Below are 57671 nucleotides of genomic sequence, written 5' to 3' on the forward strand. Positions count from 1 at the left end.
TAACAATGGACCCCGTCGTCATCAAACACAGATTCATGAACGCAGTCACAAAATAAAAAATAAAAAAAACCAGGGGGTCAGTATCCGCGTGCCGGATCGACCACATTGAACAGTTCTTGACCGGTCCGCCATCGCGCGAGATTGGTCAAGAACAAGTCAAAAGACGCATCTGCCCAGCCGTCAAAAACCGACGAGCAATGCGGCGAGATAATTGCATTTTCCAATGTCCAGAACGGGCTCTCTGACGGGAGCGGTTCAGTCTCAAAAACATCCAGGACTGCCCCCGCAACCGTACCATCCTGCATCGCAGCCAAGAGGGCCGCCGGGTCAATCACACCGCCTCGTGATACATCCGCCAACACCACGCCCCGCTTCATAGCGGCAAATGCGTCTAGGCCGAGCATGCCCCGCGTCTGCGCAATCAGGGGGGTTGAGACGGCAATGAAATCCGCTTCGGGCAAGACCGTTGGCAGCGCCTCCGCCGTATGAACCTCGTCGACATTCTCCATCTGCTCGGGCCGCGCGCGCGTGCCCACAACACGCATCCCAAAGGCTTTGGCACGTGCGGCAATGGCTTGCCCGGTGTGGCCCAAGCCTATGATCAATAGGGTTTGCCCCTTCAGCGGGCGCACGGTACGGGCCGCCCATTGCCGCGCGCGCTTGTCCGCATTGAGGCCCGGTACATCAAGGGTGAAGTGCAGAAATCCGCCCATCACATATTCCGCCATCATGTCCGCGGCGACCCCCGCGGCATTGGTCACAGTGACCCGGGCCGGATCCCATTGGCCGAAATGATCGGTCCCTGCCCCGCCATTGGCGATCCAGTGAGGGCCGTTCTCGCCAAATAGGGCGGCGCGGGGATATCCCGTTGTGCCCGCAAACCGCACACTATAGACGATGTCGGGGCGGAAACTGGCAAGGCGATCCGGCATGTCGGCATAGGTTTCGCAGCCTTCGACGCGCGCGTCGGGACAGGCCGCTTTCAGCCGTCGCATCAATGTCGCCGTGTCATCGTTGTGGATCAGAATACGCGGGGCTTCAATCATCGGTTGCCTCAATCCCGGGCAACACCAATCCGAGAAGTTCGCAAAACTGCGCATCAGGTTCCAGCAGCCGCGTGCGCATAGACCAAAGCGCGGCGCGGCGCGCATCGTCCAATGGGGCCGCCATCAGGTGAAATTTTGCCTCTACCTCTGTCAAGTCCATGGGCGCTTCGGGGCCTCCGCGGGCGTGCACATCGCCTGAATGCAGCCTGCGCCCATCGGTGGTGTGCACAGTCACATCAGACCAGCGTCCGTCGGGAAACCTCTCCGAATGGCGCGCCACATCGGCCAGGGTGATCCGGTCGAGGGCTGCGTTAACACGCGCGTCCTTCAAACCTGCGCCCGTGATATGATCCGGGCCGACCGCGCCGTGCACCAGCCGCACAGCCAGCGCAAAGGCCAGGGAGTACTGCGCCTGTGATGTTGTGTCGGGCACGCCGCGATACAGTGCTGCAGCCTGGGCAAAGGTCTGCACTTCGACGCGGGCAATATCGGTATCCGCCAGGTCATGACGCTGCATCACCAGCCCCAAGGCGTCCAACGCCGCATGGGCCCAGCGACAAATCGGATAGGGTTTGATGTAGTTCTCGGTAATTGTCCAAACCTGGTCCAGATCCTGCCAATAGGCCGCCACTTCAGGCGCTTCGACGGTAATCGCCGGTGCACCTTCGAACCCGTCCTCAGCCAGCAACACCGCCATCGCGCCCACCAAAGCCCCCATACCAGAGCCGTCATGCAGCATCGTGGGATTGGCGATCTCGCGCATCATTTGACTGCGAGGTCCGTGATACTCTGAAATACCCAACGCTTCGCGCAGCGTGCCTGCATCGTGCCCACGCATTCGCGCCCCGATAGCAGCAACACCCAGCGCGTTCCAGGCCCCGGAAGTGTGGTAATCCTCAACCGTATTGTGCAGGGCGATGGCAGCACGTGCCGATACCTCATAAGACATGGCGAGGGCCGCCAGGGCGCCCCGCCCACTCAGCTCCGGTAAATGCTCCCCAAAGGCGCAAAGCGCGGGCACAACGGCACAGCCAATGTGCCCTTTGGTCGGGTTATAGCCATCATGGGCGTCCAGATTGTCGATCTGGGTCGCAGCGGCAAAGGCCGCCCCGGGGATCGACGCGGCCCGCCCGTCAAAAAGCATATGCGCGCGGTCCGAAGCGTCACCAGCAAGCATGAACCGCGCCGCATGGTTGCGGGCGATCCGTGCTGGCGCCATCGTTGTCGCACCCGCCGCAACGCCCAACGTGTCGATCAGCAAGGTCGACGCCATCTCTAGCGCGGGTTCCGGCACCGCACCCGGGCCCAGCGCGAACGCTGCAATCTCGTCAAATATCATCGCCCGCCCTTTTCCAACAATTGGCCAAAGCCCTGCATTCCGCCGCCTATTCCCAGCGCTCCCAGCGTCTCGAACATGATCGCCTGGTTCGAGGTGACCACCGGTTTGCCGAGGCGCTGTTCGAGCCTGTCGATCACCTCAACACTGCGCATCTCGGTGCAAGACAGAACTATCGCCTCTGCTGCAACGCTATTGGCCCTCAGGCCCAGTGCATAGACCGCATCAGGGTCCAGCGCGCCTTGTTCGTGATTTCCCAAAGTGGCGTCGACCTCGGCCCGCGATACGGTCTCAAAGCCCAGGTCGCCCAAAAAGCCGACCGCCATGTCGTTGATCGCGGGCACATATGGCGAGGCGAAACCGATCTTTTTGACATTGAGGGCGGTGAGCGCATGAACCAAAGCACCTGCCGCCGTGACCGTCTTGGCCCCGCTGGCCGCCGCGATCCGGTCGGCCAGCGCACGATCGAACGCTGGCCCGTGGGTCAACGTCGCCGACGTACATCCATAGATCACCACATCCGGTTTGACGCCCAAAAGCAGCGACAGGGGACCATCAAGGTCGGCCGCCCCCAACCCCTGCATTTGTGCGGCATCGGGCACTTCATCCTCGTCATATCCGCCCATGCGCGCGCTGTGGAGCGACACACCGTCGGGGCGCATCAATACCAGATCAGGCTCAAGATTTCCGTTGGTGAAGGGCACCAGGACCCCAAGGCGCGCGCGCCCGCGTGAAGTTGTCATACCACCCCTCCGGTTTTCCATTGGATCAGCCGGGCGATGGCCGCTCGGGTAGCTGTTTCAGGCCCCATCGTCATGCGCAGCGCATGGGGCAGGCCCGCGCCTTGTTGGCGGCGCAGGAAGATGCCCTCGGCTATCAGCGCGGCTTCGACCTCTTGGGCCAGTTCCGCGCTGTCAAAGCGGATCAGCAGGAAATTCGTGTGACTTGGGACCACATCGAAACCCGCCCTTTGCAGCGTACCGTGTGCCGCGTCCCGCAGGGTGCCGGTAATCTGGCAGGTTTCGCGCATATAAGCCTGATCGCCTAGCGCTGCGGCCGCTGCAACCTGCGACGCGTGCGGTACATTATTCGGGTTCATCACCTTGCGCAGCTGGGCGGCAACAGCAGCGGGAAACAGCCCCCATCCCACACGAAAACCCGCCATACCATAGGCTTTTGAAAAGGTCCGCAGGACGACGCAGCCGCCATCTTCGACCATATCCCAGCAGCGTGTCTTGTCGTCATCACAGTATTCGCCATAGGCCTCGTCAATGATCAGCAACACGTCGTCACGCAGTCCCGCCCGCAGGCGCAACAACTCGGATTTCGGAATGCGGGTCCCTGTGGGATTGCCCGGATTGGCGACGCACACAAGGCTCGTCTCTGGCGCGACCGCCGCCAAGAGCGTATCAACGCAAACCGTCTCTTCTTGCTCTGGCGCGGTAACGACGGCGGCCCCCGCCATCTCGGACGCCGTGCGAAAGAATGGGTAGCTGTGCGCTGGCATCAACACAGATCGCTGAGGCCCCGCATAAACCCGCATCAAACACCCGATCAGATCGAGGGAGCCGTTTCCGCACAGGATTTGATCGGCAGCGATGCCATGCAGATCCGCCAGCGCGTGGCGCAGCGCCGTCCAATCCGGATCAGGATAGGCGGCCCCGTCTGCCAAGGCTTCTGCCGCCGCCTTAATCACAAGCGGGCTGGGCGGGCGCAGGCTCTCATTCTGAGCCAATGACACCAGAGCTTTGCCCGGCGGCGGTGCCATCTGAGCCAGGGCATAGGGGGCCATGGTCGCGATATGGGAATGCGGTTGGGTCATGGCTGGCTCCGGTAAAGTGTTGCAGCCGCTTCTGCGCTGACCCGTCCCGCATCAACATCATCTTGCAAGGCCGCGGTATCGCGCGTCTCGGGCGGGCCAAAACCGCCGCCACCCGGCGTTTCAAAGATCAACGTCTTGCCCGCCTCGATCCTGAACGTGCCCTTGCTGGGCAGATCCGCGCCATCGGCGCCCAAGCGAATGCGCCCCTTTGCCCCGTCCATTCCGCCATGGCGTCCCTTGGCCGGGTTGCCGACCCGCTCGACAGAGAGGAACAACATGATGTCGTGATCATGGGCAGCGCGCACCTCGATATGTTGGCCGAGGCCGCCGCGAAATTGCCCGGCCCCACCGGAATCGGGGCGCAGGCTGCGGCTGTGAAAAATCACCGGTGCGGCCGCCTCCGTCGTCTCGATCTGCGAGCCCCAGACGCCGCTGGGAAAGGCGGTCGCCGACAGGCCGTCCAGCGTGGGCCGGGCCCCGGTGCCGCCGTTGAAGACCAGCTCAATAGCGAAATGCGGCGCGCCGTTGGCATCCGCGTCCGCTGCGTGGCGCAAAGGTAGGTCATACATGCACGATGCCCCTTCGGCCGGAACCTGATCCGGCAACGCTTGAGACAAGCAACCATAGACCAAATCGGGCGTCATCTGCCCCAAGGTGTGACGCATCGCCACCGGCGCGGGCGCCTGTGCATTCAGGATGCAGCCCGCTGGGCCTGTCACGCGAAACGGCTCCAACGACCCAGCATTATTGGGAATTTCAGGCCCAATGATGCATCGCAGCGCAAACACGGTATAGGCCGTTGCGTAGTTCAGCGGCACGTTGATCCCCTTGCTGCAACACGGATCGGTGCCAGCAAAATCGACACTCAGATGATCTTCGGCAATGGTCAGGGCCGCCTGCAAAGTGATCTCGGCGTCATAGCCGTCCACAACCAGCCTGTTGCGCCAGGTGCCCTTGGGAAGAGCCGAAATCGCGGCAAGCGTGCCTGAACGCGACGTTTCGATGATATAGTCGGCCAGCGCGTCCAGATCGGAAATCCCGAACTCGCCCATCATCTGCGCGAGCCGCGTGGCCCCTGCCTCACAACAGGCGATCAGGGCGTAAATATCGCCTTCGTTGGCGACAGGTTCGCGGGAATTGGCTTTCACAATCTCCATCAACAAAGTGTTTATCCGGCCCTCACTCATGAGTTTGCAGGGGGGGATGAGCAACCCTTCGTCATAGATATCCGCGCCGTCCGGCCCCATGCCCAAGCCCCCCAGATCGACAAGATGCGATGTGCAAGAGGTGTATCCAATGACCCGGCCATTCAGAAAAACCGGCATCATCAGCAGGAAATCGTTGAGATGCCCGGACGCAATCCAAGGGTCGTTGGTCAGGTAGATGTCGCCGGGTTTCATATCCTCAGCCGCAAAGGTCGCGACCATCGTCCTGACCGCTTCGGCCATGGTGTTGATATGGCCCGGCGTGCCTGTGACGGCCTGGGCGAGCATGCGGCCCTCGGCGTCAAATATCCCTGCCGAGATGTCGCCGCATTCGCGCACAATAGGGCTGAAAGCAGCGCGGATCAGAGCCTGGCCCTGCTCTTCCACCACGGCCAAGAGCCTGTTCCACATTACCTGTAGTTTGGTTTTGGATGGGGTCATCTCATGTCCTCCGCCGCGATCTGGTGCAGCCATATGTTGCCTTGCATGTCTATCTCGGCCCCAAAATCGGCAGTCACGAGTGTGGTGGTTTGCGGCTCGATGATAAGCGCGGGGCCGGTCAGCTGATCTCCCGGTTTCAGCGCCTCGCGCATGAACAGGCCCGCATCGCACCAGCGGTCGGTGACATTGCACCAGATGCTGCGGGTTTGCGGGGCCGTCACGACACGGCGGGCGGGCTTGCTTGCAGGCGCTGACACCGCAGGCGCGTCCGACGACACCGACAGCCCCCAATTGAGTACTTCGATGGTCATGCCGGGCACGCGCCGCCCGAACTGGCGGCTGTATTCCGCCTCAAACGCGGCTTTCAGCGCCGCGATATCGCTGGGTTCAACAGGGGCATTAGCCAAGGCTATCTCGATCTCGTGCCCCTGCCCTTTGTAACGCATGAACGCAACGCGCCGCTCGTGCAATTGACCATCGGGCGCCCCAGCTCGGACCACCGCAGTCGCTTCGTCCAGCATCGTCGCCAAGAGCGTGTTCAATGCCGCCACATCCAACCCGTCAAGCGTGGTGTAGTGGGATCTAATGATCTCAAAAGACACAGGCGCAAACAAAAATCCAACGGCAGATCCCACGCCCGGATCGCGCGGGACCAGGATGCGCCCGACCCCCGCGCGGCGCGCCAAGCGGGTGGCATGCAAGGGGCCGTTACCACCAAAGGCAATCATCACCCGATCTAAAAGGTTCTTGCCCGATTCCACTGCGTGCATGCGCGCTGCGCTGGCCATCGACTCGTCCACGATCTCGGTCACCGCCGTCGCGGCCCCACCCGCATCCAGATCAAGCGTCGACCCAATGCGCGTGGCCAAAGCCGCCTCTGATGCTGACCGGTCAATCCGCAGCCGTCCTTCGGCAAAGCGGTCGGGGTCGATATAGCCCAACGCGATGTCGGCATCCGTGACGGTGGCCTCTGTTCCCCCCTTGCCAAACCCCACAGGGCCTGGAACAGAGCCCGCACTATGCGGACCCACGGCCACCCGGCCCAAGCTGTCGACAGAGGCGATCGAACCGCCCCCTGCCCCGATCTCGATCATTTCGATGACGGGAATGCGCACCGGCATCCCTGACCCTTTGACAAAGCGGGCAGCGCGCGAAATCTCGAACTTGCGGGACATCTGAGGACGAAAATCGTCGATCAGCGCCAGTTTTGCGGTCGTCCCCCCCATGTCGAAGGACAACACCTCGGCCACATCGCTTTCAGCCGCGAGGCGCGCGGCCAGAATGGCGCCACCGGCAGGGCCGGATTCCACCAGCCGGATCGGCAACCGCGACGCCGTTTCAAGCGTCGTCATACCGCCCCCGGCAGTCATCATCAGGACGGGACACTGCAACCCTTGGGCTGCGAATCGCGTCTGGATGTCGGCCAGATAGACCGACATAAGCGGCTGAATGTAGGCGTTTGCGATGGTTGTGCAGAGGCGATCAAACTCGCGCGCCTCGGGGCTCACATCATGGCTAAGCGAGAGAACAAGCTCGGGCATGGCCGCCCGCAGCAGGTCAGCCAATCGCAGCTCATGCGCCGGGTTGGCATAGGAATGCAGCAGACAAATCGCCACCGCCTCAATCCCTTCATGTCGCAGCGTATCGACAAGGCTTGCCACAGCGCTCTCGTCCAGCGGCGCAATCTCGCGGCCCTGTGCGTCCATACGCCCCCCGATGGTCAGCGCATGTTTGCGGGGCACGATCAGGTCCGGCTTTTCGATATTGGTGGCATATTGGCTGTAGCGACGCTCATAAGCGATTTCCAGAATATCCCGAAAGCCCGCCGTCGTGATGGTCGCAACCCGGGCCCCGCGCCGCTCGATCAGCGCATTGGTGGCCAGGGTAGTACCATGGATGAAAGCGCTCACCTGGCCCCATCCGCATCCTGCCCGCCCCAGCACCTGCTGCGCGCCTTCAAGCGCCGCCCGCGCGGGCGCATCCGGGGTGGTCGGTGTTTTGGTCGTAGCCAGAACGCGGGACGCGCTGTCCATCAAAACGGTGTCGGTAAAAGTGCCGCCAATATCAATGGCCAGGCGCACGCCGCTCGCTGTGTTCATGAAGGTGCCAGATGTTAAGAAGGGTCAGGGATGAGGTTCGCGCGGCGGTGAGGTCCGCCCGTCAAAAGTCCCTGTCAGACAACCAGATCACATCCGGTCGCGCGGCGCAGCGTTGGATTGGGAAGGATCTGGGTCATCGTCGCTGCCGTGCACGGGTCTGTTGCGGCGAACTTGGGCATATGTGCCCGCGATCTGTCAATGGGGCTGTGCCCCGGTTCGCCCTGGTCACCTCATACTGCGCGCAAAATTTAAGCGGCGCGTGCGGACACCCGCTGCGCCGCTCAACTCAAGTCTCTCAGTCGGACCTGGGGCCTGTCCGACAAACGCAAACCTACCCCTGCGCGGCACCATAGCCCGCGCGCCGACCAAAGACAGCACCAGAGGTCAGTCCAGAGCCGCCGGGATAGCCCCCAAAAAAGACCCCGCCCACCAACTCACCGCAGGCAAAGAGGCCCGGAATGGGGCTGCCCGCCTCGGTCATGACGCTGCCTGCATCGTTCACCTTCAGCCCACCATAGGTAAATGTAATCCCGCCCGTCACGGGAAAGGCGCGGAAGGGGCCGGTCTCAATTTTTTGCGCCCAGTGGGACTTTGGCGGCGTTAGCCCTTTGGCACTTTTGCCGTCGAGGGCAGTGGGATCAAAGAGCGTGCTGTCGTCAACAGCGGCATTGAAGGCGTGCAGCGTGGCCAGCGCCGCAGAGCCATCCACACCCTCCATCAGCGCTACCAACTCCTCGAGCGTATCTGCCTCGACAAAATGCGCGTCGTGGAACCGGTATTCGCCATAAAGCAGATCAAACACCTTGCTGTCGAAGACCTGCCATGCAAATTGGCCCGGCTGTTCGAGGATCGCCGCCCCATATTGCGCATAGGTATAGTTACGGAAGTTCGCGCCTTCATCGACAAAACGCGCGCCCTCTGCGTTCAGCATCACACCCAAGAAATACGAAATCTTGCGGTAATTCTTGCGCTCCCCGGGGGGGAGGTGCAGCCCACCGAATTCCGCCATGTGCAAGTCCATCGGCGTCGCATGGCACCCGGCAAAAAGACCGTAATCCATCGCTCCGGCGGCGCGGGCCATGACCAAGCCGTCGCCAGTATTGTGCGGCGTGCCGCGCACTTTGGCCGCCTCCCAGTTGGGGCCCATATGTGTGACCCGCATGTCGGCATTGGCCTCAAACCCACCTGAGGCGAGAATAACCGCATCGGCCCTGATTTCCTCGTCCCCCACGCGCACACCGACCACGGCATCGCCGTCCATGATCAGGCCTGTCACCGCACTGTCATAGCGCACTGTACCGCCCATACGTTCCACTGCGGCCAGTTCCATGTCGAACAGGCCCACGCCCTCATTCTCCGCCGCCAGGGTCAACCCGCCCCAAAACACATGACGGCCCTCTTTCTCAAAGCTTTGGCGGCTGTAGATCGGCTCGAACTTGACGTCATGAGAGGCCAACCAACGCATCGTCGCGCCAGAGGTTTTCACCAGCACCTGCTGTTCGTCAGAAAGCGCGCGACCGTCGTTGAACCCTAATAGGTCCTGACTGAATTTCTCGGTCGTGTAGCTGCCAAAATCCGTGTTGGGCAGGCGGGCATCCTCCGGGTCGCGCAAGAGCGGGATCAGATCCGAGGCCCCGTCATAGGCAAAGCGCATCGCACCGGCGGTGTATTTCGTATTACCCCCCGCAAGCGCCGCATCCGCTTTCTCCAGCAACAAGACATCAGCACCCGTTTCGAGCGCGGCAATAGCGGCACAAAGGGCGGCGTTCCCGGTTCCAACGACGATCACGAATTTGGGCATAGGTCTTCCTCTTGGTTTTATGTATCCGCTTGGATACAATTTGAGTCTTCCCTAAGGGCGGCTTTTTCAAAAGGCAAGACACTTGGCGCAATACTCCACGACGATTAGGGACAGCATCGGAGGTCACCAATGACAAACACCCTCAAGACCCTGGCTCGGGACGGCATCTTGCGCGTCGCTATCAACACCGGCAACCGCGCTCTGGTGCAGACCAACAAAGGCACATTGACAGGCGTAAGCCCTGCCCTCGCCCGTCGCCTCGCCGCAGAGGTCGGGGCCGAGATGCGGCCGGTGATTTATGACGGCGCGGGCAAAGTCTTTGCCGATGCCGATAAAGACAGTTGGGATGTCGGTTTTCTCGCGATAGATGCGATGCGCGCCCGAAAAATTGCCTTCACCGATCCCTACATTACGATCGAGGCGACATATGCAGTGCGCGCCGCCTCACGTCTGGTGGATGTGGCGGATGTGGACACTGAAGGTGTCCGCGTGCTGACCGCAAAGGGTTCGGCCTATGACATGCACCTCTCAAAGACCTTGCAGCGCGCCACGCTGGAACGTCTTGGCACTCCGCCTGACAGCTTTGCAGCATTTCGCGCAGGGCGCTGCGATGCGGTTGCGGGTGTGCGCGCCTCGTTGGAAGGAGCTTTTGGTAGCGACCCAGACATTCGCATTCTGCCCGGTGTGTTGACGGCGGTACATCAGGCGATGGTGTTGCCCCATCGGAATGATCCCCGCATCACCGCTCTCGACGATTTTGTGGCCCGCGCTATAGCCGACGGGTTTGTCAGGCAGGCTGTTCAAACACCTGAGGGTTGATCATGTGGATCGGCACACCTTCTGCATATGCGTTGATCTGGTCAAAGATGTCAGAGAATTGCAGGTCGAACTCATCCTCGGTCACATAGCCGATATGGGGCGTGGCCAGCACGTTGGGTTGGGTCAGCAGGATGTTGTTCGTGTCCGTCAATGGCTCTTGGTCGAACACGTCGACCGCCGCGTGGATGCGCCCGCGCGCGACCTCGGCCTCTAACGCGCCGGGTGCGACAAGGCCCGAGCGGGAAGTGTTCACAAAAAGCGCACGCGGCGCCATCGCGGCCAAATCGTCAGCCGTGATCAATCCCCGCGTTTCGGGCTTGAGGCGCACATGCACACTCACGACGTCAGAGCCGTTAAAGAACGCTTCGCGCGAGGCAGCCACAGTTTCGCCATCCGCAATGGCCCGCGCGCGGCCCGCCTCGGACGCCCACCACTGCACATTGATCCCCATCGCCTTGGCATAGCCAGCAACCGCGCCGGCGATCCGACCATAGCCATAAAGGCCCAGCGTCCGCCCCCGCAGCGTGCGCCCGACACCGGACTGCCAGTTTCCCGCTTTGAGCGACGCCGCCTGTTCGGTGATCTGGCGATAGCTGGCCAGGATCAAGGCCAGCGTATGTTCTGCCGCCGCATAAGATGGCGCGCCGCCATGCATGTTTGAACACAGCAGAACGTTTTGCGCGGTGCAGGCATCAACATCTATATGGGGGTATACGCTGCGCTGCGAGATCAGTTTGAGGTTGGGCAAGCGGGTCAACAGCGCCTCACCGATCTTGGTCCGTTCGCGAAACAGCACCAGCGCCTCGGCATCCTGAACGCGTTCAGCGAGGGCCACTGGATCAGGCTCGTGATCGGTCCAGACAGTCACATCATGCCCCGCCAGTTTGGCAAAGCAGGGCAAGCCGCGAAGCGTGTCAAACCAATCGTCCAGAATGTGAACCTTCATCGGCTTTCAACCCCTGCGGTTGGTGTTGGGCTGCGCGGAGTGGGCACAAAAACAAAGGCATTCAACCCTTCCAGCGCCGCCTGCACCTTTTGCCGTTCGGCCAGCAGGTGATTGAACTGCACATCGCAGCCCGCGATGGGCGTCGGATAGCTGCTGATTTCAGCATTCAGTATCTGTTTTGCCATGTGCAATTCGGTTCTGGCAGCAAGAATGCAATCTTCAAAATCGTCAATCATGATGGCACCTCCGGGGTTAGTATACCACGGTATACCAAAATGAACCACGGTCAATGCCCACCCCATGTCCCCGCGGGGACAAAGACTGATCCTTGCGCCAGTTTCCGCGCGGTCCGTACCAACCCGGCCGATTTGATCGTGAACCCGTTCTCTGCCTGTGCATAGTCCACCAACACGTCGATTGTGCCCGATGCATGTTCCAACGTGATCGGTGCGGGGGTCACGTTCGGTTTGGCCGCCAGCCCGTCAGCCACGGTGCCCGGCGTCAAAACGCAGGCCGCAAGACACTGCGCGCCCGTCACCGCCATGGTCGGATGCGTTTTCCATGGCATGAAATAGCGTGTGGCAATGGTGCCCCCTTTGGTCGCAGGGGCCAGCACGCCAAACTTTGGCGTGACCGAAGACGACACATCCCCCATCCCCATGAGCGCACCTGCCTTGATCCTCAGCGCCTCCATCCGCGCAAAGAAGTCCGCGTTTTCGTCAAGCTCAGCTGCGCTCTCATAGCCGGTCAGACCCAGGCTCTCGGCCCGGGCGATGATCATGGGCATGGCCACATCCATGCACGTCACCTCAACCCCATCGATCACATCAACCAGCTTGCCGGTGGGCAAAAATGCGCCCGTCACCCCGCCCACGGTTTCCATGAATTGCAGCGCCACAGGGGCCGATGTGCCTGGCACGCCGTCAATTCTGGTGTCGCCCTCATAGCTCACCTGCCCGCCGGGCGTCTGGACCATCGCGGCGACCCGCGCCTCGGTGTTCACCGCGCGGATGTTGACAGGCGTCTCGCCGTCCTGGACCGGCACCAGCCCCATTTCGATGGCCGCGGGGCCCACGCCGGACAGGATATTGCCGCATGTAGGTTTGAAATCGACGAGGCGATCCTCGACGCTCACCTGCGCAAAGAAATAGTCGACATCGGCCCAGCCGTCGGCCGAGCGTGACAGCATCGCGACCTTGGTCGTGACCGCCGCCCCTCCGCCAATCCCGTCGATGTTCAGCGGATGGCCAGAGCCTACCATGGCGATCAGCACTTCGGCCAATTTCTGCAAATCCTCGGGCAGATCGGCGCGGTTCAGGTACGGCCCCCGCGAGGTTCCGCCACGCATGAATAGAAAGGGAATGGCGGTCTGGCTCATGTCAGCGGCCAGGGCAGATCGACGTATTCCTGCAAAAGGCCCGGCGGAAAGTCACGGTTCAAGAGCCACGCCATGCCACACATGAATGCCAGCCCGGCCACGGTGTAGATCGTGGCAAACACCAGGCTCACGCCCGCTCGAAAGCGCATGAAGGTAAAGAGGAAGATAACCAACGCCAGGATGAAGCCCAAGAGTGACGTCAGGATCAGCAGCCCGGCAAACCACGCCAGTGTCGGCCAAAGCCCGTGTTTGGCATTTGCATCCTCACCATTGCGTTCCCGGTCGGCGAAGATCGTGTCCGTCTCGGGCTTCAGCATCATTCGTATGATCAGGAAGGCACAGCCGACGAGGCAGACGCTGGCCACGAACATCGGGAAGACCCGGTCGCGGCTGTAGCTGGGGATCGAGGCAGCGTCGTAGAACGCGTAAGCGATGTAGCCTGTGATGACGAGCAGGAATACCAGTGGCGCACGTTTTGAGCCGGACTGCACGTCGCCCTCAGCCATGATGTTTTTCGCCTGACGCAGGCCCAGAACCACCGACAATACGGTGATGATCAAGAGAACGATCACGATGGGCGAAAAGATGTAGTCGATCCCTTCCTCGAACCCGCGACGGAACCGCGAACTGGCGATTTGCACCGCCTGGTTGGCATAGTTTTCTGCCGGGGTAGCCAGCACGAAGCCAATCAGGAAAGCAGGCCGCGACCAGTCGAAGCGGCGCATCAAGAGACCCAGGAAACCAATGGCAAAAAGCGCCACAAGATCCATCAGGTTCTGACCCGATTGGAAGGCCGCAAAGCTGATGATCATGAAGAGGAACGGGGCGAGCAGCGCAAAACGGATTGTGGTCAGCTTGGCAATGCCGCCGCTGGCCGCGATGCAGATGATCGTCCCCACCACGTTGGCCAAGGCCAACAACCATACGATAGAGTATGTTATGTCGAGGTTGTTTTTGAGCATCGCCGGGCCGACTTCGATCTGGCCAGAGCCTAGGAGCGCAATTGCCCCGATGAAAATCGCCATGGAGCCGGAGCCAGGGATGCCAAAGAGCAGCGTAGGCACCAGCCCGCCGCCTTCCTTGGCGTTGTTCGAGCTTTCCGGCCCGATCACGCCGCGCACTTCGCCCTTGCCGAAATTTGACTTGTCCTTGGTGGTTTGCACCGCGTGTCCATAGGCGATCCAGTCCACAACCGATCCGCCCAGACCGGGGATCACTCCGACGACAACTCCGATGATTGAACAGCGCACCGACAGCCAGATATTGGCGAACCAGTCGCGCACGCCGTCCAGCCAGCCGCCGCCCAGTTGCGCCTCGCGGCTGATGGCGCGGTCCTGACGCAAGAGCGATATGATCTCGGGGATGGCAAAGATGCCCAGGCCCACGATAACCAGTTTCAGACCGTCGGTCAGATAGGGAAAATCATAGGACGACATGCGCAGATCACCCGAGGACGCACCCTCGCCTATGGTGCCGATCAACATGCCAAGGCCCGCCGCGACGATCCCTTTGATTGCGACGCGCCCCGCAAGGATCCCCACCATCGACAGGCCGAAGATGGTGATCATCAACAGCTCTGGCGTGCGGAACTCCAGCACGATGGGACGCGCAATCAGGATAAAGACAGTGAGGAAGGTGGCCCCTACAAGACCACCAAAGAGTGACGAAGCAAAGGCCGCTGACAGTGCGCGCGCAGCCAAGCCTTTTTTCGACATGGGAAAGCCATCCAGCACGGTGGCTTGTGAGGCCGACGACCCAGGGATCCCCATCAAGACAGAAGCGAAGGTGTCAGAGGTTGGGACAACGGCCACCATGCCCACCATGAGCGCGAGCCCTAGGATCGGATCCATCCCGAACATGAAGGGCAGCAAGAGAGACAGCCCCGCAATGCCGCCCAGACCGGGAAAGACGCCGATGCACAGGCCCATTACCACGCCCAACACCAGATAGCCCAGAACAACTGGTTGCAAGATCAACGCCCACGCGTCGCCCAATGCCGGCAGTGCCTCCATGATGACTTCCATGAAATCACTCCTCCCCTTCACTTGTGAAAACGCCCCGACCTGTCAGGCGGGGCGTTCAAAAAGCGAAGGCTTAGTTCAGCGACACGCCGTATTTTTCCTGCAGCCAGTTGACGATGAATGCCTTGGCTTCGGGGGATACGTTTGTGGCGCTGGCCTTGGCGGTTTCAGCCGCCTCGCCGGTCATCTGGGGATATTTGCCCAGACGCTTGCCCGAGATTTCGGCGAAGTCCGCACGCGCTTTGACAGCCTCAAACGCGGCTGTGTAAGTCACGATCGCGTCGTTGCTGGCACCGTTGGGCAAGAACACCATCTTTTGCGCAGGGAAACCCGCGATAAAGAAGGCTTTCCAAGCGTCCCATTTTTCGCCTGATGTTTCGCAAGCGGGTGTCGCCTCGCACACTTCCTTGAAGGTCGGGATGTCAGGGAATGTTGGGTCACGGACGATGTTGCCTGCATCATCCAGCGCGCCCCAGGTCATCATTGGCACGGCTGCGCCTGCTTCGACCAGCGGTGTCACGCCCGACAGGTAGGAGGACGAGGTTTGGTAGTCGATGTTTGCTTCGCCGCGCTCAAACATCAGACGGCCATCGCCGCGACCCTTGATGCCCATGACGCTTTCGACGTTCAAGCCCAGCATTTCCCAGGCCAGTGTCGGCACGAGGTCAAGGCGCGTGGCGCCCTGGTTGCCATAGATGAAATCCTCGCCTTGCAGTGGCGTGGCATCCATGCCGTCCATCTTTGCTGCCAACTCTGGCGGCAGATAGGCGACGCCGCCTGTGCCGGAGGCCAGAACGACGTTCCAGTCCGCGTAGTCGTATTTCACTCGTGGATCGCCCAGCAAGAACGGGAATTGAGTGGACCCTGACGAGCCGAAGATCAGCGTGCCATCGTCATAGGATTGTTCCTGGAAAAAGTTCGCGCCTTTGGTCGAACCGGCACCGGGCATGAATTTCACAACGACTGTAGGCTCGCCTGGCAGTGCCTCAGACAAAAGCGGCGCGTAGAAGTTGGCCCATTTGGCCGACCCGCCGGTTTCGGAAAATGGGATGATCCATTCGACAGTTTTGCCGGCCAGATCGATACCGTGGCCGCCTGCATTGGCTTGCATGGCAAATGTTGCGGTTGCCGCGGCCACAAGGCCAGTGGCCACGCGACGCGTGGTTTTGAAAGTGGACATATGTTCCTCCCGGTTTTTTGGTCCCTTCTCCCAAAGGGGCCGTGATCGAATCGCCGGGGGTGTCCGCCCCCGGTTGATGTCTCATCTTTGACCTGCGAACCTTGCATCAGACTTGCATGGATAGAATTTAGGCGATGCGCATCACTTTGGTTGAAGATAATACAAGCCTTTCCAAGGGGATAACGTATCGCCTTGAGGATGCGGGCCATGCTGTGGATGCGCTTGGCGATGGGACAGAGGCGGCGGATTACCTGAAAACGGACGGGGCCGACCTGGTCATTCTGGACATCAACTTGCCCGGGGTCGACGGTCTGACCTTGCTGTCGGACATGCGCAAACGGGGGGATTTGCGCCCCGTTATCCTGCTCACGGCGCGGGCGGAAACGCAGGATCGGGTGATCGGTCTGGATGCGGGCGCTGATGATTACCTCATCAAACCCTTCGAGATGGCAGAGCTTGAGGCCCGTGTCCGTGCCCTATTGCGTCGCCGTCAAGTCCCACAACCGCAGCTGCGCCCGGTGGGTCAGTTGCAGTATGACGCCAGTGCCCGCCAGCTTTTTGCCGAAGAGGCCGAGATCGACCTGCCCCGCCGCGAAATGTCAGTTTTTGAATGTCTGCTGGATGCAGGCGGCCGTCTGGTGTCGAAAACCGCAGTGCTGGATCATGTTTACGGCGTGGGTGCTGATATCGAGGAAACGGTGGTCGAGGTCTATATTTCGCGCCTGCGCAGCCGCCTGAAACCTTACGGCCTCACGATCCGAACACGCCGTGGTCTGGGTTACCAACTGTTGGTCGAGGACACGGAATGAGGCCAAATTCGCTGCGCTCGCGACTGATCCTGATCATTCTGCCGCCTTTGTTGCTGATCGCTCTGGTGGCCGCAGTCTGGCAGTTCCGGGGCACCACAATCCGGGCAGAAAGCATCTTTGATCGCGGGCTACTATCCGCCGCCCTTGCCATCTCGCGCGATGTGGCGGTGTCGGATGGCGATGCGCTTAGCCCCGCCACGCGGCGGTTGGTCAATGACACCTCTGGGGGTGAATTATTTTATCATGTCTATGCCCCCGATGGCGTGTTTGTCACCGGCTATTCGACGCCCCCTGTCCTACCGCAAAACGCGCCCGCCCCCCTGACCGAACCATTCTATTACGATGGTCGCTATCAGGGTCAGGACGTGCGTGTGCTTCGCTTTCAGGATGTCACCGTCGTCAGCGGCGTGGCAGGCATTTTCAACATCACCGTCTGGCAGAGCGCCGATGTGCGTCGCAGCTTCGTCCGCGAGGTACTGTCGCGGTCCTTTGGGGTGATCATCCTTTTGGTGCTGTGTGTAGCCGTAGTCGTTTGGTTCGGGGTACGGTTGGGCTTGCGCCCTTTGCTGGACCTTGAACAGGCCATCGCCAAGCGTACCCCAAGCGAGCTTGAGCCGATCCGCCGCCGTGTGCCCGCAGAGGCCCAAGGGCTGGTGACCACCCTCAACGATCTGCTGAACCGGGTGTCGCGGCGGATCAGTTCCAAGGACGAGTTCATCTCGAACGCCGCGCACCAGCTGCGCAACCCTGTCGCCGGCGTGTTAGCCCTGGCCGAGGCGGTGCAAAACGCGCCCAACGCGTCTGCCGCCAAGGCGCGCAGTGCCGAGTTGGTCGACGCCGCGCGCGAGGCGAGCAATCTGACGAACAAGCTGTTGTCCTTTGAAAGGGCCAGTGGCACCGATTTGCTGAACTCGGGGACACGGCTCGATCTCAAGGCGCTCATCGCTCAGGTGCGCGAGACGTTCAGCCAGCAAAACACTGATCGCGGCGTCATCGTCACAATGCGCTTGCCCGACACGCCCGTGATGATCCGCGGCGACGCCGTCATGCTGCAAGAGGCGGTGTTGAACCTGATGAGCAATGCTGTGATCCATGGTGGCCCGGAACTGTCAGAAATCGCTGTGACCCTGACCAAGACACGCGGCACCGCAATCCTGACGGTGCAGGACGACGGGATGGGTATTGCGCCCGACAAACATGTCGAGGCCATCAGCCGTTTCAGTCAGGCCGGTGGCGGGCCCGGCAGCGGCTTGGGTCTGCCCATCGCGCTCAGGGTCATGGAGAACCACGGCGGCGGGCTTGAGATCCTGGACAATTCACAAGGTGCTTGCATCCGCATCACCCTGCCACTGAACGAGCAGCCCACCCACTGACGCTATTGCGCGATCCGGTTCAGCACGCTGGTGCGCGACACGATGCCGACCGGTGCGCCGTCCTCGACCACCTGCAAAACATCCACATCCTGCATCTGTTCAAGGATCGTCTTGACCGGCAGTTCAACGTCAATCCGTGGGCCATCCGTTGTCCCCGCCACCATCACATCGCGCGCAGTCAGGACGCCCAGCGGGTTCATATGGGCCACGAAATCAGTGACATAGTCGTTGACCGGATTGGTGAAAATGTCGCGTGGTGTGCCGCATTGCACGATACGCCCCCCTTCCATAATCGCAATGCGATTGCCGATCTTGAAGGCCTCGTCGAGGTCGTGGCTGACAAAGATGATCGTCCGGTTACGCTCGGCCTGAAGCTCCAGCAACTCATCCTGAAGCCGGGCGCGGATCAGCGGGTCGAGCGCCGAAAACGGCTCGTCCATCAACAAGATCGGCGCATCGGTGGCAAAGGCGCGGGCCAAACCCACACGCTGTTGCATGCCGCCGGACAACTCGCCCACCAAGGCATCGGCCCGGTCGGCCAGTCCGACCAGGGACAGTTCTTCTTCTACGCGCGCATGCCGTTCCTTGACGCCCATGCCGCCCAATTCCAAACCCAGCCCCACATTGTCGCGTACGGTGCGCCAGGGCAGCAGGCCGAACTGTTGAAACACCATCGCGACCTGGCTAAGGCGGATGGCCCGCAGGGTCTTTGCATTCGCCGCCGTCACCGACGTCATGCCATTTGGCCCCGCGACGCGCACATCGCCTCGCACAACCGCATTCAGGCCGTTGACCGATCGCAACAGCGTGGACTTGCCCGATCCCGACAGGCCCATCAGCACCAGGATCTCGCCTTCTTCAACCTCAAGCGAGCAATTGTGCACGCCAAGAACCTGACCCGTGGCTGCGTTGATCTCTGCACGTTCCTGGCCCGCATCCATCAGCGGCAGCGCATCCTGCGGTTTGTCGCCAAACACGATGGAGACGTTGTCGAAAATCACCGCGCTCATGACCGGTTCACCCGCAACATGCGATCAAGGATGATGGCCACAACGACAATCACCAGCCCGCTTTCAAAGCCCAATCCCTTGTCCACGCGGTTCAGTGCGTTCACAACCGGTTTGCCCAAACCGTTGGCCCCCACAAGGGCCGAAATCACCACCATCGACAACGACAGCATGATCGTCTGGTTCAAACCTGCCATGATCTGTGGAAAGGCAGATGGCAGTTCGACTTTCCACAAAAGCTGCCGTTTCGTGGCCCCGAATGCCTCAGCCGCCTCGATCAGCGGCGTGGGCGTTTTGGACACACCAAGATGCGTCAGTCGGATGGGCGCAGGCAAGACAAAGATCACAGTGGCCACGAGACCGGGCACCTCGCCCAAACCAAAGAACACGATGGCCGGGATCAGGTACACAAATGTCGGCAAGGTCTGCATGATGTCCAGCACCGGCAACACAAAGGAATAAAGCCGCGCGCGGTGCGCCATGGCGATGCCGATCGGCACCCCGATGGCCATGCACAACAGGCAGGCCGACAACACCAGTGTCAGCGTTTCGATCGTCTCTTCCCAATAACCCTGATTCAGGATGAAGAGGAAACCCACCGCGATGAAGGCACAGATTTTCCAATTGCGTTGCAGCACCCAGGTGACGGCAACGAACAGGGCAATCAGGATCAGGGCCGGGATCGTCTCGAACGTCCACAGGATGCTGTCGGTCATTGCCTCCAGCAACATGGCCAGCCCGTCAAAGAACCAGATCATGTTGGTTTCCAGCCAGTCAAATGCGGCCTCGGCGGCGTCATCGACAGGGATTTTATAGGCGGAAATCCATTCGAGGCTGAGGAAGGATTCCATCAGTCTATACCTTTGTCAAAATGCGAAAAGGCAGGCCCGTACACAGGCCTGCCCCGATTTCAGGCGCCTTACAGGCCCAATGCAGACTTGGCAGCGGCCATCGCGTCGCCACCGTCGACAGTTGTCACACCGTCAAGCCAGCCATCCAGAGCGCCGGGGTTGGCGGACAGCCAAGCGGTTGCCGCATCCGCAGGCTCCGCCCCGTCATTGAGGATCGCGCCCATGATCTCGTTTTCCATGCCCAGCGAGAACTCCAGGTTTTGCAAGAGCTTGCCCACATTCGGACACTCGGCCACGTAACCGGCGCGCACGTTTGTCGCCACTTCGGCCCCGCCCAGGTTTGGGCCGAACCAGTCATCGCCGCCCTCAAGGTACGTCATGTCGAAATTGGCGTTCATCGGGTGCGGTTCCCAGCCGAGGAAGATGATCGGCTTGTCACGTTTGCTCAACCGCTCGACCTGCGCCAGCATCCCCTGTTCGGAGCTTTCAACCAGCTCAAACCCTTTGAGGCCAAAGGCGTCCGCCTCGATCATGTCGAGGATCAAACGGTTGCCGTCATTACCTGCTTCAATGCCGAAAATCTGAGTGTCCAACGCATCCGCATTGGCGGCGATGGCATCAAAGCTGTCGATGCCCAACGCTGCACCAGCGGCATTCGTGGCCAGCGTGTATTTCGCGCCTTCCAAGTTTACGCGCACTGTTTCGACCGTGCCTGCCTCACGGTAGGGGGCGATGTCGGCCTCCATCGTGGGCATCCAGTTGCCAAGGAACACGTCCACATCACCTTTGGCCAGCGAGATATATGTGACAGGCACCGACAGCACTTCGATTTCAGTGTCATAGCCCAGCGCCTCAAGCACCACGGTCGTGGCGGCGGTGGTGGCGGTGATGTCTGTCCAACCCACATCCGAGAATGTAACGGTACCGCAATCGGCGAGGGCTGGGCCCGCGGCGGCGATGGCCAGAACGGAAAGGCTGTTGCGAAGGTTCATTTATGTGTCTCCCACTTGGATTTTGAGCGCGCCCCGGACCGGATCACGCAACAAGGTGACGCGCCGATTTGAGTAAGTCCAAGTGCGCGCCCCGCTTTTCTGCGGTCAAGCGTATAGGGGGTGTCACGCGAATTAAAGCGCAATTCTGTGGCCTGAGGATGCTTTGACGCTCAGCGCGTCGCCATCCATGCCTGCCATTGCGTGGGCGGCGCCCCGAAACCGGCTGGGAGCGGTTGGCGCAGCACGGCGCAGACCAGCGCCGCCGCGCGGTTGTTCATCTGCTGCGGCACGTCATTGAGCAATGTGCCCACCATGGTCACAAAGCCCCGATCAGCCCCTTTTTTCAGAGGCTCCGATAAACCCGCGCTGCGGGCCGTGGCCAGATCGCGCAGACACAACAATACCCTCCGGTCCTCTTGACCAAGCCCCGCGTAGTCCAGTGTCGGCAGGGCCGCCCCTTGCGCCTTGGGTCCGAGATCTTTCATCCGGTGATGTCCGACGGCCCAAAGGGCCGCGATCCGTATCCGCCAATCGCTGTCTGCCAAACTGGCAGAGACAAGCGCTCGGGCGGCCATGTCGTCCGAAATGCCATCGCTGGTGATGGCAGCACACAGCGCCTCCCAACGAAGTTGCGCAGCACTTGCGTTGGCTGGCGCAGCCCGGGGCGGCACAGTCAGCAACTCGGTCAAGGCAGCTTCGGGGTCCTGGACGATACGGCCACCGCAGGCCTTTTGCAGGGCATGGGCAAGGCGTGGCGCGCTATGCCCGCGAATCTCGACGTGCGGAACGCCTGCAGCATCTGCATGCCAATCCACCTCAAGACCCAGATCGGGGTGGCGGGTCCAGGATGCAAATGCGGGCGGATCGATTTGCGCCACGGCATCGCGATCTTGGGTTAGGCCAAAGTCGCCAGCAATTCGTTTGACACACGCCAGCGTAACATCCCTGACGAGGCACCGCGTGCCGGGCATGTAGGCAATCCGGTGCAGGTCAAAACCGGGCGGTGCTGTAACCGTGGTCGGGATGTGCGTGACCAGAGCAAAGCGGACGTTGCTCAGCACTTCGGAACACGTCGGAAGGGCCTCAAGACTGTTGTCCAGATAATCCATCGCAATCGCTTCGAGCGTCTCATGGCACCGCTCCACCAGAGCATAGGGGGCATCGTGCGCCTGCCAGATGACCGCATCCGAACTCGCATCATGAGCGGCCAATTCGCCCCCGACGTTTTGCGGATCGGTCACGAATTGTGCGGGGTTGCGCCGCAGCGCGCTATCGAGAGACGCCAAAATAGTGGCGAGGGACAAAGTTGTTTCCCCGAAATCCCCGGACAGCAGATCAGCGATGCGATCCGCCGGTCCATCCCCAATCAAGTCACCCGATTTTTCGCGCCACCAGCCCATCTGTCACCTGCAAGGATTGTGCAAATCGGCGTGCCGTTTGATTTGGTCATCGCTGATCGCATGGATGTCATTGATCAGGGTGCTGCGCGGATGTTCTTTCTGCAAGCCCCCATTCTGCCGAATGAAATGCTCTTCCCAGATTGCGGTTTCGTAATCTGACCATGTGCCGCTCGCAAGTTCGCGGACCTCATGTGTTTCGGCCGTCCAGGGCACATCTTGAAGCTGCTTAGACTCTGACCGCAAGTGTTCGGCAAACCGGCCCTGGACGGTCGGTTTGTTCGTTTTGCCGACATAAAGGATCACAGTCGGGTCGTCTATTCTGACCACGGCATAGATCCGTTGAACCTGCCGGGACGTGCTCTTCCAGTTTGAGGTGGTCGCATCGCCCGAACCGTTGTGCACGAGGATGCCCGCCTGCCCCACACGGTACACATGATCGGGCGTGACGATCAGGTTCGCTGTTGTGATGCGCCTGGCACATAGGCGGACGGCGCTGACCTCTACCGGCGCTTTGGCGCCGCACAGTTTCAATCCGGGATAGAGCAAGGCGGCCGGGCGCCAGTGATCTTTGCCAGGTCCGACCGCAAAGGGGTGACTGCGGGTGGCGACCAAAACTTCCCCGGTCTCAAGCGTGACCTCGACACAGACCGGAGCCTCGCCCCGAATGACTTCTCGGACGGTGTTCAAGACGCCCTCATAGCCGTCAACTTCGGCGCCGGGCACGGCGTCCTCAATGGCAATGACTGCCCCACGGGAAACCGAAACCGGCGTACCCAGTTCAAAGCACGGAATGCGCACCGGATCGCCCAGATTATGGGGCTTTGCGTGGTCAAAGGTGCTGCTTTTTCGCCAGCGGTCCATGAGGTTGGCGATGGATTCGTCAATGATCTGGCGTCGTTCATCCAGCCCTGCGATCCAACGTTGATATTCCGGCTCCATCCTGAGCGTCGCGTCAAGTGCGCGCATCAAGGATGGGACAGGCGCATCGCCGGTCAGATTGCGATAGGCTGGCCGGTCGAACCGCGTTTGCAACAGGCGAAACGCTTGCTGACGGCGGCCATCCATAAGGAGATCGAGCGCACGCTCGGCGGTGCCACGCATCTCTGCGCGTAGCCCTTCGTTATCCGCCATCGCATCCAGCACTTCCTTGAGGTTTTCGGTCGGGCCATCAATATGGTCAATCTCGGCTTGAAGCAGATCACGCAGTTCCACCGCCTCGTCGAGGTCCGCGCGTACTTGCGCCGCCTCCTGCATGGCCTGCATCCGTTTGGCCTTTGCGACGGGATCCTCTGCCGTGCCGCGGACGGTCGCTTTTCTTTTCGGTGTTGCCGCCACATAGCCGCGCGCCTCTGCCGCACTGCCCAAATCGGCCCGAGCCACTTCGCGCATGAACTGCGCCTCAAGGCTCGCAATCTGTTCCAGCACAAGCGCCCGGCGGCGCGGGTCTAATCCATGTTCGGACAGGCGCGTCATGCGTTCTTCGATGATGCGCGGCAGTTTGGCGACCTCCAGGTTGGCCTCCCACGCGCCCATGTCGCTGGGATCGACAACGGTTCGGTTCATATGGCGCGCGATGCGGTTCATGAACATGCGAACACGACCCGACAGGCCCGCATAGCGGCGCATGGCGTCGACCGTGCCCACGTGCAACTGGATGTCGATGGCCCGCGCATTCGGGCCCACCTGCAAGGCCACCCCCGTTATGTTGCCTTCGCGGTCCCTCTGAGGCACGGCGCGCACCTCGTCCACCCCAAAGGTGGGATCGTTGACCACCGATACCTCGACGCGGTTGCGCAGCCGCTGTGGCAACGCCTCGGCCGGGTTGACGGTCCGCCCGCGCGTGCCAGGGGCCACGATGTCGCGCAAGGACGGCCCAATGCCCGCGATGGCAGAGGCCGGCGCCCCTTCGCGGATGATGATCACCGCCTGTCCTTCGTGCACGTGGACAAAGGCATCGCCAAAGTTGCCACCGTTGTAGCGTCTGAACTCCGCCCCGTTCACATGGATGATCGGCACATCAGCCACCGCGCCCCGTTCGCGTGGCGGGATCTCGGACAGCAGAGCGCGACGCGCATGCCGCTGCGCGCTGCGGATCACATCGGCGTGGTCGCTGTTGGCGGCAGCATAGCTTTCCACATAGCGGGCAAAGTCGCCGGGCGAGGCGCCCGGATTGGCGTGGCGCCAGTGGCGCAGGTTCCGTTCATGCACCTGCGTTGGCGTGAATGGGTCGGTGTGGACCATCCGGCGCACCCCACGATTAGCAAGATTGCCAGCGGCCCCCATGATCACGCCGTCGCGCAGATTTGTCAGCGATGCCTCCAACGTGCCGCGCATGATGTTGACCCCGACATTGCCATGCCGCCAATTCTGTTCGTTCAGCAGGTTGGCCGTCATCGTGGTGGGGATGGCCGAAGCCGCATCTATGGCTTGCGACCGAGCATATTGCCGCCCGGCCCCATGCAGCCGCTGCGAGACGCTTTCGCTTAGCCCCTCCCGAGCACTGGCCCTTGCGGTTTGCTGCGCCGCTGCCCGCAAACCAACACGTATGGATTGGCGGCTGATGGCGCTGACCTCTTGCATCACCCCCGACAACATCACGCGCGCATTCTGTAAAAGCGCACCACCCTTGAGCAAGCCGGCCGTTGCCATCGTCACCGCCAGATCGACAAGGCCCACGGCGATATCGGTGCCCAGTTCTTCCATGCCGTAAGCGCCGCCCTTGATCGCTGCCTTGGCCGCGATACCGCTAACCGTGCCGACGATTGAGCCGCTCAGCGCGATGGCTGCCCCCAACGCAGGCGACAAGGTCCCCCCCGAGAGCACTGTCGCCACGGCGGCCACCACGATGACCACGGCGCTGACCACATAGCCCAGCACGGTAGTGAAGGTGTCGGCATAGGAATCCACCCGGTCCCTCTGGGCCTGTATGGACGTGCTGACCCGCCCCTTTTGGTCGTTGAAGCTGGCCGTGATGTTTTCGCGTTGCTGCGGCGTCAGGCTGGGGTCGCGCATGCGGCGGGCCATCGCCTCCAGCGCGGCCAATTCCTCGCGGGACCGCGACGATTCAGATTCTGACGCCCAGGCGCCCAGCAACCCGACGCTGGCCTCGTCGCGCTGTAACCGGCGGCGCAATTCGTCCACTTGCTCGGCGACAGTTGTGGGCGCGCCGTGATCGTAAAGATCGACAAGGTCATCTTCGTCTCGTCCACTGGTATCTGACTGGATTGCAGAGCGCAGCGTTTCGCCCCCGTGTTCGCGCGACCATCGGGCATTGAGGCGCTGGATTTCAGCGCGGGTGAGGCCGGACATTCCGCCGCGCAGCTCGGCCATGTCGGTGCCCGCGCCCTCAATGCTGTGGCGCACGCGGGTATAGGCCCAGTCCAGCCTCCGATCCTCGGGGCGGCCCGGACTGTTTGCATCGCGGCGCATGATCTCGATCCGGGCACGGGCATTGGAGAGATCGCCGCCCGGCCCAAAGACATTGTCCGACATCGTGTTGTTGATCATGGTGTCGAGCGAGATGCCGTAGCGGTCCTTGAGCCGGGTATCGAGAGCATTCACATTGCCACGCGCCCGGTCAAAGGCCGCGTCCGCCATGGTTGCCGTCATCTGGCGATCAAGGCCCATGCGGTAATTCTCGATCTGTTCGGCGGTCATGGGGGTGCCCGCGTCATCACGGCGGCGGACCTCCTGGGATACGCGGCGCTGTACGCCCCGGCGCAGTTCGGGGCCGCGTTCCAGCGCCACCATATCGGCGGCGGCGGTGTATTGTGCGGTCACGACGCTGCCCATCGCCTCGTCATCGGCGTAAAAACTGCGTCGTTCGCCCTGCATCCGGCCCGCCGACACCCCGACCATATCGCCTGCCTGAAAGGCCCGAATCCGGTGGCGATTGCCCTCATCAAAGGCAAACTGATAGCCCACCGCGTTTTCAAGCGCCGTGCCAGACCCCCAATTGTAATTGGACCGTCCTGCATATTGCGTTTGAAAGGCGTCACTCATTTGCTGGTTGCGGCGATAGACAGCGGCCTCGAACTGCGCAGGGGTCCATCCCTCGCGCCGCGCCCGGGTCATTTCCTCACTACGGATGCGGGCATAGACGGCGGCTGCCGCATTTGCATCACTGGACCCAAGCGCCATCTGCATTTCATGCGCTTCGGCCTCGCGCATGTTGCCCGCAACCATGGCCAACGCACGTGCTCCTTCGGAGCCGCTCATGTCCTCGCGGATGCGGCTTGCCAGGCTTTGACCATAGCGTTCGCGGTACACTTGATCGGCTCGTTTCAAGGCCCGGGTGCGATCAGGTTCGGGTAACCTGTTCACAGTCTCAAGGGCCTCGAAAATCTGCCCCTCGCTGGTGCCTGCCCCGTAAACGGCGTCGTGAATGGCCTCTGCTGCCGCCTCGCCTTCATCCCCGCGCATCAACGCTTTGGCCCGGCGCCACTCATCCCCCGACAACTCGCCATCCAGATCACGGTAGAGCGCATTTTCCCCGCGCCCGTCTGCATAGGCGAATTGATTATAGGCCGCCGTGAGGGCCAGGCGTTCAATCTTGCGCAGACCCGAAAGCTGGCGAAAGATGACATCCTCTTCGGTGCCCAGATTGTCGTCATAGCCCGCGGCCAGAATTTTGTTGGCGCGTGTGACTGCGCTGAACGTCCCGTTCTTGGCCTTGGCCGCACTGTCGAGCGCGCGCCACGCGGTGCGGGGCAATGCAAAAAGCTCGGCCTCGACGCGGCGTTCGATCCCGGCTTTTTGGGCGTCCATTTGGCTGCGCCGGATCGGCGCGCCGATCTGGCGCATCAGTTGCGTCGAATTCTGGATGTTGCGGGCGACGAAGTTGCGCCGCTGTCCTTCGGTCAATGCCTGATAGGCGGTCAATTCGTCGGCGTTCTGAGCGATCTGCCCTTCGATGCGTTGGCGCACCCGTTGGGCGGCGCGCTGCATCTGCAACCGGGCGAGCCGCGCCTCGGTTTGCGCCCATGTGTTGGCGGTATCGGTCGCATTTTCGGCCCAGGTATCGAGGTCCCGGACCTTGCTTTGCCACCAGCCTTCGACCGCCCCGTCTTGCGTGTTGCCCCAATCTCGCAGGGCCCGAAAGGCGTCCGCGCCGGCATTCTGAACATCACGGATATTGAGGGCGATTGTGGCGTCCACGCGCCCTTTCATCTGACGAATCTGCGTTTCGATTAACGTTTTTTGGGCGGTTTTCCACGTCTCGGCCGCGCTGACGATCCGGTTGATCGCGCGGCGGGCCGACCAGCTGAGATCGGGGGGATGGGTGGCTCCGGGAGTGAGGCCGCGTGCGCGTTCCGCGTCGAACTGATCGGCCATGGCCGCCAATTCAACCGCAGTGAGCCACCGGGCCTTGGCCGCATCAAGCTTGTCGTGCCGCTCCTGTTTTTCGAACTCAAATCCTGCGATGGCCTGGCTGACCTTGGCCTGAATGGTGCGAATGACCCCCTCGGCTGTTTCCCGAAACCCCATGGCAGGGGCCCTGCCACGTCGGACGTCGCGGGCCTGTTGTCGGGCGGCAGCCGCCTGCGCCTGCGAGGCGGCAGCATCATCCAGCCGGGCCTGCGCGGTGTCCTCAACGGTCAGCAGGTCACCTGTCGCCGACGCATGCAGCGACGTCGTGCGCGCCTGCGCCTCGCGGTCCAGGGCACGACGACGCTCTGCCACAGCCGCGTCCAGCGTGGCTCCAGCGGACCCGAGCAGACCCGCCACGCCCTCGACCCGGCCATCCATATCGGCCACCAGATCCGGCACGAGACCCTTGCCCAATTGCCCCAATTCAGAAGGGTTTTCCCGGGTCAACACATTGCCGGGGTATTCTTTCATGCCCCCCTTGATCTGATCCAGCACGGATTGCGCGGCATCCCGCCCACCTGCTTTGAGGTTGGCAATTACAGCGGTGAACATCTCTTGTTCCGCTACCGTAATGGTTGCGGGAGGCAAAGGGTCTGAGGCGACCGTGAAGGCGTCAGGTGCCACAGCTTGAGCATCGGCCTGTTCCGCCCCTTCGGCGGGTGTCGGTTGTGGCGCTGCGGCTGTTTCGGTCGGATCAGGCGTGGCTGGCGCTGTGGGGGTTTCGGTTTCTGCCTGAGCCGCTTGGGGGTTCAGAAGGCTTTCGCGCACTGCCATGAGTCTCGCACGCGTTGCACCTGCCGCCTCACCGCGCTGCGCTTCTTCGGCCGTCGGGGTGCCACCGGGGCGCGACAGTTCCAGATCGTCCATTGCACTTGCACCCCGGCGAACGGCGCGCTGTTCTTCGGGTGACAAAGCCTGGCGGGGCACTTGAACGGTATTGTTGCCCGGACTTGCGGGCACGTCGGGCATGGTTTGGGCGGGCAAGGCGCGCGCGGCGATGACCTCGATCGCGGCGGTGGCGGGTTGGACCGGATCAGGCACATTGGCAAATTCAGGATCGGCCAGGGGCACGGGCGGCGGACCCGCGATTTGTCGGCGCGTGGGCCTGCGCCGTGGCCGCCGCGTCGGGCGGGCCGTGGCGCCCCCGCCACCCAGCGGCGGCCCGGGTATCGACGAAGCCGTTTCGCGCGCCGCTTGTGCCACAGCGGCCGCGCCGCCCCCAGAGGGTACAACCACGCCGCCACCGCGTGGTGCGGCACCCGCCGGTGCAGGGGTGGGCGGCGCAACCACTTCACCAGTCGCCGCGTCATTGGGTGGTGGAGCGTCGCTGGCATTTGGGGCTTCATCCTCCACCGCAAGCGGTTCGGCAGGGTCAGCGGGTGCTGGGCGACCCGCCTCTGTCTGCGCCGCTTCTTCCTCTTCCTCGTTGTCTTCGGTGGTCTGATCCGCGTCCACTTCCACAGGTTCTGGCGGGTCGGCTGTTTCCTCCGGCTCGGACAGCAGCGCGGCAGTCGCCTGGTTGCCGATGCTTTGCTGCGCCGCCAAGGCCATGTCATGCGAAGGCGCAACGCCCTGCGTGCCCAAGAGCTGCGCCAAATAACGCTGTGTCGCCTCGTCCGCTCCGCGGACATAGTCGCTCCGCCGGTCTGTGGAAGTCGTGGCGGCGGCCTGTTCTCTGACCGGATCAGGGCGGATCACCATCGCCGCTACCGCGCGGCGTCAAGCCGCCCGAAATCGGCGGCAATGGGTGTGCGGCCCGCCTTGGACAACTCCCGTTCGATGGCGCGCAAAAGGTGGGGCATGCCGATGGGGGTACCCATGGCTGCGGCCAGATAGGCCGCCGCGAGCGCAGCGTTTCGGATGTCGCCACCGGACAACTCGAACGTCTCGGCAATGGCGCTCAGATCAACGGTGTCGGCCAGCGGGGCCTGCGCGGGAAATGCCCGTTGCCACAGCGTGCGTCGCCCAGTTGCATCCGGCAGCGTAAAGGCCAGCGCGTGGCCGATCCGGCGGGCAAAGGCATCGTCCATATTGCGTGGTAGGTTGCTGGTCAGGATCACCAGCCCTTCATGCTCTTCAATACGCTGCAACAGATGCGAGACGGTGAGGTTGGCATAACGGGCATGAGCGTCATTTTGCTCGGTCCGCGCACCGAAGAGGGCGTCCGCCTCGTCACACAGGATCGCAACGCCCGCTTCGGCGGCAGCCTCGAACAGCCGGTCAATCTGTTTCTCGGTTTCGCCCAGATATTTATCAAAGATACTGGCCAGTGATGCACGATAAAGCGGCACCTGCGCTGCGCGCGCCACCACGCTGGCCGCCATTGTTTTACCCGTGCCGGAGGGGCCGGAGAACAGAGCAAGGCAGTGGCGCGCCTGTGGGTTGGAATGCACAAAATCCCAGTCGCCCAGAACCGTCGGCCAATTGGTGACAAAGGCGGTCAATTCGTCCAACTGGCGTGCAAGGGTTTCAGACAGAACGAGGTCATCGCGGGTCCAGCGGGCTTGAACGGGGCGCAAAAGCGATGGCAACGGCGCGCGGTCATGTGCCTCGGCCCCCCAGTTCAGCCGCGCAATGCCCGCAGGGCCCAAACGCGTGCCCCAGGCAATCCGGGTCAGCGCCGCCTCGTTTAGCCCACCGTCTGTGCGCCGCAACCAAACCAACCTATCGGTCGCCTCCAAGGGTTTGAGCGCGATCCGTTCGACTCGGGTCGGGGCCGCCGTGGTGATCCGGTGGGCAAGGTCGGTGCCTGCCGACAGCGCAAAGGGGACGCCATGTGACAAGAGCTGCGTCACACCTGAAATGGCAGAGGCGTCCCGCGCCAGGTCGTCCGCAACGATGTATAGAAATGCACCCCGCAGCATGGCCTCGCGCGCGGCCAAGATGATCAGGTTTTCAGCCTCTGCATTGGCGGGCAGACGGCTCAGATCAAGGCGCAAGAGGCTCTGCCCGTGCTGCATTGCGCGTCTGGCGGCAAGTGCTTGTTGTCCGCTGTCACGCCGGGTTTCAAATACAGTGACGGGTTTCGCGCCGATGAGCATCGTCAAAAGATCGGGGGCCCAATCCTCGGCTTCGGGATCAAGCGGCGTAAGCGCATGCGAAAGAGCGGCTGGCACACCTGCCACCTGTCCCAAAAGCGCCATGGCAACCCGCGCATCCACCCCGAGCGCACGATCCGCCAGGCCCGTTTGCACACCGGGCGCCAGTGGCACCAACAGTCGGTGGCGCAGCAATGGGGCATCGTCGGCAAATGCACCCAGCGCATCGAAACGCGCATCTGGCGCAAGCATGTCTATGATAAGGTTGGGACTGGCGCAATGGCGCGTCACATCGTTTTGCGCCATGGCCAAGGCTGACCGGTAACGGCTGTCGAGAGCGGGGGCAGCGGCCACCATCAGAGCGGTTCGTTCGAACGGATCCAAGCCAAACGTCGCTGCAATTTGGTAAAGCGGCGGTGTTGGCGCGAAGGAAGCGCGCGCGTCGATGATCTCGCGCAGCGGGTCCTCGGACCGCGTTGGAATATCTGTAGGCGTGAGGCCCGCGATGACGTAGTCTGTGTCCAGCTTCAGCCCGCGCAAAGTGCTGTCGTCGAAGCGTTTTTCATCCTCCAGACGTCGCAGATAGTCGGCAATGCGGGCATTGAGCCATTGAAATTCGGCCTCGATATGTTCCGCGGCAGAGGCAAAGGGTTGGGTGCGCACTGTGTCCAACCGCATCATACCGCCCTCGGCAATTGCAGCATGACCGGGCCGCTCGCTGTTTCGACCAATGTGCCACCCATCCCACCCATGCGCAGGACCAGATCCAACGGCACTGACGGCAGGCGAATACTGGCCGGCCCCCCGGGTTCAAGCCTGCCCCAGCCCGCCAAAAGCCTGTCCCAACTCCAAGCTGCACTCGCCCCCTGAAGACCATGCAAACGGCGCGCAAAATCGCCATAAGCTGCCCGCGCCAACAGAACCCAAGGCCGTCGCGCGGCGCGGTGCCGTATGTCGAACCAGGCCAAATCGACGGCCGGATCACGCGCATCGGGGGCGGGTAGTTGGGGGCCTGCGCCCATGCGTCGGATCAAGCGGTCCGCGCGGCGTCCGTCCCCGAGCCACAGCCAGTCTTGCGTGTGGCGGTCTTGAACGATGCTCAGGCGTCCGACCCGCGTCACGGTGGGGACAACCGGAAATGGGTGGCGGCGCGCGGCAAAATGGACGGCAAAGCGGGCCGCCAGGTCGGGCGGCGGATCGGGCATAGCATAGTCCTTGGGAACGTGATCACACAACCAGTGCAACGCGGGATCGTTCCACGCCTCGTGATAGGCACGGCCCGCCAAGGCGGCGGCCAGGGCCAGCCGCGCCGGACCTGCCGCATCGCCCGCTGGTAAAAGGTCTACCAGCTTGAGTTCCATGACGGACCGCCAAAGGACAAAGACACCGGCAAAGCCAGTTTCGATGCCAGCGGATAGTTCGGGTGCGCCTTGCGGGCTGGCGCTCGATATCCTTTGGGGCCGTGTTTCTGGTTTGACGGAGTGTGCCTGCGCAGGTTCTGTGTCTGTTTTTGGCATTGGTGCACTGTCGCTGGGCACCGGTTCAACGTACGTCACGGCGCCCGCATTCTCCGCCTCGCTTGCAAGACGGATGGCACGTTCGACCACGGCAAAGCTTGGCATAGGCGCATGGGGTTCTGTGGATGCAACATCGACCAAGGCCGTCAAAGCCGCGCCAAAAGAGCGTTTCGGCGTCGCGGTGCGTTCGTGCACCAAACGTGCCATCAGCGTGGGTGACAGCGTTGGCCGCTGCCCGCGCACGGCAGGCAGAAGCACGCGCAAAATTGCGCGACACCCCACGTCGCCAATGCGCGTGCAGAAAAGGCGCATGCGGTCTTCGCGGGCGATCAGGGCGAGCGCGGGCAGCGCGACGTCGGGCTCGGCTGCAAGGGTCAGGCGTACGGCGTCTGCGGGCGGCAGAGCCGCATGATGGCGATAGCGTGCAAATTGCCACTGATGTGCTGCGGTTCCGTCCGCTTGCGCCCACAGGCACGCAGCAAGCCAAGCCGCGCGGGTGTCATACCTACGCACGCCCTCAATGACTTCACCGGCCAGCAGGCCCGCAATCTGATCGCGCAGTTGCGCTGCAAAGCCTGCCACCAGATGAGGCACGCCCTGCCCCGCCTCTGCCTGAAAGCGCACCGTCATCCGTCGTACCACCCAATAGCTGGGGTCGTTGGGGTCAAGGCAGTTGTCCAGGACCTTTTGCAGAGCCGTGGCAATATCCGCTTTTTCTGGCAAGGCTGGCGGCAAGCCCGACCCATGATGAAAAAGCTTCAGCTCGAGTGCACCCACTCTCAAACTGGCCCGCGCGTCTTCAGACGCAGTCAGGCGCGCCGCACCCGTCATGGCATCAGAACCGCGACATAAGAGAACCTGTTCAGGCGGCCGTCGGAATCTTCGATCCGCCAATGGACCGGAAAGGTCACGCGGTTACCATTCGACACCGAATGGGTGCCGTTCGTGTAGTGCACGCGCCAGCGCGCATTGATGGCGGGGCCCGCGTTGCTGATGTCTGACAAACCCACCATAAGCTGGGCCGAACCCACATTGGTGATCCGCGAAGTGACGACCTCCAGCGAATGGATGCCAGAGCCTGCGCCACTTTCGTTCAGATTGACCTCGCCCGTGATCACGTCGACCAGGACGTCTTGCCCGCGCGAGGTCAGCCCCCCGGTGACTTCGACATCACGCCCGAAAAAACCATCGCCCTGATTGTCGACCCAGAATTGTTCGGTAAATCCCGCAGCCTCCGGTCCGACAACAAATCGGTCGAGGCCACCAGAATCATTGCCAATGCGCACCCGCAGATGGTGCGCCTCATTTCCTGAGCGGTGGCGGTAAATCTCGAGAGGATCGCCGTCCTCGTTTCCATTGGTGTCCAGAAAGGCGACCCTTTGACCATGGGTCTCGATCCGGCCGCGAGACCGCACCCCGCCTTCGACCGTAAGCCTGCTGGCATTGTCCAGGGTCATCGCTGTGGCGCCCCCGCCGTTGGACAGGGCGCCATCATCATGGCCGCCGCCGCGATACCAGGCAAAATTCCGACGCGACCGAGCGTAAAGCGTGTTGTTCTGCACGCCGATCCCGCTTTCCTGTCCCGACATCTCGAAATTGAGGACCTGCCGGTAATCCTGACCGAACTCCAGGGCACCCTGGCTGGTCAGCCGCATCAGCTGTTCCCCATCCGTGCCCGGATCACCCACGCCTGGCTCATGTGCGCCTCGGTGATACCAGTAGAAACTGTTGCCGGTCCGGGAGTAGAAACTGGGCCCTTGCCAACCGATCCCTTTTTGACTGGGTTCAGGATCGCTGGGCACACCCAGATCAATCGCTTGGCGCGCGCTGTCGGTGAACCGCAACCGCCCATTTGGAATGTCGACCATCCCGTCGGCGCGCATGGACACGACAATAGCCGCCGGATCGGTGTCATAGGGCTCAAGCCCCGTGCCAACGGTCAGTCGCGCATTCAGCGCTGCGTCGTCCTCGCCGATCTGGGCACGCAAATCCGCCCCACTGCCCACGGCATCGGGCACCCGGCGCAGTGTCAGAGGCACGGTTTCGTCGCTCCCACCCACCGACTGAAAGCTGAGCATGCCGCCATGCAGATAGGCGTCCGCCTTGCCGATCACGCGGCCCTCGATCGTTACCCGCCCTTCTACCGTGGCGAAGTCTTCAGCGTCCGGGCCGCTCAAATGGGGTGTGCGCGGCGCAACGCGCAAAGTGCCGTGATCAGACAACAGCGACCCACCGATAAAGCCCGCGTTCACGCGCCCCGTGGTCAGGTCAACCGGGAAAACGACAGGGCGAAACTTGCCCACGGTCCCATCCCAACGCACGCTGCCCAACCGGATGGGCCAAAAGCCTGATGATCGCGGATCGGGAAAGTCCTGTGCAGGTAGGGATTTGTCCCAGGGCAGCACCGGTGCCCCCCCGTCCGGTGAGCCGTCGGCCAGAGCCGGTTTCGCCTCCAGCCCGCCCACGATCAGCGGGTCATGTTCGGTCGTCAAAGTGCCTACGATAAAGCGATAGGTTTCAACCACCCGACTATAGGCCGTATCGCCGATGCAGATGGTCGTGCGTACATCATCCACGTCGCGGCGGGCGTTTTCGTCATAGTGGATCCACAACTCCAACAATCGTTCGGAATTGAAAACGGCAAACAGTTCGGGCGGAACCGCCACGGGATCAAGCAGCGTGATCCGCCGACCGAAACCATCCACGATCAGCCCCGGCTGCACCTTGATATCGACAAAACCATCATCGCCTTCGCGCGGGGTCTCGACAATCTCGCAGCCCTGCACGATGCCCCATGTGTGCGGCCCCAGATCGTGCCGGGCGCGGGCATCGCGGTGGTATTGCTGCTCCAGCCGGAAATCCTCGGCACCCACCTGCTGGAACTGGAAATAGTTCATCCGTTCGATGCTGTCCTTGCTCATCGGGTGCTCCTGTGTCGGTTGGGGTCAGCCCTTGCGGGGTTTGGTCGCCTTGGTGGCGCCCTTGGTTGGGGTGCGGCGCTTGGTAGTGGTTGCGGTCGTTGTTCGGGGCTGTTGCTTGGTGATCGGTGCCATTTCCGCGCGCATCGCTGTGACTTCCTTGCGCAGCGCCTCGATCTCTTTGCGCACGTCCTCGACCTTAGGGGTCATGACCTCTGTGTCCGGCTTCTTGGGGGCCACGACGGTTGCCGCGGCCTTTTCAAACTGCGCCGAGATCGTGGGCAGGATTGGCGTGTCCGAGAATTTGGCCGCCATCGCCACATAACGGCGCGGAAGGGCAAAATCGTCTTTGGTGATCTCGCGGCGCAGCTTGCCCGAGGGGTCCACCTGGTCCAGCAAAGGCATCAAATCGTTCACCAAGGGCGAGTTCCGGCGCAGCAGGTCAGGCCGACAACACAGTGATGCCAGCGCCCGGGCAAACAGCGGGATGAGCGGGATCAACGACATCCAGTAGAAGGTTGACGGGAAGGCACCCGCATATTTGCGACAGCTATGATTGCAGATCGAAAGGATCTTGCCGTTCTTGACGCTGATACAGGCCAGTTCCACCCGCGCGTCACAGGGATCGTCGGGGCATTTGGGCAAGAAGGCCCGGCAGATACAGTCAAGGATTGCCTGCACCCACGCCGCCACGAGGTCGGCAGACATCTGTTGTGCTCGCGCGATGTAATCCGCGCGGTTTTCGCCTTCGGCCGTATTGGTCTGGGTGGCGGGCGGCGCCAACTTGACCTCGGCCGTGGCCCGCAAAAGCTGACAACGGGTAGAGCCATGGTCGTCCTGTAGCACCTCCAGCACCGCGGCCCGTACATGGCACAACGCCAGATGCACGTCGTCCAGGTTCAGATCGCTCGCTGCCAGTTGGCTGGGCGTCCCGCCCGACAGCTGCGATAGTACGACGGTGTCCTGTTTGGTCAGCCGGTTGGTTACCGTCTGCACATCATTGATCACGCAGTTAAGGATATTTCGCAAAAGCGACTTTTCGGGAATGAGTGTTCCGATGAGGCCCAGAGGCTGCCTGTCGGCAACTCCGATTGTATCACGACCCTGACCGGTAAAACTGGGCGCGCAGGGTTCCTTGCGCGGGATCAGCGTCACGTCAAAACATTCACGGACCCGGCGCGGGGCGCAAGCATTGCTGGCTGCAAGCGTGCTTGGTTTGTAATTGGTCACAGGTTTGGTGCGGGTTGTACTGCCGCACCCACAAGACCCGCCGCCACCGCAATCGCCATCGCAACCACAAGACACACCGCCACCTTTGCCAATGGTGTCGCATGCGTATCCACCTGTCGTCAGGCGTTGGCCCACTGCCGTCTGGACCTCGCGATATTCCAGCGCGATGCACCAATGGCTGAGTGCGTCTCCGCAGCCGTCGTCCCGAGGCGGCACCCACGGGTCGCAATCTCTGGGCCGTTTGCGGGCCACCCGGGTGCAATCCCGGATCGCTTCGATCACGTCATAGCGGACGGCATCAGCCACCACGATGTCGTCCCCGCACGGGTCAATGGCATAGCCTGGGCGGATCGTCACCGACCCCTCGCAGTCATGGCATAGCACCTCAAGCCCACAGACGACGCCCCAGCCATGCTGGTAACGGTTGTGGAGCCGGTTCTTGGTCTGCACATAGTCCTGCAAGGCCGTCAAGTCCGCCGCCGTCAGGGTCTGCCCGGTGCCAAAAAGCGGGCGCTCCGCCGTCTCAAGTCCGACACAGGCCGCACAGCAGCACGGGTCGTGGGTGTCGCAATTACAGTTTGTCATCGACATCTTTCCTGCTCCTTTTGGTCTAGCCGCGGTCGGAACCGTCACCGACGGTAAACCAGCTGAGGAAACGGCCCCCCTCGACGCCGTCACCGGTGGGGCAACGGTTCGGAAGGCCGGGGGCGAAATGGTTGGCGTCCAGGGCCGGGTTCACAACGACTGTGGCCCCCGGATTGCCCAGATCAGGCACCTCGATCTCCTTGGCACCCAGGATGTGATCCCCTTCCAGCACCACGCGGTAATCCCCGGGAGGGAGCCGGACAGGTTCGTTGTTGGGGCCAAGTGGGCGCATACGGACGCCGGTCACGGCCGTGTCGCTTGACGCCTCGCGGGGCACATCAAAGCCCGCTCCGCACTCGGCCTCCACGATCACAGGCTCGATCACGACATCGACATTGCAATAGCAATAGGTGCGCAGCCGTGTTTCCTCGCGGTGCGGCCCACTGCGCAGAAGCAGTTGCACTGACTGTTCATGCAGGGTTTCAGCCAGAACGGGGCGGTCCATGTTGAAGGCAATGACCAGCCCGTCCCGTTCGATCCGGCTGACCTCATCCCGGCTAAGGGGGGCGCGCCTGTTATGGGTCCAGTTGATGCCAACGATATGCGGCAGGTCCTCGCGTAGACCGACGCCGTCTGCACCATCGGCTCCATTCGTGCCGTCTTGACCATCCTGGCCATCGGCGCCATCCGCACCGTCGGTGCCATCTGCACCGGGCAGGCCGGGCGGCCCCTGCTCGCCTGCCGCGCCGCCCCCGTTTTCGGCAATACAGGCCAGCACTTCAGCGATCAGGCTCGTGGAGGGTAACAAGCGCCGCTCCGCCCGATTGTCGATGACGCCATCGGTAAAGGGATCTTCCCAGCGGTACGCCTCTATCGTGGCCAGAACGAGGGCATCATCCGCCTCGCAAGTGGGACACGGGTCCAGCACATCATCAAGCCGATCAATGCAGCGTTCGGCGCTGATCATGTACTCGGCCAAACCGCCCGGTACCCGTGGATCGGCATCCACGGCATCGCCAGCAAAGGCCACCAACAAGCGCTTGTCATGGGTCAGGGCCACAGACCGGGCGTCCTGCGGTGCCTTGATCGGCCCGCTCAGCACCGGGCTTGTACCCAGCACCAGTCGCGCGACAGAGAGCAAGCGCAATTGCGCCTCATCCGCCGCATTGCGGTAGAGCAGGTAAAGCCAATTGCCCCCGGCGGAGAAAACACCGTCCACAGGCACACCCGACAAACCGGTGACCGGCGCGCCAAGCGCTGTCAATCGGTCACTCGCCGCTGCGGCATCCGGCGTGACAGAGACCAGCAGCATCCGATCATTGGCCGTGTCGGCCAGGGCCAGCATGTCAGTGCCGTCGCGACTTGATCCTGCGGCCATGGCGATCCGACTGCCCGCATCCGCCAAGGGCATATCAATCAGGGACAGATCAGACAGGCGCAGCGCGCTCATCAACCCCGCATCCCCATAGTGAAGATAGGCGAAGGCGCCCCCTGCTCCAGAGACCAGACCTGCCACAGCATGCGGCAGGGCAATCTCGGCCGGGGCCGACGGATCGGCGGCAGCGCCCACATCGTCCTCCCAAACCCGCAGCGTCGCGTCGTCAGCCGAGGCCAAGGCAAGGCGGTCACCTGCGAGGACCGACATGAATGCCGTTTCGCCGATTCCTGCCGCCGCGAGAGTGCGGATCGGGACCGCCGCGATGTCAGCAGTGTCCAGCACCGCGATCCCAGCATCCCCACCGCCTTCGGGCACCAGCATCACCATCAGACGCGTACCATCCGCAGACAAGGCCACGTCACGCCCCTGCCAGCCGGAAAACCCAGCGCTGCCAACGATGGCGTCGGTTGTGCTGTCCAGCACCAAAAGCTCCGAAGGGGCCTCGCCCGTCAAAACGTAAACGCGGGACCGTGCATCATCGACGGCAACTGCCGTGGCCCGGTCAATGTTGTTTGTCGAAGACCAGTCGATGGTCTCAAGGCCGTAAGATAGATCCTGAACCGGACGGTCCAAGGCAATCTCGAATTGATAGCCATCCACCAGTTTGCCTGGCAAACAGGCCTGATCATCACCACAACCGTTGAACACCGCAGGCACAGGTTCGGTAGGGCACTCGGCATAGCGCAGGATCAGGCTGACCCGATGGGGCGCGTCATCCTGCATCTCCGAAGACCCATTCCGTGCACGCCACATGTCCAGAAACAGCGCCCTCAGGTCGATCATCGCCGGCTCGCGCACCAGAATCTCGCGGCCACAACAATCAATGGCGTACCCCGGCTCGACCACCACAAACTGTTCGCGGCAGGCGGGATTGGGATGCTCGTGTACCTTTAGACCACAGGCCGTTCCCCACCCATGCAGGTACTGGTTGTGGCGCCTGTCCTTGCCCAGAAAATAGGTCTGTTCGTCAAGGAAGTCCTTGGCGCTCATCGGTTTTCCGTCAAACAGCGTGTTTCGGGCCAGCTGTGGAGGATCACAGCTTGGGCACTCGACCGGTTTGCATCCGTGCGTCATGGCAGGCTCCTGGTCACTTGAGGGTTGTGTCGATCCCCAGACGGGTGCCTGGGGTTAGTGAAAATGCATGGGGCGGTCCGGCAAGGCGGATGTCGTCACCCAAAATGGAGTGGTCGGCAGTTGCGGTTTCGGGCGGTGTGCTCAAAATCGTGTTCACGCCCAACAGAGTGTCGCAGCCCATGACAAATTGCGGCCGCATGACCCGAATATCCACGGCTACGTGGGCGGGCCGCGCGGCCTCCACCACAGCCTCTAGCTGTGCCAGATCGGTGTCTGTAAATGCGTCTGTGACGGGCACATAGACGCTGGCACGATGCGCAAAGGCCGCGATAGGATCGGTCAGCGGATCGCCCCCATCGACCAGCGTGAACCGCCCAATCTCGGAATAGCCATCCAACTCCAGCCGCCGCACCAGATCAGGGCCCCATAGGGTGCCAGCCCCGTCCAACACGCTTTCGTCCAGGGTCATCCAGCGGCGCAGTTTGTAGTGTTCCACGATCTTGGTCGCGATGCCGGTATAGATTTCAACATGGCGACGCAGTCCGTCGAGGGTGCCCTTGATCCGAAAGAGTTTCGGGGCCTCGGCGACCAATTTGCGCCGCCGCGCGACAGACCATTTGCGATCGAGCGCGAGGCCGATCCAGCCGCCCAACCAGCCAAGGAAATCGTCGCCGTGGGTGTCGGCCTCGGCCGCAGGCGTCGCCATCGGATCAAGGTATGCAGCCAGTTTATCAAGCGGCTCCAGCGTATCTGCGCGCACCTCGTCAAAGAGCATCATGAACCGTTGGAGGAAATCTGCGCTTTGCGGCTCGGACGACCAGATGGCAGGCAGGTGCCGCGCGGACGATCGGCGCGGATAGGTCACCGTCATCGCACTGACCTCGGGGGTCTGCACGCCGTCGCCCGCCAGTTCAAGTTGTAGCCACAAATACCGTCCGGGCGGCGTGCGGATCGCGGCCACAGCCTCGCCATTAAGTGCGTTCAGCGGGGTTTGAACCCACGCGCTGTCGGGCAGCGCAGAAAGTGTCACGTCGTCCAGAGCCGCATCGCTGGAATAAGCCAGCAAGTGCAACGCCGTGCCTTCAGGGATCGTTGCCGCCAATCGCGCGCGGTCCCAAACGGTGCCTGCTCGTCCACCGTCCAATCGCTCGAACCGGGCAACGCCGCCCTCAAGCCGCGCCACCTGCTCCGAACGTTGCAAACAGGGGGTCAGACGCGAGCCGACAAGGGCGCGACCGTCGCTGTCAAAGGCAAGAACATCGCAGTCCACCGGGATCAGGCGATCTTGTGACACCGTGTCGATCCGACCCGAGGGGGCACAGCAGTGTGGCCGGGCCGCCCCCTGCAAGCGCGACGAGACCCAGATCGTTCCATCACGGTCCACGGCAAGCGCGCCCGCCTCAATCGGGTCGGGCAGCATTTCGGGGTCCGCGCTCCGTGCGATAATCTGACCCTCTTCATCCAAACGTGCCACCGATGGACAGCCAGTTTCGAGCACAAAGAGCGCCCCATCTGACCCAACAGCTAAGGCATCGGGGCCTTGCAGCGGTGCAAAGTGGCCGCTTGCCCCATCACTTGTCCGCATCAGGCAACCGCGCCAATCAAAATAGGCGATCGTACCAGTCGTAGTCTCGCTGACTGCGATCCGCCCGCCCGGCAATGCGGCGATATCGACCGGATTCCAGACATTGTCGGGCAAGTCCAGCGTGCCGTCCGGTTGCCCGCTTGTTGGGTCAATGCCCTGGTTTGGCTTAAGCGGTTGGAGTGCACCATCGGCCACTGCAAAAGGCCCCCACTGCCGCTTGATCCGCCAATCCAGAAGACATATGGCTGAGACCATACGCGTACGTTTGTCGAGAACCAGAAGTTCGCCTGACCGGGTGACAGTCAGGGCACGGGGTTCCAAAAGACCTAGCCGTTTGCCCTGCCTGCAAGGGATCGGCGCGAAACGTTCGACGCACGGGTCGTACCAAACCAGCTTGCCGCGTGCGGTGATCAGATAGATCTGCCCACCCGGTCCGGTCGCCGCTTTGCGCGGCATGGCGCGACCGCCCAAATCGCCACTGGGATCGTTCAGAGCTCGCAAGGTCCCGGGCCGCTGCGCGAGCCGTAAGCCATCCGCATTCCACACCAACCCGGTGCTGGTTGCCGCGCGCCATCCGGTCAGCGGGTCAAGACGGAAACTGGGTTGAACGGCCATCATCCACGTCCTTCCGGAAAGAGCGTCAGGGTGTGATCACGGGCAAACACCAGCTCGCCCGGGCAGATGGGGATATCTCGACAGAATGGAGCAAGCTCGCCATTCACGCGGATTGCCAGTTGCCCATCGGCCAGCCGCAGAATGTCGCGTGTCTCGATCACGAGGCGGTAAATGTCGGAATAGTAGATGTCACCGCCAAACGGCCAACCGAGCCCGTTTTGGCCTCCGGTGAGCGGGTGCAAAAAAGCATTCAACCGCGCTTCGAGATCCTCGCGCACCATTTCGGGATTGGCTGTGCGCCCCACAACGATATCGGCTTCGATACTGACCTCGTTATAAGTCGGCGCAACGACATGCAGTTCGGTCGATACAAGGCGCACCTTGTCGAGATGCGTCGCCACTTTGGCCAGCGTATGCGCGCTGGGGATCGGGTTGGGCGCATCGCCATCAGGCACCACGATCACAGTCACCGAACCTGGAATTTCGATGCCGGGATAGCGCGGATGGGCCAGAGCCATCGCATGGGCGCGGCGCACGCCAGCCTGCAAGGCCAGCGTTTCAAAATCAATGGCCGTGACAGCGCGCCCGTTGGCCGCAATTTCCGAAGCGGCGCGGGCCTTGGCCGCGTTCACGCTTTCCTCATTTGCCCCGCCGGTGGCCGGGAACGGATTGGTGACTGCTTGCACCCCGGGCAAGTGGCTCTGGATCGTGGTGATCGTACCGCCCGGCAGATTTCCGCGACGCCCACCGCCGGACTTGTAATCTGCTGCCTGGATATTGCCCACGCCCGTAGCAGGCGCGTAAACCGCTGGGATCAAACCTTTTTCCCCTGAACCAAAGGTAATCCGACCCGTGGCATGGTTGAGGGTGAAATGGCGATCTTCGGGGCCGGAGGCATGGAAATCCTCGACCTCCTGCCACGGCTGAAACCCTTCGCCCTCGTCTACCTCAAGCCGCACGGATGGGATCGTCACCACATCACCCGTTGCCGTCACGTGCAACTCGGGTTCATCGCGCGGCAGCACGGGCGTTCGGGCCAGCGTAAAGGTCTGGTTCGGCACGCCCAGGCTCCGCCCTACGTTCTCTGCCCGCAAAGAGATATGCTGGCGGGCCTGCACGCAATTGGACAGGATGGCGTCCAGTCGCGGGGCCTTTTCCCAACTGGCATCGACGACACGGCAGCGTATCCAATAGAGCGGATCGCCCACATCGCCGCGCCGCGCTTTTTTGGCGCTGACCCCTGGGCCGCGCAGGACGATGTAACCGTCTTGGGTAAAAGCGGTGGTTTCGTCCCGCAGCACAGTCATGGGTTGCCAATGGGCTGCGTCGAAATACTCCCACACCAGCTCTGCCGGGGGCGGCAAGTCGTAGATTTTGGCTGGATCCGTACGACTTTCGCGCAGCGGCGCCTCCTCCAGCCGCGAAGTGCGGAGATAAAGGTGGATGGGGCCGTTCGTCATTCCCGCAGACCCGGCAAAACCCAGCATCAAGGCAGCACCGGCCCGCGTGCGCGGACCGAAGGGGGTAAAAGACTGCCCATCCGCCTCGGCCGCGACTGTCGCTTGCGAAAAAGAGAAGCCATCCCACAATTGCACTGCACTGAGCCGCGTGCCTAAAACCGGCAAGGCCTCTGTCGTCTCGAATACGACAGGGCCGTCCGCGTCGCCACCCGCCGCAATCTGGGTGCCGGCCGCAATCACAATCTCAGACACATCAACGCGGGCCGCGGTGAATTGCACGACAGTGCCCGCGGGGCTGGCCTGAATCCGTTCGATCCCCAACATTTGCAGCATTTTGACATAGACCCGGTCCGGCACACGATTGAGCCGATAGAGGGTCATGTCCGTCATCCAGGCAAAAAGCTTGGCGAGCGCCATACCGGGATCGCTGTCATTCGTATCTGTCCATTCCGGCAGAAATCGAGGCTTGAGGCGCACGATCTCGGCCACGATATCTTCATAGCGGCGATCGTCCAGGTTCGGGGCTTCAAGTGGCACGGCCGGCACCTCCCTCGTCGAGTAGATAGAAAGGGAACACCAGGTTCCCGGCGGCATGGGTTGCGCGCAGGCGGTAGTCGATCCCGATCATGAGCTGGTTGGGCGCATCGCCTTCGGTCACCGAGATGTCGACAATGTCGATCCGACGCTCCCAACGCAGTAAGGCGTCGCGGACCTGATGGGCAATCTGGGCCATGTTTGCGGGCGTAATGTCGGAAAAGACGTAGTCGTGGATGCCACAACCAAAGGTCGGGTTGCGCTTTAGCTCGCCCTTGGAGGTGGCCAGGATCAGCCAAATGGATTGCTGGACCAACTGTTCTTCATTGGCCGTCGCAATGGCCCCGTTGGGCGTGACCCGAAGTGGAAAGGCAAACCCTTGGCCCAGAAATGCGCGCGACGTCCTCATGGCACCGCCTCGATCAACTGTTCGAGAACTGTCACGGTGTCCTCAAGCTTCTTGACGGTCTTTTCCAGCGCTTCGGCGTCTTCGGGGTCGCCCAGTTCGGGCAGTTCGAACGAAATCCCAGCCATTTCGAGGAATGTGGTGACCATCGGCATGATGTTCACCACCGGGCCAAGTGACGCCTGCGCATGAGCGGCCGAATTGGCTGCGTTTTCCTGAGCGCATTCCAGCACGGCCATCAATTGGGTGTTGCCAGCGGCTTCTGCCGCTTCAAGGCGCAGGCTGATGCCCTTCATGACGCCCAGAACCGTTTTCAGGCTACCGATCACGCATTTCAGAACCGCGATGATCAAGCGCAGCAAATCGCGCACAAAGTTGAAGATGCCGGCCCCCGGCACAAGCATTCCGAAACAGGGCAAGAGGTCCGCCGCCGCATTGGCGAATTTGGGCGCGGCCTTGGCCATCTTTTCGACCGCCGACGGGTCCGTCGGGGAAGTCAGACCGCCGATGATATCAATCAGCGGCTGCAACAGGCCGAGGATTTTCAGAACACACTCGATACTGACCAAAAAGGGCTGAAGTTGCACAAGAACATTGGTCGCCAGCGAACAGTCGCTGGGAATGCCATTGGTCAAATCGGCAATCGCCTCGATCCGGCCGCCATTGGGCAGGCTCAGCCCCATGTCGCCCACCTGAGGAAAGGACAGATCGGCACAGGCAGGCAGCGCCATCAACCGCTTCAGATCCTCGGGGACAGGTATGGTATCGGTGTGCAACATCGCCCTAGATCACCGCCGTGCCATAATTGAACTGTCGGTCGCGCCCGGGGCCGGTGATCTTGACGATGGGCGCATCCAATTCGATGATCGCCTGCGCCTGCATTAGGATCTTGCCGTTGGACATGACGATCTTGTTGCCATTGGCATCCTCGATCACGATCGATCCCGCCCCCTCTGCCCCCGGCGTCGCATCAATCATGCGGATCGTATGACCGTTCTTGGAGCGGATGATCCGCTCGCGCGGGTGGCTGGTGGGCGGCGCATCCTGTCCGTTCCAGGTGTAGCCCAGGATCACCGGCTGTTCGGGGTCACCGCTGAGAAACCCCACGACCACCTCGTCCTCGAGTTCCGGCGCAAAGAAGAAGCCCCGGTCATTGCCCGCCATCGGGGCGGCCACAGGCGCCCATGCGGTGTTGGAGCGCCCGGGCGCGCCCGGTAGTTCGACTTTGATCCGGCCAAGATTGTCGGTGTCATCGACATCTATCACCAAGGCGGTGACAAGGCCCTCGCGCGGGTTCATGTGCCCTGCCCTCCTGTTGTGTCTTGCGTGCCAGCAGCGTCCTCGACGGGATTGATCCGCTGCGCGGTGAAGCTGGTGCGATAGCCCTGATCGTTGATCACGTGGCTGGTGGTCAGAATGTGGTAAGCGCCATTGAAATGCCGCCCGACGCCCAGAATGTGCACCGTTTGCCCCGCCCGCATGTCCTGTAGGCCGATGCAAGTGCCGGTGGCCGTCACCAGGTTCAGGCAATTTGCGGTAAGGGTCTGGATCGCCAGCGCTTCGGCCTCTTGTTGAGTGCGCACGGGCGGCTCGGTGATCACCTCCTGGCGGTTAGCGGCACGCGCCACACCGATCAGATCAGCATTGGGGCGGTCGGCAATGGGAATATCTTCGATGGTCTTGGTGACCTCGATCCGTTCCTTGGCATTGCGATCCCAACCGCAGACCTTGGCCGACCACAGCATCCGTGAATTCGAATAGGTGGGGTGGAAAGACACCAGCGACTTGCCCCATTCCAGCACATAGCTGACGGCGCGGCCCTCGCTGGGCGGGCCAAAGCGGATCGTGTTGATGGGATCACCGTTGTCGTCGTAGTCTTCCTCCAGCGCGACGCGGTATCCAAGCGGGCGCGCGCGCTGCATCAGAAAGACGATCGGGTATTGCCCGTTCATAAAGATATGCTCGTGCGGCGTTTCGCGGTTGCGCGCCTCAGGGTCGATGATGACCGGAATGCCAAAGCCCGGCTTGTTGTTTCCCGGCTCGGCGGGCCGCGAAAGGCTTTCGGCCATGTCGCTGTCGCGGATGCTGGGCGCGCCGTCCTCGGGCCAGGACCAGGTGTATTGGCGGTCGCGCAACTGATCGAGGACGTTCAGCCCGCTTACGACCAGCTTTGAATGGCCGTCTTCGGAAAATTGCACATCCACCGAGGTAACCATGCCCAGCACCATGTGGTTGAGATTGCCGACATAACCCATGGACACCAACAGCTCCTGGCCCGGCTCAAACACATCAGGATGCTCGTTGCTGGCAACCTCCGTATCATGGCCAAAATAGATGGGTTGATTGCGCTCAGCGTCCCAGTTGTTGACGATCAGGGTAAAGCCATCGACCTGCTCCAACCCATCCTCATATTTGACCTCAATGATGTCGCGCACAGCGCCCGACGGGTACTGCGTGCTGTTGGGATCGGCCGTATCGGGCGGGATGGTGCCCAGCATGAATACCTGAAAGTCCGGCACAAAGAAGTCGCGCTGATCGGTGGCAAGACGGATAACGTCAGCGGTCATGGCGCGCTCCCCGTGATGTGCATCGGTTCCATCTCAATGACCTGACCGGGTTCCAGGTCTTCGGGATTGTCGAGGCCGTTGCTTGCAGCCGTGTCGCGCCATTGCGACCCGTCGCCACCATCAGCTTCGGCCACATCCGTTATGGTTTCGCCCTCCTCAACGACACGGGTGTGCGGGCGGCCGGGGCCATCGCCACCCTGTTCGGCCACCATTTCGGAAAGCGTCTTGTATTCCTTCAGAGACAGCGAGATCGTCGCCCGCAACGGCTTGCCCAGCGACGAGAACATGGTGAAGCGTTGGCGAACCGTCTCGACCACCCCCTTGAACCCATGGCGGTTCGCGGCCAGCGTCGAATAGCTGCGCCCACCCGGAAAACTGTCGAGGCCCCACGTAAACAGCACCACGGGCAAGGCGCGGGTGGCTGGGTCAATCTGGATCAGTTGGTAAAACGGATCGGTCTTGGTCGTCACAGGATCCGCCTTGGCGCCGGTGCCACCCTTGTCGGTGCTGTCAAAAAAGAGATCCATCGTCAGGGTCTCGACCTGACCCCGAATGAACTGGAGCATCGGGCTGCTCAGACCCGGAACCGGCACTTCGGCCAGTTGCGCACCCTTGGTCAGCGTGTATTCGCTAGGGTTGTAAAGCACTTCAAGTGGCGCGCCCACGGGCGATCCATCGGCCTTTAGCCGCTGCATCTGGGCTTTGGCCAACCACTGCATCACACGAGGTCCCGCGAGCGGTTCCGTGCTGTACTACGCAGCGCGCGTTCTTCGTCGAGGCGGGCGCCAAGGCGGCGCGCTTCCGTCAGTTTCTGCACGACCTCAGCCACAATTTCGGCCTTGAAGCCCTGCACGTCGAGGCTCAGCGCCTCGCCAGTCATCTCTTCAATATCAATGTCCATCTTGTGCGTCTCCTTTAGCTGAACAGATTGGCCACAGTGTCGACGACCGACCCGCTGCCCGCACCCGTCTGGCGCAACCCCTCGTGGGCAATTTCGATTTCTTCGACCGCGACTTGCGATTGTGAGGCGTGCATCGTCGGGCCGGTCCAGCGCACAGGCAGACCGCGCACAAAGCGCCATACCCGCACCGTTTCACCCTGATCATCCAGCAGGCTGATGACGCCATCACGGCGCTTGCCCTTGCCCTCGATAAAGTCCTGATGCCAGCGCCACAGATCGGCGGAGGTGACGACCCCCCGGCGCAGTTTGATATTCGTCCAATTGGGTCGCCCGACAAACTTGAGGGTGGTACCGTTGTTGCCACCCTCGGCATAGCTTTCGGCAGGAATGCCGACCTCCAGCCCCGAGCATTCGGCAAATCCACCCTCGGGCGGGGTCCCGACCGACAGCGTGATCAGCGCGCCGACGCTACCGCTCTTGGAAAAGGTGATGGTAAAGTTGTGGCCCAGCGCGGGGTTGCCTTTGCTCATGCGGGCCACCCCCCTGCGCCGGTCAGTTCCGCCAAATCCATTGCATCAAGCGTGAAGGTCAGGCGCAGCAGGACAAATTCGGCGGGCATCGCAGGTGCAATCCCGATCAGCACCACGAATTCCCCATTGTCCACGGCGGCCGCATCGCGGTTGATGACCACCTGAAAGGCCTCGTCAGCGCTCTCGCCGCGCAGTCGAACTGCTTGCCATTCCAGTTCCAACAATCCTTCGAGGGTGGCGATGATCCGCTGTTCAAAGGCCCGGTTGGCAGGCTCGAAAACGGCCCAGGCCAGCTCGCTCCGGAAGGTGCGTTTGAGGCGGATGAACAGGCGGCGGACTGTCAATTGCACCCAGTCGGGATGGCGCGACAGGGTGCGGGCCCCCATGATGCGAATGCCCCGCCCGGGGCGGAGCGTGATGGCGTTAATGCCCTGTTCGTTCAGCATCGCGTGGCGCGTGTCGTCCACCGTGCAGGCGGTGGCCGCCGTCCAGTCCAGCGGTTGGTTTGCCGGGGCGGCGCGGCCAGGGTCGTCGTCAACCCGCGCAAATTGGCCAAGCACGTGGCCCGACGGCGGCACGCGCCTCAATAGGCGTCCGCCCTGATCCAAGGGGTCGGCCACGTCGATCCACGGAAAGTATGTGACGGCATAGCTGCTGTCAAAGCGTTGCCGCCAGCGGATCATGTCGGGCCAGTCGAGGCACTCGCCCGCCTCTGACAGGGGCATGTCCAGTACGGCAACCCGATCGCCTCGCACCGCACAGTGTTCAACCAAGCGCTGCTGAATGGCCTCGATATCCGGCTGGGCAAAGCCCGGCGTGGCCTCGACAAGGACATCCGGCGTGGCAGGTGGTGGCATGTCCAACGGATCGGGGCACAGGGCGCAAGGATCCGGCTCTTGCTCCTCAGGGGTTAGAGTTGCGCGCGCAGGCTGGGCCAAAAGCGTGATGTCGGGCATGGCAAGCGCGGCAGGTTCATCATGGTTTTCAAATAGGCGCAAACCGCTGCGGGCCATATCCTCGGACCCGGTGAAATCAACAGGCCGCAGCATCGCCGTTCCGTCGCGCCCGCCCGCCAAAACGGCCACGCCGCGTGCAAGGCTGGGCCCTTGGGCATCAATCCAGCGGTCGGTCAGTCCAGGCATCAACGCAACTTCGATCAGGCGCGAAGCGGTGTTGACCGAGCTTTGGGTCGGAGCATCTGGCGGCGGCAGATCAAGGTTTTCGTGTGTTTCGACCAACCGGCCATTTTCACTGACAGACAGGGCAAATACGTGCCGACGCAACAGGATTGGCCGTGTGCCGTCCGCCGCCAGCGCCATATCAAAACCCGCCATGGAATCGTTGAATTGAACCGACAGCGTGGCCGCATCAACACCGCGCACAATTGTCCGCATATCGGCGGCACCGTCCTGCGAGAGCAAGACAAAGCTGCCAGCCGCCAGGCCATCGACGCGGTCAAGACTGAGCACATCCGTGGGATCAGGCACCGGACGTACACGGCTCAGATAGTCGCCTGCAAAACCGGTGGTCACCCGCACGCTCAGCCCATTGCCCCAACGCCCCGGATTGCGCGCCGATATGCTCAGCAGCGGTTCACCGTTCTGATCCGGCACAAGGGTCGCAGCCGCGCCCGCGCCCAACCCGACACGAATGGTCTTGGTCAGGTCAAATCGGGCATCCAAGGGGCGCGCCCACGTGACAACGGCCCCGGCGACGGAGGCCACAAGCCGTTCATCCATCGCCGTCGAGGCAATGGCGATGGGACGGGTCAGGTCGAAATCAGCCGCCACCGGCTGGTCCCAACTCAGAGTACGGGTCGCAAGATCGACAGCCGCGATCAGACGTTCGACAGGCCGGGCGCCGCTCTGCTTGAGGATGGCGTGGTTGCCCGGCATGAAGCCTGACACGGTGCTCACAATCGAGGCCAAGCGCTCGGCCGGTTGCGCGCCGTCGGTCAGGGCCTCACTGCTTTGCACAAGGGTTGCGACAGCACCGGGGCGGATACGTGCCGTGTCGGCCAACAGGCTGCTGGCACCATCCAAGGGCTGCGCACCTGACGTCTGCGAATTGAGCGCAGGGGCCGCCACCCGCAACACGTGGCACCGCGTCCCGCCATTGTCGAAAAAGCCACGGACGGCATAGGCAAGATAGGCGTTGTCCTGAAAATCGCCAAAGGCCGCGACAAAATCCGGCCACCCGTCAATGATAACCACCTGTCCCAACGGGCCACGCGCCGCGATGCCCACAAAACCCGCGACATCCATGCGCTCAGGCACAGACGGGACGCGGGTTGCGCGGGCGACATGAACGCCGGGATGGGTGGGTTGGAACATCAGGCAGCCGCCAGGGTCAGTTCGACGCGGTCCACGGCGATCTCGATCATCTCGATGGCCACGTCATTGGAGGTCGCATTGAAACTCGGTCCCTCCCACTTGGTGATGAACCCGTTGCGGAAAGACCAGCGCAGCCGGTCCACCTGCAACTCATCCGTCAGGATGATGGCCCCGTCGCGTAAAGGGGCGGCACCGTTCATGATTTCCAGGTACCAGTTCCACAGTTGCAGATCGGTGGTGATGCCACGCTTGGCCTGCAGGTTTGTGAACTTGCGCAACCCATAGAGTTTGCGCACGTGCAGGTAGGCCTCGTCGCCTTCACGGTACTCGACCGCGTCCGTCTCAAAGGAAAGGCCCGAGAATTCGCTGCAGGAAAACCCGCTGATCCCCTCGAATTCCACCCGAAAGTTAAAGCCCTTGTAGGGGACGTTTGGATCTCTGTCTGGCATGGTCTGTCCTTTCTCAGGCTTCGCTGGCGAACATCGCGCTTTGGGTCTGGCTGATTTCCAGGATGATGAATTCGGCCGGTTTGACCGGAGCGATCCCAATCTGCATCCGCAATTGGCCGTTATCGATATCGAGTTGGGTCATCGTGCTGGTGCCGCAGCGGATAAAGAACGCTTCTTCCTTCTTTGTTCCGAGCAGGGCACCGCGTCGCCATTGCTGGGTCAAAAACGCATCGACCGAGCCGATCAAGCGATCCCACAGACGCGGGTCATTGGGTTCAAGCACAGCCCATTGCGTCCCGATCTCGAGCGAGCGCTCGATCTGCACGAAGAGGCGGCGCACGGCGAGGTATTTCCAATCCGACAGGCTGGTGATGCAGCGCGCGCCGTAGATCCGGATGCCCATGCCATCAGCGCGCTTGTCGAGGATCGCGTTGATGTTGTTGGGCATCGGGTTGAGGATCTCGTGCTCACCCTTGGTGATCATCACCTCAACATCCGTCACATTGCGCATGACTTCATTGGCGGGGGATTTGAACACACCTCTCTCATTGTCAACGCGGGCGCACAAACCCGCCATGTGGCCCGCCGGGCCAATGGCGCGCGGTTGATCCTCAACATCGCGGATGATGATGCGGGGATAGTAGATCGCCGCATATTTGCTGTCGAAGCGCAGCCGTTGGGCCTGAATACCCGTCAGCGATGGGATCGCAGACCCCGTCGCTTCGGGATCAAGCAGCGCCACGCGGTAGCGCAAGCGTTCGCATTGCTCGATCATGGCGCCCTGCACGCCTGCATCCCCCCATCCGGGGGCACAGATGATTGAAATATCGTCAATCACCTCAAGTGCGCGCAAGCCTGTCCGTGCCCCCGCCCCGCCATCCACGCCGCGGATTTCGGCGGCATTGGGCGCGTCATCAATACCTGCGGTCGTCGCAGGCAGGCTGATACCATCGTCGCCCACGGGATACACCATCGGGTCGGTGTCGGCGGGCATGGATGCTGCATCAATCCGCAACAGGGCCGAGCGTTGGTTGATCTGATCCACGACATATTTGCCCGGCACGTCGGCCATGGTCAGGCCGGAATACACCTCGGTGACCGCATCGTAACTGGCGGTAAGCGAAAACTCCTGCACCGTCAGAACCGTTTCAGTCGCGGGCGCCACAGGCGCGACTGAGGCCACGGCAGGCCCTGCAAGGGTGACAATCGTACCGTTCACCGCCGTCACCTGGCGCAGTATCTTGTCCGTATCCGGGCCGCGATCAATCTGGACCCAGGCATTCACGTAAAACCCGGCCGAGGATGCGAGGCGGACATTGGTGTCGTCGACCGCAGGCGCGCCGACGAACCCGATTGCCACGCCGCGCGCAGCTGTGATCCGCTGGGTCGTGATCTCGATTTCGTCACCCCAGCTGCCGGGCTCTGCCGCTGTCAGAGTGAGGCTTGCGGGTCGTGCCGCGACTTGCGGCACACCATCCGCATCCAGCCCACCCAACCCGCTGGTCACGGTCGAGGCCGTGGCGCGAAAGGCTGTCGGGCCCGCAGGCGTGATGTCGAGGTTCGCAGTCAGCGTCACGTCGCCTGTGGCGCTATCCACGCCCGCCGCCGCAATCGCCATGGCTGACGATGTATAGGTGATCCCGTCTTCGATATAGGTGAAGGTCAGGGCTGTGCCTTCACGCAGCCCGAGCGTGCTGGTCAGGCGGGCTGTAGGTCCGCCAACGGCAGCGTCCGCGCCTGGGGCCAGACGGGCAATGACGCCCCCTTGAGTGGCAAAGGCCGTGGCAGCCGCCGTGTTGCCTGCCGCGCGCATGACATAAAGCCGACGACCGCCATTGGCGAAAAAACCTTGGGCGGCATAGAATAATTCTCCAGCCGTACCCGCCGCGGCAGGCAACGCACCGCCAAAGCGTTGGCGGAATTGCAGCATGTTTGTCACGAGAACCGGCGTGCCCGACACCGGGCCTCGCACGGCATGGCCAACCATGCCGGTCGTGCTGGTGCTGACCGCCTCGATGGAGGGCGGCTTGAGGTCTTTTTCTTCGATATAGACGCCCGGAGCGCGATACTCAGCCATGGCAAGAGTTCCTTATGTTTGAGGGCAAATTCATGGGACAAGATACCAATCGACGGGCCCAGCCCGCAGCGTGGCCACCGCGAGGGCGGCGCTGTCGGTCGTGAGACCGGGGGCAGATACCTCCAGCGTAGGTACGCCGATGCGGGCGAAACCCGGGACCCGGTAATCACCCGCCGGGCCGGTCACGATCTGAGCATCGTGATACCGGTCGGGCTGGCCTGCAGCCCGCAGAACCAGAACACCGCCCGAGGCCGGCAAGGCTTCCAGCCACAGAACCGCCTCACCGGCAAAACTCTCGCCGACCAGCGCTGCATTGGCACCGCTAAAGCCGCCAAGAGTGAACCGGTTCATGGTCGTGCCGGTCGCAATGGTGCCAATCAACGGTTCGCTGAGCCGCGCAAGGGCGGCAGGGGCGGGTTGATCGGGATGGGCCAGAACCTGTGAAATCTGGGCATAAATCCGTCGGTGTTCCGGACCTGTGCGCAACAGCTGACCTGCACTAACCCCCGTCCCATCCGTCATGGCGACAAAAGCTTGGCCCGCTTGCGCGTCCTCGAACACCACCACATCCGCTTGCGGCGCAATGGCCCGGCGGCGCAGGGTGGCCCCCGCCCCGGGTGCCGCCCGCAAAGGTTGGCGCAGCAGCAAGGGCAGTTCGCCGCCCGGCGCAGGCAGCGGCGAAATGGACAAGGTCGCGCCCGGCACAGGCTCATAGGTCGGGGTCGGCCCAACCGTGCGCCCATAGACGCGGCCACCAATGGCAAAGGGCGCGGCCCGCATGGCAAAGTCGACGCGAAGCGGCAGCGGGGCGAACGCGGGAATGGTGATGTTTTGCACGCGCGCCCGGTAGCCTTCGGCGCTCAGTGTAACCGTCGTCGCATGGGGAACGGACCGATCGGAAAAAACCGTGGCGGCATTTCCCGCCAGACCGATGTCACTGTCTGACCGGGCGGCAAAAAGCAGCGGCTCGGGGCTGGTGACCTGCACCTCGCGGGCCATGGCGCGCCCGTCCGCATCATCGCTGACCTGACCCGTGATAAAGATACGGTCGCGGCCAACGACATCCGGCACCACATGATAGGTCCGACCTCCGCTTATGACGGCAGTCCCCCTCATCCTGCATCTACAATCTGGCTATATTCCGTCTGGCGGTCAGTGACGGCTGGAGCGCGCTCAAAGCTGCGGGTCGAGGCGATTGAGGCGTATTCCACCAGATACGGCACGCTCAGCCGGTAGGGTTCGTTCATGGCCTGCCAGATGCGCAGGCTGTTCTCGAACCCCTGCTTTTCAATGTGGATGCGCAGCGGTGCATCGTCGGAACCTTGCAGCCCCTCATTTGTGAACTCAGGGCCAAGGCGCGCATTGGCGTCAAAGGCCTGCATCGCGTGGCCCAGTAGCCGCTGAGTTGTGACTTCATCCGCACTGAGCGGGGTAACGAGGTAATGGAGCGTGAGCGACAACGGCGCAGGCATCATCCGGCCATCCGGGCGCAAAGTGGGCAGCGCATTGTCCAACTCGCCATAGCGTTGAACGCGAAATAACCAAAGCGACACGATATTGGCCCCTGCGGCTGGCGTGCCAATCTCGCGAGGTGAACGTAGATCAACGGTCGTTCCCAGGAACGGACCAGCATGGGTAAAAACAGAGCGCAACAAGGCTTGCAACGACTGGCTGACCTGGCTAATGGCGGCGGACCCGGCCATGTTATGCCCCCCCCTCAATAGCGGCGCAGAGCGATCCGACGGAGATGTCATTGAGGGTCGCAACCTCTTGACGCCATTCGCGCAACTGGATTTGTGCGGGGCCGTTGAACAAGGTGATGATCCGGCGATCGGGTCCGCCGCTTTGCATCCACTTTTCAAGGATATCGGGGCGGCGCACGGTATCGGCGGCCCCGAGGATCAGCACTTCGGGCGTATGGGTCGCAATCGCCGCTTCGAGGTTTTCAGTGGGCACATTGTGGGCCACGACTTCGGCATTCGCACAGCGCGCGATCGCCTCGCTCACCAGCATCCAATGCATCGTTGCCACCTGGTCGGCCAGAATTTTCAGCGGTGCAGCGCCCATTCGCGTCCTCCATCTGACACGATGCTGCATCAACGATCACATGTTGGACCATGGACCAAAGCCGCCCAAATTCGGCCCTGAACCGGATGTAGGCGGATGGCCTAGACCATCCTTGCCCGCGGTCTGGACCATATGGCCCGGACCGCTCGCCGGAACATCAAAGGGCCCGCGGAGCCGCAGGCCATATCGTGGGGATTTTGGGGAGGTTGAGGACGTTTCTGCAGACAACGAGACGGGGCCCGCAGTTCATACCGGGGGCCCCCATCACGCTGGTTGGTTTGAGAGTCGTCGCCTAGAACCGGCCCGCCCGGGCCATTGCGCCTGCTTCCTGCCTGCGCGTGACTTCCAGTTTTTCCAGCACATTGTGCACATGGTTCTTGACCGTGGCGGCGCTGATGCCAAGGCGGCGGGCGATTTCCTTGTTGGTGGCGCCGCGCTCCAGGTCCGACAGAATCTGCGTCTCGCGCGGTGTCAAACGGCGCGTGACCTCCATGGGGCGGCACTGCTCCACACGGTCGATCAGGGCCGTGACCAAGGCGGCGGTGGTGCGGGGCGTGCTGGAAAACTCACCCCGGGCCACACTGCGGATGGCGGCAACGACATCCTCGATGCTGCCATTGTCATCGACAAATCCCGCCACCCCCAACTGCGCCCAGTCGGCAACGTCGAGACTGGTGCTGCCAATGGCGATGCCGACCAGCTTGCTGCATGGACAGACACCCCTCAGGGCAGCCGCAAAATCGCTCGCCCCGGCAGAGGCGATATCGAGAACCACGACATTGGCCCGGCCTTCGACAATTTTTCTGGTGGATTGATCATTCAACCGCCCGCGCCCGATGATCTCAACCTGATCACAGCGCGAGAGTTGCAGATGCAAGCCTTCGGACACCAGGTCCACATTGCTTGCGACGAACACATGCGGCAAAGCCGCTGTTTCAGTGCCGAACGGGGATTGGTCCATGACCCGACAGTATGCTCCCTTTAATTCAGTCGGTTTTAGAGGCCGACCGCAACCGGTATGCCGTGCATGCAACCCTTGCTATCCCCGTATGCAAGAGCGATGCCGCGACGCGGTTTCATTTCAGAAATATCCGCACTAATTTCTATTTAAACGCGAAAACGATTATCCCGTTAAAGTAGTCCCTACGTCGATTCGAGGCAAGGCAGCCCTCGGCCACAACAAGAACCCGACATTTTTCCGCCGATCAGACATCCTGAACCCAGGTCAATTTCGTGGTTGAGCACAACGGTCGCACGAGAGAGAGTGACGGCACATCGTCGGACGGGCGCCATGCCAACGCGCCGCAAAAGGGGAACACCATCATGCACCGCAAGGACAAATCAGAGCTGCGTTCGGCCCGCTGGTTCGCCCCTGACGATCTGCGGTCCTTTGGGCATCGGTCGCGCGCAATGCAGATGGGGTTGGATGCTCAGGATTGGGAAGGCAAGCCCATCATCGCCATCCTTAACACATGGTCCGAACTGCAACCCTGCCATATGCATTTCAAGGATCGGGTCGAATTCGTTAAAAAGGGCATCTTACAGGCTGGCGGGATGCCTGTCGAAATCCCTGTGCATTCGCTGGGCGAACAGCTTTTGAAACCCTCTGCCATGCTTTATCGCAACATGGTCGCGATGGAGGTTGAGGAAGTCCTGCGCTCCAACCCGGTGGATGGGGCCGTTCTGATGGGCGGCTGTGACAAGTCCACGCCTGCTCTGGTCATGGGGGCGGTGTCGATGGGCCTGCCTTTCATCTTTCTGCCTGCCGGTCCGATGCTGCGCGGGAATTACGCGGGCAAGGTTCTAGGCTCGGGCGCGGATGCCTGGAAATACTGGGATGCCCGGCGCGCAGGCGAAATATCGGCGGATGAGTGGCAGGGGATCGAGGGCGGCATTGCCCGCAGCTATGGCCACTGCATGACCATGGGCACAGCCAGCACGATGACGGCCATCGCCGAAGGGTTCGGGCTGTGCCTGCCCGGCGCCTCGTCGATCCCGGCCCCCGATGTGGGCCACCAAAGGATGAGTGCGACCTGCGGGCGACGCATTGTCGACATGGTATGGGAAGATCTGACACCGGATCAAATCATCACCCCTGCCAGCACCCGCAATGCGGTCACGGTCGCGATGGCCACGGGCTGCTCGACCAACGCTATTATTCATCTCATAGCCATGGCCCGGCGCGCAAGGGTGCCATTGGAGTTGGCCGATCTGGACGCCATCGGGCGCACAACACCGGTGATCGCCAATATCCGCCCCTCTGGGTCTGAATATCTGATGGAAGATTTCTTTTACGCCGGCGGCCTGCCTGCCTTGATGAACGAGTTGGGCAACAAGCTGGATCTGAGCGCCGTGACGGTGACCGGCAAACCCTTGGGCGATTGCATCAAGGGCGCGCCAAACTACAACCCGGACGTCATTCGCCCCTTGTCCAACCCGGTCTATCACGAG

The 57671-nt window shown here is 62.0% G+C and carries 42 protein-coding genes (1 of these 42 running past the window's edge); 4 read left to right on the forward strand and 38 right to left on the reverse strand.

Annotated elements, in window-relative coordinates:
- Positions 1-77 precede the first annotated feature (77 nt).
- The 7 genes from Q1A44_RS19760 to tcuA all read right to left on the reverse strand — a co-directional run bounded on the left by Q1A44_RS19760 (position 78) and on the right by tcuA (position 9750).
- The gene (locus Q1A44_RS19760) at positions 78-1046 is read right to left on the reverse strand and encodes a D-2-hydroxyacid dehydrogenase (RefSeq protein ID WP_299628700.1); all 969 of its coding nucleotides are present in this window, start codon (positions 1044-1046) and stop codon (positions 78-80) included.
- Positions 1039-2385, reverse strand: a complete 1347-nt coding sequence (locus Q1A44_RS19765) for an MmgE/PrpD family protein (protein ID WP_299628702.1) — start codon at positions 2383-2385, stop codon at positions 1039-1041. Before Q1A44_RS19765 ends, Q1A44_RS19760 begins: the two co-directional genes overlap by 8 nt.
- Positions 2382-3125, reverse strand: coding sequence for an Asp/Glu racemase (locus tag Q1A44_RS19770; protein WP_299628704.1), 744 nt, complete (start codon positions 3123-3125; stop codon positions 2382-2384). The genes Q1A44_RS19765 and Q1A44_RS19770 overlap by 4 nt, the downstream gene beginning before the upstream one ends.
- Complete coding sequence (locus tag Q1A44_RS19775) at positions 3122-4204, reverse strand: histidinol-phosphate transaminase (protein ID WP_299628706.1); 1083 nt, start codon at positions 4202-4204, stop codon at positions 3122-3124. Before Q1A44_RS19775 ends, Q1A44_RS19770 begins: the two co-directional genes overlap by 4 nt.
- Positions 4201-5850 carry a hydantoinase B/oxoprolinase family protein gene (locus Q1A44_RS19780; RefSeq protein ID WP_299628708.1) on the reverse strand — a complete coding sequence of 550 codons (1650 nt, stop codon included), beginning with the start codon at positions 5848-5850 and terminating at the stop codon, positions 4201-4203. Before Q1A44_RS19780 ends, Q1A44_RS19775 begins: the two co-directional genes overlap by 4 nt.
- Complete coding sequence (locus tag Q1A44_RS19785; RefSeq protein ID WP_299628710.1) at positions 5847-7949, reverse strand: hydantoinase/oxoprolinase family protein; 2103 nt, start codon at positions 7947-7949, stop codon at positions 5847-5849. The genes Q1A44_RS19780 and Q1A44_RS19785 overlap by 4 nt, the downstream gene beginning before the upstream one ends.
- Positions 7950-8280: 331 nt before the next feature.
- On the reverse strand, positions 8281-9750 hold the full coding sequence (gene tcuA / locus Q1A44_RS19790; protein WP_299628712.1) for an FAD-dependent tricarballylate dehydrogenase TcuA: 1470 nt from the start codon (positions 9748-9750) through the stop codon (positions 8281-8283).
- A 129-nt stretch (positions 9751-9879) separates the two neighbouring features.
- Between tcuA and Q1A44_RS19795 the strand changes: the two genes are divergently transcribed.
- Positions 9880-10569: a transporter substrate-binding domain-containing protein gene (locus Q1A44_RS19795; RefSeq protein WP_299628714.1), complete on the forward strand. Its 690-nt coding sequence runs from the start codon at positions 9880-9882 to the stop codon at positions 10567-10569.
- On the opposite strand, the gene Q1A44_RS19800 is transcribed toward Q1A44_RS19795, so the two are convergent.
- The 5 genes from Q1A44_RS19800 to Q1A44_RS19820 all read right to left on the reverse strand — a co-directional run bounded on the left by Q1A44_RS19800 (position 10538) and on the right by Q1A44_RS19820 (position 16025).
- Positions 10538-11515 carry a D-2-hydroxyacid dehydrogenase family protein gene (locus tag Q1A44_RS19800; protein WP_299628716.1) on the reverse strand — a complete coding sequence of 326 codons (978 nt, stop codon included), beginning with the start codon at positions 11513-11515 and terminating at the stop codon, positions 10538-10540. The genes Q1A44_RS19795 and Q1A44_RS19800 overlap by 32 nt on opposite strands.
- Entirely contained in the window at positions 11512-11751 is a 240-nt protein-coding gene (locus Q1A44_RS19805) for a hypothetical protein (protein WP_299628718.1), read from the reverse strand. The genes Q1A44_RS19800 and Q1A44_RS19805 overlap by 4 nt, the downstream gene beginning before the upstream one ends.
- 50 nt (positions 11752-11801) lie before the next feature.
- The gene (locus Q1A44_RS19810; protein ID WP_299628720.1) at positions 11802-12893 is read right to left on the reverse strand and encodes a 4-oxalomesaconate tautomerase; all 1092 of its coding nucleotides are present in this window, start codon (positions 12891-12893) and stop codon (positions 11802-11804) included.
- Positions 12890-14917: a tripartite tricarboxylate transporter permease gene (locus Q1A44_RS19815; RefSeq protein WP_299628723.1), complete on the reverse strand. Its 2028-nt coding sequence runs from the start codon at positions 14915-14917 to the stop codon at positions 12890-12892. The genes Q1A44_RS19810 and Q1A44_RS19815 overlap by 4 nt, the downstream gene beginning before the upstream one ends.
- A 70-nt stretch (positions 14918-14987) precedes the next feature.
- A complete protein-coding gene (locus Q1A44_RS19820; protein WP_299628878.1) occupies positions 14988-16025 on the reverse strand; it encodes a tricarboxylate transporter in 1038 nt (345 codons plus the stop codon).
- 203 nt (positions 16026-16228) lie between these two features.
- Here Q1A44_RS19820 and Q1A44_RS19825 point away from each other — a divergent pair, with 203 nt between their 5' ends.
- Together Q1A44_RS19825 and Q1A44_RS19830 are read left to right on the forward strand one after the other, a co-directional pair.
- On the forward strand, positions 16229-16903 hold the full coding sequence (locus tag Q1A44_RS19825; protein WP_299628725.1) for a response regulator transcription factor: 675 nt from the start codon (positions 16229-16231) through the stop codon (positions 16901-16903).
- A complete protein-coding gene (locus Q1A44_RS19830) occupies positions 16900-18276 on the forward strand; it encodes a sensor histidine kinase (RefSeq protein ID WP_299628727.1) in 1377 nt (458 codons plus the stop codon). The genes Q1A44_RS19825 and Q1A44_RS19830 overlap by 4 nt, the downstream gene beginning before the upstream one ends.
- Before the next feature lie 2 nt (positions 18277-18278).
- On the opposite strand, the gene choV is transcribed toward Q1A44_RS19830, so the two are convergent.
- The 26 genes from choV to Q1A44_RS19960 form a co-directional block, all read right to left on the reverse strand.
- Positions 18279-19286: a choline ABC transporter ATP-binding protein gene (choV, locus tag Q1A44_RS19835; RefSeq protein WP_299628729.1), complete on the reverse strand. Its 1008-nt coding sequence runs from the start codon at positions 19284-19286 to the stop codon at positions 18279-18281.
- Positions 19283-20134 (reverse strand): choline ABC transporter permease subunit, encoded by an 852-nt coding sequence (choW, locus tag Q1A44_RS19840; RefSeq protein WP_299628731.1) that lies wholly within the window; start codon positions 20132-20134, stop codon positions 19283-19285. Before choW ends, choV begins: the two co-directional genes overlap by 4 nt.
- Positions 20135-20202: 68 nt before the next feature.
- Positions 20203-21126, reverse strand: a complete 924-nt coding sequence (gene choX, locus Q1A44_RS19845; protein ID WP_299628733.1) for a choline ABC transporter substrate-binding protein — start codon at positions 21124-21126, stop codon at positions 20203-20205.
- 170 nt (positions 21127-21296) lie between these two features.
- Entirely contained in the window at positions 21297-22526 is a 1230-nt protein-coding gene (locus Q1A44_RS19850) for a hypothetical protein (RefSeq protein WP_299628735.1), read from the reverse strand.
- Positions 22527-22529: 3 nt separating this feature from the next.
- Positions 22530-29597, reverse strand: a complete 7068-nt coding sequence (locus Q1A44_RS19855; RefSeq protein ID WP_299628737.1) for a hypothetical protein — start codon at positions 29595-29597, stop codon at positions 22530-22532.
- A 5-nt stretch (positions 29598-29602) separates the two neighbouring features.
- Positions 29603-31615: an ATP-binding protein gene (locus tag Q1A44_RS19860; protein WP_299628739.1), complete on the reverse strand. Its 2013-nt coding sequence runs from the start codon at positions 31613-31615 to the stop codon at positions 29603-29605.
- Positions 31612-33282: a hypothetical protein gene (locus tag Q1A44_RS19865; RefSeq protein WP_299628741.1), complete on the reverse strand. Its 1671-nt coding sequence runs from the start codon at positions 33280-33282 to the stop codon at positions 31612-31614. The genes Q1A44_RS19860 and Q1A44_RS19865 overlap by 4 nt, the downstream gene beginning before the upstream one ends.
- Positions 33279-35372, reverse strand: a complete 2094-nt coding sequence (locus Q1A44_RS19870) for a hypothetical protein (protein WP_299628743.1) — start codon at positions 35370-35372, stop codon at positions 33279-33281. The genes Q1A44_RS19865 and Q1A44_RS19870 overlap by 4 nt, the downstream gene beginning before the upstream one ends.
- A gap of 24 nt (positions 35373-35396) precedes the next feature.
- Positions 35397-37190 (reverse strand): hypothetical protein, encoded by a 1794-nt coding sequence (locus Q1A44_RS19875; RefSeq protein WP_299628745.1) that lies wholly within the window; start codon positions 37188-37190, stop codon positions 35397-35399.
- A gap of 19 nt (positions 37191-37209) precedes the next feature.
- A complete protein-coding gene (locus tag Q1A44_RS19880; protein WP_299628747.1) occupies positions 37210-39696 on the reverse strand; it encodes a hypothetical protein in 2487 nt (828 codons plus the stop codon).
- Positions 39697-39709: 13 nt separating this feature from the next.
- A complete protein-coding gene (locus Q1A44_RS19885) occupies positions 39710-41899 on the reverse strand; it encodes a phage tail protein (RefSeq protein WP_299628749.1) in 2190 nt (729 codons plus the stop codon).
- Complete coding sequence (locus tag Q1A44_RS19890) at positions 41896-43893, reverse strand: putative baseplate assembly protein (protein ID WP_299628751.1); 1998 nt, start codon at positions 43891-43893, stop codon at positions 41896-41898. The genes Q1A44_RS19885 and Q1A44_RS19890 overlap by 4 nt, the downstream gene beginning before the upstream one ends.
- Complete coding sequence (locus Q1A44_RS19895) at positions 43883-44299, reverse strand: GPW/gp25 family protein (protein ID WP_299628753.1); 417 nt, start codon at positions 44297-44299, stop codon at positions 43883-43885. Before Q1A44_RS19895 ends, Q1A44_RS19890 begins: the two co-directional genes overlap by 11 nt.
- Positions 44296-45075, reverse strand: a complete 780-nt coding sequence (locus Q1A44_RS19900; RefSeq protein ID WP_299628755.1) for a hypothetical protein — start codon at positions 45073-45075, stop codon at positions 44296-44298. Before Q1A44_RS19900 ends, Q1A44_RS19895 begins: the two co-directional genes overlap by 4 nt.
- A gap of 4 nt (positions 45076-45079) precedes the next feature.
- Positions 45080-45595, reverse strand: coding sequence for a phage baseplate assembly protein V (locus tag Q1A44_RS19905; RefSeq protein WP_299628757.1), 516 nt, complete (start codon positions 45593-45595; stop codon positions 45080-45082).
- Positions 45592-46863, reverse strand: coding sequence for a hypothetical protein (locus Q1A44_RS19910; RefSeq protein WP_299628759.1), 1272 nt, complete (start codon positions 46861-46863; stop codon positions 45592-45594). The genes Q1A44_RS19905 and Q1A44_RS19910 overlap by 4 nt, the downstream gene beginning before the upstream one ends.
- Complete coding sequence (locus Q1A44_RS19915; RefSeq protein ID WP_299628761.1) at positions 46860-47582, reverse strand: LysM peptidoglycan-binding domain-containing protein; 723 nt, start codon at positions 47580-47582, stop codon at positions 46860-46862. The genes Q1A44_RS19910 and Q1A44_RS19915 overlap by 4 nt, the downstream gene beginning before the upstream one ends.
- Complete coding sequence (locus Q1A44_RS19920; protein WP_299628763.1) at positions 47582-47764, reverse strand: hypothetical protein; 183 nt, start codon at positions 47762-47764, stop codon at positions 47582-47584. Before Q1A44_RS19920 ends, Q1A44_RS19915 begins: the two co-directional genes overlap by 1 nt.
- Positions 47765-47778: 14 nt before the next feature.
- Positions 47779-48294, reverse strand: a complete 516-nt coding sequence (locus tag Q1A44_RS19925) for a phage tail protein (RefSeq protein WP_299628765.1) — start codon at positions 48292-48294, stop codon at positions 47779-47781.
- Positions 48291-50627: a phage tail sheath C-terminal domain-containing protein gene (locus Q1A44_RS19930; RefSeq protein ID WP_299628767.1), complete on the reverse strand. Its 2337-nt coding sequence runs from the start codon at positions 50625-50627 to the stop codon at positions 48291-48293. The genes Q1A44_RS19925 and Q1A44_RS19930 overlap by 4 nt, the downstream gene beginning before the upstream one ends.
- Positions 50627-51076 (reverse strand): phage tail protein, encoded by a 450-nt coding sequence (locus Q1A44_RS19935; RefSeq protein WP_299628769.1) that lies wholly within the window; start codon positions 51074-51076, stop codon positions 50627-50629. The genes Q1A44_RS19930 and Q1A44_RS19935 overlap by 1 nt, the downstream gene beginning before the upstream one ends.
- A gap of 13 nt (positions 51077-51089) precedes the next feature.
- Positions 51090-53153, reverse strand: a complete 2064-nt coding sequence (locus Q1A44_RS19940; protein WP_299628771.1) for a phage tail sheath C-terminal domain-containing protein — start codon at positions 53151-53153, stop codon at positions 51090-51092.
- A 30-nt stretch (positions 53154-53183) separates the two neighbouring features.
- Positions 53184-54269: a hypothetical protein gene (locus Q1A44_RS19945; protein WP_299628773.1), complete on the reverse strand. Its 1086-nt coding sequence runs from the start codon at positions 54267-54269 to the stop codon at positions 53184-53186.
- Positions 54266-54856: a DUF4255 domain-containing protein gene (locus Q1A44_RS19950; protein WP_299628775.1), complete on the reverse strand. Its 591-nt coding sequence runs from the start codon at positions 54854-54856 to the stop codon at positions 54266-54268. The genes Q1A44_RS19945 and Q1A44_RS19950 overlap by 4 nt, the downstream gene beginning before the upstream one ends.
- 1 nt (position 54857) lies before the next feature.
- Complete coding sequence (locus tag Q1A44_RS19955; RefSeq protein WP_299628778.1) at positions 54858-55220, reverse strand: hypothetical protein; 363 nt, start codon at positions 55218-55220, stop codon at positions 54858-54860.
- 292 nt (positions 55221-55512) lie between these two features.
- On the reverse strand, positions 55513-56181 hold the full coding sequence (locus Q1A44_RS19960) for a response regulator transcription factor (RefSeq protein ID WP_299628780.1): 669 nt from the start codon (positions 56179-56181) through the stop codon (positions 55513-55515).
- 362 nt (positions 56182-56543) lie between these two features.
- Between Q1A44_RS19960 and araD the strand changes: the two genes are divergently transcribed.
- Positions 56544-57671: the 5' portion of an L-arabinonate dehydratase gene (araD, locus tag Q1A44_RS19965; protein WP_299628782.1), read on the forward strand. The gene runs 606 nt beyond the window's last position; 1128 of the gene's 1734 nt are visible here — the first part of the coding sequence; it begins with the start codon at positions 56544-56546; its stop codon lies off the right edge, out of view.

The sequence above is a fragment of the uncultured Tateyamaria sp. genome (assembly GCF_947503705.1).
In the GTDB taxonomy this organism is placed as follows: Bacteria; Pseudomonadota; Alphaproteobacteria; order Rhodobacterales; family Rhodobacteraceae; genus Tateyamaria.

What these genes read in the sequence shown, in the direction of transcription:
- Q1A44_RS19760 (WP_299628700.1), bottom strand. Translation starts at nt 1,046, where the DNA reads ATGATTGAAGCCCCGCGTATTCTGATCCACAACGATGACACGGCGACA.
- Q1A44_RS19765 (WP_299628702.1), bottom strand. Translation starts at nt 2,385, where the DNA reads ATGATATTTGACGAGATTGCAGCGTTCGCGCTGGGCCCGGGTGCGGTG.
- Q1A44_RS19770 (WP_299628704.1), bottom strand. Translation starts at nt 3,125, where the DNA reads ATGACAACTTCACGCGGGCGCGCGCGCCTTGGGGTCCTGGTGCCCTTC.
- Q1A44_RS19775 (WP_299628706.1), bottom strand. Translation starts at nt 4,204, where the DNA reads ATGACCCAACCGCATTCCCATATCGCGACCATGGCCCCCTATGCCCTG.
- Q1A44_RS19780 (WP_299628708.1), bottom strand. Translation starts at nt 5,850, where the DNA reads ATGACCCCATCCAAAACCAAACTACAGGTAATGTGGAACAGGCTCTTG.
- Q1A44_RS19785 (WP_299628710.1), bottom strand. Translation starts at nt 7,949, where the DNA reads ATGAACACAGCGAGCGGCGTGCGCCTGGCCATTGATATTGGCGGCACT.
- tcuA (WP_299628712.1), bottom strand. Translation starts at nt 9,750, where the DNA reads ATGCCCAAATTCGTGATCGTCGTTGGAACCGGGAACGCCGCCCTTTGT.
- Q1A44_RS19795 (WP_299628714.1), top strand. Translation starts at nt 9,880, where the DNA reads ATGACAAACACCCTCAAGACCCTGGCTCGGGACGGCATCTTGCGCGTC.
- Q1A44_RS19800 (WP_299628716.1), bottom strand. Translation starts at nt 11,515, where the DNA reads ATGAAGGTTCACATTCTGGACGATTGGTTTGACACGCTTCGCGGCTTG.
- Q1A44_RS19805 (WP_299628718.1), bottom strand. Translation starts at nt 11,751, where the DNA reads ATGATTGACGATTTTGAAGATTGCATTCTTGCTGCCAGAACCGAATTG.
- Q1A44_RS19810 (WP_299628720.1), bottom strand. Translation starts at nt 12,893, where the DNA reads ATGAGCCAGACCGCCATTCCCTTTCTATTCATGCGTGGCGGAACCTCG.
- Q1A44_RS19815 (WP_299628723.1), bottom strand. Translation starts at nt 14,917, where the DNA reads ATGGAAGTCATCATGGAGGCACTGCCGGCATTGGGCGACGCGTGGGCG.
- Q1A44_RS19820 (WP_299628878.1), bottom strand. Translation starts at nt 16,025, where the DNA reads ATGCAAGCCAATGCAGGCGGCCACGGTATCGATCTGGCCGGCAAAACT.
- Q1A44_RS19825 (WP_299628725.1), top strand. Translation starts at nt 16,229, where the DNA reads ATGCGCATCACTTTGGTTGAAGATAATACAAGCCTTTCCAAGGGGATA.
- Q1A44_RS19830 (WP_299628727.1), top strand. Translation starts at nt 16,900, where the DNA reads ATGAGGCCAAATTCGCTGCGCTCGCGACTGATCCTGATCATTCTGCCG.
- choV (WP_299628729.1), bottom strand. Translation starts at nt 19,286, where the DNA reads ATGAGCGCGGTGATTTTCGACAACGTCTCCATCGTGTTTGGCGACAAA.
- choW (WP_299628731.1), bottom strand. Translation starts at nt 20,134, where the DNA reads ATGGAATCCTTCCTCAGCCTCGAATGGATTTCCGCCTATAAAATCCCT.
- choX (WP_299628733.1), bottom strand. Translation starts at nt 21,126, where the DNA reads ATGAACCTTCGCAACAGCCTTTCCGTTCTGGCCATCGCCGCCGCGGGC.
- Q1A44_RS19850 (WP_299628735.1), bottom strand. Translation starts at nt 22,526, where the DNA reads ATGGGCTGGTGGCGCGAAAAATCGGGTGACTTGATTGGGGATGGACCG.
- Q1A44_RS19855 (WP_299628737.1), bottom strand. Translation starts at nt 29,597, where the DNA reads ATGGTGATCCGCCCTGATCCGGTCAGAGAACAGGCCGCCGCCACGACT.
- Q1A44_RS19860 (WP_299628739.1), bottom strand. Translation starts at nt 31,615, where the DNA reads ATGATGCGGTTGGACACAGTGCGCACCCAACCCTTTGCCTCTGCCGCG.
- Q1A44_RS19865 (WP_299628741.1), bottom strand. Translation starts at nt 33,282, where the DNA reads ATGACGGGTGCGGCGCGCCTGACTGCGTCTGAAGACGCGCGGGCCAGT.
- Q1A44_RS19870 (WP_299628743.1), bottom strand. Translation starts at nt 35,372, where the DNA reads ATGAGCAAGGACAGCATCGAACGGATGAACTATTTCCAGTTCCAGCAG.
- Q1A44_RS19875 (WP_299628745.1), bottom strand. Translation starts at nt 37,190, where the DNA reads ATGTCGATGACAAACTGTAATTGCGACACCCACGACCCGTGCTGCTGT.
- Q1A44_RS19880 (WP_299628747.1), bottom strand. Translation starts at nt 39,696, where the DNA reads ATGACGCACGGATGCAAACCGGTCGAGTGCCCAAGCTGTGATCCTCCA.
- Q1A44_RS19885 (WP_299628749.1), bottom strand. Translation starts at nt 41,899, where the DNA reads ATGATGGCCGTTCAACCCAGTTTCCGTCTTGACCCGCTGACCGGATGG.
- Q1A44_RS19895 (WP_299628753.1), bottom strand. Translation starts at nt 44,299, where the DNA reads ATGAGGACGTCGCGCGCATTTCTGGGCCAAGGGTTTGCCTTTCCACTT.
- Q1A44_RS19900 (WP_299628755.1), bottom strand. Translation starts at nt 45,075, where the DNA reads ATGTTGCACACCGATACCATACCTGTCCCCGAGGATCTGAAGCGGTTG.
- Q1A44_RS19905 (WP_299628757.1), bottom strand. Translation starts at nt 45,595, where the DNA reads ATGAACCCGCGCGAGGGCCTTGTCACCGCCTTGGTGATAGATGTCGAT.
- Q1A44_RS19910 (WP_299628759.1), bottom strand. Translation starts at nt 46,863, where the DNA reads ATGACCGCTGACGTTATCCGTCTTGCCACCGATCAGCGCGACTTCTTT.
- Q1A44_RS19915 (WP_299628761.1), bottom strand. Translation starts at nt 47,582, where the DNA reads ATGCAGTGGTTGGCCAAAGCCCAGATGCAGCGGCTAAAGGCCGATGGA.
- Q1A44_RS19920 (WP_299628763.1), bottom strand. Translation starts at nt 47,764, where the DNA reads ATGGACATTGATATTGAAGAGATGACTGGCGAGGCGCTGAGCCTCGAC.
- Q1A44_RS19925 (WP_299628765.1), bottom strand. Translation starts at nt 48,294, where the DNA reads ATGAGCAAAGGCAACCCCGCGCTGGGCCACAACTTTACCATCACCTTT.
- Q1A44_RS19930 (WP_299628767.1), bottom strand. Translation starts at nt 50,627, where the DNA reads ATGTTCCAACCCACCCATCCCGGCGTTCATGTCGCCCGCGCAACCCGC.
- Q1A44_RS19935 (WP_299628769.1), bottom strand. Translation starts at nt 51,076, where the DNA reads ATGCCAGACAGAGATCCAAACGTCCCCTACAAGGGCTTTAACTTTCGG.
- Q1A44_RS19940 (WP_299628771.1), bottom strand. Translation starts at nt 53,153, where the DNA reads ATGGCTGAGTATCGCGCTCCGGGCGTCTATATCGAAGAAAAAGACCTC.
- Q1A44_RS19945 (WP_299628773.1), bottom strand. Translation starts at nt 54,269, where the DNA reads ATGAGGGGGACTGCCGTCATAAGCGGAGGTCGGACCTATCATGTGGTG.
- Q1A44_RS19950 (WP_299628775.1), bottom strand. Translation starts at nt 54,856, where the DNA reads ATGGCCGGGTCCGCCGCCATTAGCCAGGTCAGCCAGTCGTTGCAAGCC.
- Q1A44_RS19955 (WP_299628778.1), bottom strand. Translation starts at nt 55,220, where the DNA reads ATGGGCGCTGCACCGCTGAAAATTCTGGCCGACCAGGTGGCAACGATG.
- Q1A44_RS19960 (WP_299628780.1), bottom strand. Translation starts at nt 56,181, where the DNA reads ATGGACCAATCCCCGTTCGGCACTGAAACAGCGGCTTTGCCGCATGTG.